A 57,241-nucleotide genomic window follows, 5' to 3' on the forward strand; every position below is an offset into this window, starting at 1 on the left:
AGGACGAATATGTCACCAAGGGTGGGAAAGCGCCTTGCTGAAAACCATAGAATCTCCCACAGGTACTGCACCACCCACAAAGCAGGTGCCATCCCTGTGGGAGCGGGCAAGCCCGCGAAGAAGGCGACGCGGTGTTTCAGGTGATTAGAGCGGTGGCACCGCCCAGTTGATCGGCGCCAGCCCACGTTGTTCGAGGAAGCTGTTGGTCCGGCTGAAATGCCCACACCCCAGGAACCCGCGGTAAGCCGACAACGGCGACGGATGCACCGACTTCAGCACCAGGTGCTTGGTCCCGTCGATCAGCTTCTGCTTGCTTTGCGCATGTGCCCCCCACAACAGGAACACCACGTTCGGGCACTGCTCGCTGACCACCTGGATCACCCGATCGGTAAAGAACTCCCAACCCTTCTTGGCATGCGACGCCGCATTGGCCCGTTCCACGGTCATGGTGGTGTTGAGCAGCAGCACGCCCTGCTCGGCCCAGCTTTGCAGGTAGCCGTGGCTGGCGATCGGGATGTTCAGGTCGCGCTGCATTTCCTTGTAGATATTGACCAGCGACGGCGGCGTGGCCACGCCCGGCTGTACCGAAAAGCACAGGCCGTGCGCCTGGCCTGGCCCGTGGTAGGGGTCCTGCCCGAGTATCACCACCTTCACCTGGTCCAGCGGCGTCGAGTTCAGCGCATTGAAGATCAGCGGCCCTGGCGGGTAGATTTCCTTGCCGGCGGCACGCTCGCTGCGCAGGAACTCGCGCAGTTGATGCATGTAGGGCTGGTCGAATTCAGCACGCAATGCGGCTTTCCAGCTGGGTTCGAGTTTGATGCGATCGTCGTCAGTCATGGGGCCATCCGTAATCAATGGCGCGACACTAGGTAAGCCCTTCCCGCTTGTCAAACGATCCGACCGACGACCGGCATGTTCGGTCAGGCAGGCCATACTTGTGCGATGACTGAGCGAGGTAGTCCATGGCCATTCATTGTGAGGTACTCACCGGCGCCGACGGCGCCCGCATCGGCATCGCCACCCTGGATGCGCCCAAGGCGCTCAATGCCCTGAGCCTGCCGATGATCGAGGTGCTGGGCGAGCAATTGCACGTCTGGGCCCGCGACCCGGGGGTTGTCTGCGTGCTGCTGCGCGGCAACGGCACCAAAGCCTTCTGCGCCGGAGGCGATGTGCGGGCGCTGGTGCAGGCCTGCCGTGACCACCCCGGAAGCGTACCGCCCCTGGCCGCCTCTTTCTTTGCCGCAGAGTACCGCCTGGACTACGCCCTGCACACCTACCCCAAACCGCTGCTGTGCTGGGGCCACGGGCATGTGCTGGGGGGTGGCATGGGGCTGCTGCAGGGCGCCAGTGTACGCATCGTCACACCCAGCAGCCGTTTGGCCATGCCGGAAATCAGTATCGGGCTGTACCCCGACGTGGGTGCCAGCTGGTTCCTCGCCCGGCTGCCGGGCAAACTGGGGTTGTTCCTGGGGCTGACGGGCGCGCCAATCAACGCACGCGACGCCCTTGACCTGGGCCTGGCCGACCGTTTTTTTGGCGAGCATCAGCAAGAGGCGCTGGTCGAAGAACTGCTGCAACTGAACTGGCAGGAGCAGACCGCCCTGCAACTGAACAGCCTGCTCAAGGCCGAACAGCACCGCGCCTGCGCCGAGTTGCCCGAAGCCCAGTGGTTGCCGCGGCGGCAGGTGATCGATGCATTGCTCGACGTGGCCGATGCGGCGGCGGCCTGGCGTGCACTGGAGGGGCTCAAGCACCATGACGACCCACTGCTTGCAGAAGCAGGCCAGCGGCTGCACGAAGGCTGCCCGCTGACCGCCCATCTGGTATGGGAGCAGATTCGCCGGGCGCGTCACCTCTCATTGGCGCAGGTGTTCCAGATGGAATACTGCATGAGCCTGAACTGCTGCCGCCACCCGGAGTTCAGCGAAGGCGTGCGAGCCCGCTTGCTGGACAAGGACAACCACCCCCGCTGGCACTGGCCGGATGTAGCTCAGGTACCGGCGGCGGTGGTCGAGGCGCATTTTTCCAAGGCATGGGAGGGGCGGCATCCATTGGCGGACCTGAGTTGACTTCAACAACAACCTGGGCTGGGTTCAATCACCTACCGCTGCCAGTTACCCCCGCGCCCTTGACCACGTCGGCCGTCCCAGCGTCCGCCGTCATTGCGCTGCCCATTGGCGTTCCAGTTGCCATGCTGGTAGCGCTGGCTGCCGTCACGATAATCATGCCGGTCCCGATCCTGCCTGTAGTCCTGGCGCTGGCGGTTACCGTAGTCATTGCGCGGGTTGCCGTGCCACTGCTGCATCCCCGGCTGCGGATACGGCCGGTATTGCGGCGCAGGCGCCGAACGATGGTAATAGCGCGGTGCCGGCTGGTAGTAATAGCGCGGTTGCGGCGTCACGTAGTAGCGGTCATAGCGGTAATACCCTGGCGACACGTAGCGGTCGGTGGAGTAGTAATCCGAACGGTAATAGCCCCCGCTCTCGTAGTACGGGGCGCAGGCGGAAGTCATCAGCCCTAGCAGGGCGATCAACAGGATTCGATAAGACATGGCGGCCTCCTGGACCGCTGGAGTGCCCGAACAGCGGCGCTGGCGAGCGTCGATGCGTAATGCGTTCATCGACACTGAATAAGACAGTGAAGCCGAGGTGCAGTGCCATTTTTGCAATAATTTGATACAGGTGCGATAACCCTGAAAAACTTGCAGTCATTTGCCGGTCATCTCACTAGAATAGGCGCCCAGGCACACATCACGGGAAGATCATGCCGCTACGTTCCGCTCTGTTCTCGCAGCGCTCGCTGATCCTTACCCTGCTGGTGCTACTGGCGTGCGGCTTCCTCGCCACTTCGCTACTCAGCTACTTCTCCTCACGCAGCGCCATCCGCGACGGCATCATCAATACGGAACTGCCGCTGACCTCCGACACGGTCTACTCGGAAATCCAGAAGGACCTGATTCGCCCGGTGCTGATCGCCTCGATGATGGCCCAGGACACCTTCCTGCGGGACTGGGTGCTGTCCGGCGAGCAGGATACCGAGCGCATGACCCGCTACCTTGGCGAAGTCATGGGCAAGCAGGACACCTTCACGTCGTTTTTCGTGTCTGACCGCACCCTCACCTACTACCAGGCCAAAGGCGTGCTCAAGAAGGTAGAACCCGGCACCTGGCGCGATGCCTGGTATTTCCGCCTGCGCGACCTCAAGGCGCCCTATGAGATCAACGTCGATCTGGACATGGCCAACCAGGACAGCCTGACCGTGTTCATCAACTACCAGGTACATGACTACCAGCACCGCTTCATCGGAGCCGCCGGTGTCGGGCTGAGCGTATCGTCGGTGGTCCAGCTGATCGACCAGTACCAACGCCGCTACCAGCGCTCTGTGCTGTTCACCGACGCCAAGGGCAAGGTGCTGATGACCGGCTCGGAAGGTGGCCCGCATGGTCTGCGGGTCGGCCAGCCGCTCAGCGACAACCCTGAACTGAACGACGTACTGGCCGAGCAGTTGGTGCCCGGTGAAGGCAGCCACGAATACCGCGACAGCGACAACCACAGCCACTTCCTCAACGTGCGCCACCTGCCCGAACTGGACTGGTACCTGTTGGTGGAAAAGCGCGAAACCGGCGCCCTCGACCGCATCCGCCACTCCCTGTACCTGAACCTGGCCATCTGCGCGATGATCACCCTGGTGGTGCTGGCGCTGGTGCATGCCATGGTCCGCCGTCACCAGGCCAGCACCGAAGCCCTGGCCACCCTCGACAGCCTCACCGGCCTGCCCAACCGGCGTAGCTTCGACCTGCTCGCCGCCCAGGCTTTGCACGAAGCCCAGCGCGACAGTGGGCCGCTGGTGGCGTTGCTGATCGACCTGGACCACTTCAAGGCACTGAACGACACCCACGGCCACCTGGCAGGCGACGAAGTGCTGCGCCAATTTGCCAATGTACTGCAAGGCAGCCTGCGCCAGTCGGATATACTGTGCCGCTGGGGCGGTGAGGAATTCATCGTGCTGCTGCGTGAAGCCGAAGGCCGGCAGGCCATCGAGGTGGCGGAAAAGATCCGCCGCCGCACCGAACAGTTGACCTTCAGCTACGAAGAACAGCCGCTGCGCCTCACCACCAGCATCGGCCTGAGCAGCCTGCAGCCAGGGGATACCCTACACGCCCTGCTGACCCGCGCCGACCGTGCGCTCTATCGTGCCAAGCAGGCCGGCCGCAACCGCGTCTGCAGTGAAACCCGCCATGAATGACAGCCAACACTGCCCCGCTTGCGGTGCCCTCAACCAATGCAGCCTGGCCGACCCGCGCCGCGCTACCCAAGCCTGCTGGTGCTACAGCGTGGCCATCGACCCCGCCGTGCTACAGGCCCTGCCCGCCGAGTTGCGGAACAAAGCCTGCCTGTGCCCGCGTTGCGCTGCCGTTGAAGAGCAACTCCGATCAACCACTCCCCACTGACCTGTTCCAATGCGCCTCGACCGTTTCCTCGCCAACCTCCCCAGCCACAACCGCCAGCAAGTTCGCCTGATGCTGGCGCAACGCCGTGTGCGGGTGGAGGGCGTGGTGGTCAGCGACCCGCTGACCGAGGTACGTGAATTCAGCCGTGTCGAGTTGGACGACCAGTTGCTCCAGGCGGGCCGCCCCGCGCGTTACCTGATGCTGCACAAGCCACAGGGTTGCGTCAGCGCCACCCAGGACCCGCATCACCCCACCGTGCTCGACCTGCTGCCAACAGCGCTCCGCGATGACCTGCACATTGCCGGGCGCCTGGATTTCAACACCACCGGGCTGATGATCCTGACCAACGATGGCCAGTGGTCACGGCGCCTGACCCAGCCTGCCACCAAGCTCCCCAAGCATTATCTAGTGGAAACCGAAGACGACATTGCCGAGCACTATGTGGCCAAGTTCCGTGAGGGTTTCTACTTCGCCTTCGAAGACCTCACCACCCAACCTGCCCAGCTGGACATCCTCGGGCCGCGACGCGCTCGATTGGCGATCGTCGAAGGGCGCTATCACCAGGTCAAACGCATGTTCGGGTTCTTCGACAACAAGGTGGTGGGGCTGCATCGGGAGAGCATGGGGGCGATCCGGCTGGACCCTGGGTTGGCACCTGGGGCGTTTCGTGAACTCACAGCGGAAGAAATAGCCACTGTCTAGGCCGCCTGCCGGGCCGCTTCGCGGGCATGCCCGCTCTCACCCATACCCGAAATGCCCCGGGCTTGTGTTTTTCCTGTGGGAGCGGGCGCGCCCGCGAGAAGGCCGGGGCAGACACTACAGGGTCGTCATACGACCGCTCAGCGACAAAAGTCACATTTCTCCCCGAACGGCACTTGCGCGATCCACGACCCACTGCTTGAATCCAAATCGTCAGTCTGCATGTGACTACCAAGTCACGCCCGCAGTCGATGACACCTTTTGCCGGCTACCCAAGGCCTCGATGCCTTGGGGCACGGCAAATTGCCCCGCCAAAAACAATACCGTCGACGCAAGTGCCAAGGATCGACACAGGGCCCCCGGTTTTCTCTTCAGGCAAATGCCTACCTGTCATAAAGAACGTGCACCCTAGGTGACGCGAATACCCTTTTTGCGCCAGGAGTCGATGACATGAGGCCAGAAATCGCTGTACTTGATATCCAAGGTCAGTATCGGGTTTACACGGAGTTCTATCGCGCGGATGCGGCCGAGAATACGATCATCCTGATCAATGGCTCGCTCGCCACCACCGCCTCGTTCGCCCAGACGGTACGTAACCTGCACCCGCAGTTCAACGTAGTACTGTTCGACCAGCCGTATGCTGGCAAGTCCAAGCCGCACAACCGTCAGGAACGCCTGATCAGCAAGGAGACCGAGGCGCATATCCTCCTTGAGCTGATCGAGCACTTCCAGGCAGACCACGTGATGTCATTCTCGTGGGGTGGCGCAAGTACGCTGCTGGCGCTGGCGCACCAGCCACGTAACGTGAAGAAGGCAGTGGTGAGTTCGTTCTCGCCGGTGATCAACGAGCCGATGCGCGACTATCTGGACCGTGGCTGCCAGTACCTGGCCGCCTGCGACCGGTATCAGGTCGGCAACCTGGTCAACGACACCATCGGCAAGCACTTGCCGTCACTGTTCAAGCGCTTCAACTACCGGCACGTCAGCAGCCTGGACAGCCATGAGTACGCGCAGATGCACTTCCACATCAACCAGGTGCTGCAGCACGACCTGGAGCGAGCGCTGGATGGTGCGCGAAATATCGACATCCCGGTACTGTTCGTCAACGGTGACCGCGACGAGTACACCACGGCCGAAGATGCCCGGCAGTTTGGCAAGCATGTGGGCAGAAGCCACTTCAGCGTGATCCGCGACGCGGGCCATTTCCTCGACATGGAAAACAAGACCGCCTGTGAAAACACCCGCAGCGTCTTGCTTGGCTTCCTCAAGCCGACCGTGCGTGAACCTCGTCACCGCTACCAGCACGTTCAACAGGGGCAGCATGCATTGGCTATCTGAGCGCCTCGGCACTCTGTAACTGATACCCGCAGGCTATGGGGTGCCGACAAGCTTTTTTATAACTTGGGCTTCTAATTCGTGAAGGGTTCTGGTAAAAAGTGCTGCGCAGACGCGGGTATAGTTTAGTGGCAAAACGAAAGCTTCCCAAGCTTTAGTTGAGGGTTCGATTCCCTCTACCCGCTCCACATCGCATTCCAGCATGACGTTCCAGCAACGTCATCGCAGTCAAAAGGAGCCTTGGCTCCTTTTTTCGTTTCTGCCCCCCACGTTGACCTGGCCCATGGCCATTTGCCTGCCGATCCGCTTCAATGCGCAGCGGGTGCATACGCCTGCAAGCGAAACGGCTTGTGGCGGATATGCTCACTGGAATCTTGAAACATTTCGAAAGGATGACGCATGTTTCTATCCCGCTGGCTACCAGGCCTTGCCAACCTCCTGCACTATCGGCGCGAGTGGCTGCATGCCGACCTGCAGGCCGGGCTCTCGGTCGCGGCGATCCAGATCCCCATTGCCATCGCCTACGCGCAAATCGTCGGCCTGCCGCCACAATACGGCCTGTATGCCTGCGTCCTGCCGATGATGGTCTACGCCCTGATCGGCAGCTCGCGCCAACTGATGGTCGGCCCCGACGCTGCCACCTGCGCGATGATCGCCGGCGCCGTGGCACCGCTGGCCATGGGCGATCCGCAGCGCATTGTCGAACTGTCGGTGATCGTCACCGTGCTGGTTGGCATAATGCTGATTGCCGCCGGCCTGGCCCGTGCCGGCTTCATCGCCAGCTTCTTTTCGCGGCCGATCCTGATCGGCTACCTCAACGGCATCGGCCTTAGCCTGATCGCCGGGCAGCTGTCCAAGGTGGTGGGCTTCAAGATCGAAGGCGACGGTTTCATCCTCAGCCTGATCAACTTTTTCCAGCGCCTGGGCGAGATTCACTGGGTCACGCTGCTCATCGGCCTGGCCGCCCTGGGCTTGCTGGTCTGGCTGCCGCGGCGCTACCCGCGCCTGCCTGCAGCCCTCACGGTAGTGGCGCTGTTCATGCTGCTGGCCGGGCTGTTCGGCCTTGACCGCTTCGGCGTTGCCGTCCTCGGCCCGGTACCTGCCGGCATCCCGCAGCTGGCGTGGCCGCACAGCAACCTGGAGGAAATGAAAAGCCTGCTGCGCGACGCCCTGGGTATTGCCACCGTCAGCTTCTGCAGTGCCATGCTGACTGCACGCAGCTTCGCCGCCCGGCATGGCTATGCGATCAACGCCAACCACGAGTTTGTCGCCCTGGGCGTCAGCAACCTGGCCGCCGGGGTTTCCCAGGGCTTTGCCATCAGTGGCGCCGACTCACGTACGGCGGTCAATGACATGGTCGGTGGCAAAAGCCAGCTGGTGGGCATCATCGCGGCCCTGGTCATCGCCCTGATCCTGCTGTTCTTCACCGCGCCGATGGCGTGGATCCCGCAGGCTGCACTGGGCGCCGTGCTGTTGATGGCCGGTTGGGGGCTGATCGACATCAAGTCGCTGGGTAGCATCCGGCGTCTCAGCCGCTTCGAGTTCTGGCTGTGCCTGCTGACCACGGCGGGGGTGCTGGGCCTGGGTGTGCTGCCCGGTATCGTGTTTGCCGTCACCCTGGCGATTTTGCGCCTGCTGTACAGCATCTACCAGCCCACCGATGCCGTGCTGGGCTGGCTGCCGGGCACCGAAGGCCAGGTCGACATCCGCAAATTCAAGGACGCGCGCACCGTGCCAGGGCTGGTGGTGTACCGCTTCGACGACGCGATCCTGTTCTTCAACGCCGACTACTTCAAGATGCGCCTGCTCGAGGCGGTACAGAGCCAGCACCAGCCCAAGGCCGTGCTGTTCGATGCCGAAGCAGTCACCAACATCGACGTCAGCGGCATCGCTGCCCTGCGTGAAGTACGCGACACCCTGGCAGCGCAAGGCATCTTCTTTGCCATCGCACGCGCCCGGGGTACGTTCCTGCGGATGCTGGTGCGCTCGGGGATGGCGCGGGAAATGGAAGACAAGCTGCTGTTCGGATCGGTACGGGCCGGGATTCGCGCGTACCGGGTTTGGCGTAACCGGAGCCGCACTGTGCCGGTTGCCGAGCAGGGCTAAAGAGGTGTTCTATTGCCACTGGCCCTATCGCCGGCAAGCCAGCTCCCACAGGTACGATGCAGGGATCACAGGCTATGCCGTACCTGTGGGAACTGGCTTGCCGGCGATAGGGCCGGTCCAGGTAACACAAGGCTGTTGGCAGGACACCAACCCTCGCTCACGCTGCATGACATGCTAAAGTCGCCCCCGTTCTCCGCTCCATCCAACGGACCCCAGCATGCCCGCACTTGACGCCACCCTCACCCCCTGGCCAGAACTCGCTGCCCGCCACCCCTGCGACGCCCTGCTGCTGGGCAACGGTGCCAGCCGCGCAGTGTGGAAGCCGTTCGGCTACTTCTCGCTCTTCGAGGAAGCGCAACGCGCCGGCCGCAAGAAAGGCCTGGCGGTCAGCGACCAGGCGCTGTTCAAATCCTTGGGCACAGAGCTGTTCGAGCCCGTGCTCAGCGCCCTCAACACCACCGTGCGCGCCAACGCCGCGCTGGCCATCAACTCCACCGCGCCGCTGAACCGCTACTACTCGATCAAGGAAGCGTTGATCCACGCCGTGCGCACAGTGCACCTGCCGTGGTCACTGATGCCAGCCACCACGCTGGCAGCCTTCAACCAGGCCTTGCGCGGCTACCGCAGCGTCTACACCAGCAACTACGACCTGCTGCTGCCATGGGCTGTGCAACACGCCCCGCACGGCTTCGCCAAGTTGTTCGACGAGCAAGGCTTCTTCGATGTGCGCCGCACCCGCAGCGAAGGCACCCGCGTGCTTTACCTGCATGGCGGCCTGCACCTGCTCAAGCTGCCCGACGGCACCACCCGCCAACGCAGCGCCGACCACGCAGAGCTGCTCGATGGCTTTGCGGTGAACATCCCGGGAGAGGTGCCGCTGTTCGTCAACGAAGACCGCAGCGACGAAAAACTGCGCGCCATTCGCAACTCGGACTACCTGGGCTGGTGCCTGGGGCAGTTGGCACGGGAGAATCAAGGGTTATGCCTGTTCGGGCAGCATCTGGACAGCAGTGACCAGCACCTGCTCGAAGCTATCCGACAGGCGCGGCCACAGCATCTGTCGATTGCCATAAGGCCATTGAGCGAGGCTTCGGTGATCAACCAGAAGCAACACTATATTGATCGGTTCGGGGATCTGGCGGGGACGAAGGTGCATTTCTTTGATGCCAGTACGCATCCGTTGGGGCTGGCAGATTTGGCGATCGAGCTACCAGCCGCTCGACGCTAGCACGCTCCCAGCAGGAGCGCGCGGGCAGGCTTGCTGGGGGTTGCCGTCAGAGCAACCCATCCGCCCGCAGCAACGTCTCCAGGCAATGCTCCTGCACCCCATAAAACGCCTTGAGCTGGCCAATCTTCTCCAGCAACGCCCCGTTGTCCCCCGCCTTCTGCCGCTTCACCGCAAGAATCATCTTGTTCTTGTTGGTGTGCTCCAGCGAGATGAACTCGAATACCTTGGTTTCGTAACCGCACGCTTCAAGGTAAAGCGCCCGCAGGCTGTCGGTCAGCATTTCGGCCTGCTGGCCCAGGTGCAGGCCGTACTGCAGCATGGGTTGCAGCAACCCCGGACTGTGCAGTTGCGGGCGAATCTGTTTGTGGCAGCACGGCGAGCACATGATGATCGCGGCGTTGCAGCGGATGCCGGTATGGATGGCGTAGTCGGTGGCAATGTCACAGGCATGCAGGGCGATCATCACCTCGATGGCCTCTGGCACCACGCTGCGCACGTCACCGCACTGAAACTCCAGGCCCGGGTGCTCCAGGCGTGCGGCAGCGGTGTTGCACAGGTCGACCATGTCCTGGCGCAACTCTACGCCAGTGACCTGTGCATCGCGGCCCAGGCTGTTGCGCAGGTAATCATGCATGGCGAAGGTCAGGTAGCCCTTGCCCGAACCAAAGTCGGCCACCCGCAGTGCCTGCCCGGCCGGCACCGGGGCGCTGGCCAAGGCGTGGTCAAAGACCTCGATGAACTTGTTGATCTGCTTCCACTTGCGCGACATCGACGGAATCAACGCGCCTTGTGCATCGGTTACGCCCAGGTCGCGCAAAAACGGGCGCGACAACTCCAGGTAACGCTTCTTCTCGCGGTCATGGCCGCTGCTGGCAGTCACCTCACGCGGTGCCTGTGCGCCGTGACGCTGCAGCATCGGCTTGCCCTTCTTGCTGAAGGTCAGCTGCACTTCGCCGTCAGCATCGAACAGGTGGGCGTTGCGGAAGCTGTCTGGCAGCAGCTCGGCGACCAGGGCCTGGGCCTGGTCCAGCGGCAGGTTGCGGGTGATGTCGCGGGTCTGGTGGCGGTAGACCAGCGAAAGGCACGGCTGGCCCTTGACCTGCAACGGCTTGGCAATGATCCGTTGCAAGGTCTGATCGGCACCGACATGGCGCGCCAGCACCAGTTTGACCAAGGTATCGCCGTGCAGGGCGGCGTTCAGCAGGTCGAGAAACTGAGCGCGCGCATCCGGCGCGGAGGGGGCGGAAGTACTGGCGGACATGGAGAAACGGTGCCTCGAATAGCGGGAAGCGCATTCTACACCCTGTGGGAGCGGGTTTACCCGCGAATGCGTCGGTGGCCTCCAGGCAACATTCGCGGGTGAACCCGCCCCCACCGGGAACGCGTCAAGCCAGGCGGATCCGGATCAATCGAGAATCACCAAGCGGTTGGGCAGCTCGTTACGGGCATGGGTTGGCGGCACGTGCTGGCTAAGCAGCTCGCCACACGCCTCGATGCACTCGACAAAACCTTGCAAGGTCCGGCCCTGGCGCACCTGTTCGGCAAAGCGCGCTCCGATGGCCGCGCGGGCTTCGGCGTCCAGGCAGTGCTCGATACCGCGGTCGACCAGGATCTCCACATGCCGCTCCGCCTCGCTGACAAAAATCAGCACACCCGTGGCGCCTGCGGTGCGCTGCAGGTTCTGCTCGCGAAACTGCTGTTGGGCCAGCCGTGAAGCACGCCAGCGACGCAGGGCACGGGGGATCAGCCAGCCGGCCAGGCGCGGGTTGCGCAGCAGCAGGCACAAGCCGACGAACAGCAACACGTTGGCCACCAGCAAGCCACGCACGCTGGGCCAACCCAGCAGCCAATGCAACAGGCCTGGCATCGCCAGCGCCAGCACGGCGGCCCACAACAGCGGCCAATAGGCGTAATCGTCGGCGCGGCGAGCCAGCACCGTCACCAGTTCGGCATCGGTGCGCCGTTCGGCACGCGCAATGGCTTCGGCAATCTGCCGTTGATGGTACTCGTCGAAGGGGGTCATGCCGTCGGTCTCTTGAGCGTTCTTATAGTTGTTGTCCCGGCACTCGGGGCTTCATCCGCAGACGACATATTCAGGCATAATCCGCTGCTGGAAAGTAAGCCTGCGAATCGTACAACAATAGCCGCCTGAAAACTTCGGCCGCGCGCGTATCACCCTGGATACGGCAGAGGCCCCATAACGGAATTGATGATGAAACTGTCTTTGCTGGGCCTGGCCATGGGCCTTGCCAGTCAGGCGGCCCTTGCCGCCCCCTATGCCCCGCCCCTGCAGGACAAGCAGGCGTTCATCGAGCACCTGATCAGCCAGATGACCGAAGCCGAGAAAATCGGCCAACTGCGCCTGATCAGCATCGGTCCGGAAATGCCCCACGAAAAGATCCGCGAAGAAATTGCCGCAGGCCGCATCGGGGGTACCTTCAACTCGCGCACCGCACCCGAAAACCGCCCGATGCAGGACGCGGCCATGCGCAGCCGCCTGAAGATCCCGATGTTCTTCGCCTACGACACCATTCACGGCGAACGCACCATCTTCCCCATCGGCCTGGGCATGGCCGCCACCTGGGACATGGACGCCGTCGCCAAGGTGGGCCGCACGGCAGCCATCGAAGCCTCGGCCGACGCCCTGGACATGACCTTCGCACCCATGGTCGATATCGCCCGCGACCCACGCTGGGGCCGTACCAGCGAAGGCTTCGGCGAGGACACCTACCTGACCTCCAAGATCGGCCAGGTGATGGTGCGCTCGTTCCAGGGCAGCAGCCCGGCAAACCCCGACAGCATCATGGCCATCGTCAAGCACTTCGCCCTGTATGGTGCAGTGGAAGGCGGGCGCGACTACAACACGGTCGATATGAGCCTGCCGAAAATGTACAACGACTACCTGCCGCCCTACCGAGCCGCGCTCGACGCCGGTGCTGGCGGGGTAATGGTGGCGTTGAACTCGATCAACGGCGTGCCGGCCACCTCCAACACCTGGCTGATGAACGACCTGCTGCGCAAGGAGTGGGGCTTCAAAGGCGTGACCATCAGCGACCACGGCGCCATCCAGGAACTGATCCGCCACGGGGTCGCCCGCGACGGCCGTGAAGCCGCCAAGCTGGCGATCAAGGCCGGCATCGACATGAGCATGAACGACACCCTGTACGGCGAAGAGCTGCCAGGCCTGCTGAAGTCAGGCGAAGTGACCCAGCGCGAACTGGACCAGGCGGTACGCGAAGTGCTTGGCGCCAAGTACGACATGGGCCTTTTCAAGGACCCGTACGTGCGCATCGGCAAAGCCGAAACCGACCTGAAGGACTATTACGGCAACGACCGCCTGCACCGCGAAGCTGCGCGTGACGTGGCACGCCGCAGCCTGGTGCTGCTGGAAAACCGCAACCAGACCCTGCCGCTGAAAAAGACCGGCACCATCGCCCTGGTCGGCCCACTGGCGGATGCCCCCATCGACATGATGGGCAGCTGGGCCGCCGACGGTAAACCGGTGCACTCGGTAACCGTGCGCGAAGGCCTGCGCCGCGCCGTGGAAGGCAAGGCCAAGCTGGTCTACGCCAAAGGCTCCAACGTCACGGGCGACAAGGCGATCCTCGATTACCTGAATTTCCTAAACTTCGATGCCCCGGAAATCGTCGACGACCCGCGCCCGCCTGCGGTGCTGATCGATGAAGCGGTCAAGGCGGCCAGGCAATCCGATGTGGTGGTGGCAGTGGTCGGCGAGTCCCGCGGCATGTCCCACGAGTCGTCGAGCCGTACCACCCTGGAGATCCCGGCCAGCCAGCGCGAGTTGATCAAGGCCCTGAAGGCCACTGGCAAACCGCTGGTGCTGGTGCTGATGAACGGCCGGCCGCTGTCGATCAGCTGGGAGCGCGAGCAGGCCGACGCCATCCTCGAAACCTGGTTCGCCGGCACCGAAGGTGGTAATGCCATCGCCGACGTGCTGTTTGGTGACTACAACCCGTCCGGCAAGCTGGCCATCACCTTCCCGCGCTCGGTCGGGCAGATCCCGATGTACTACAACCACACCCGCATCGGTCGGCCGTTCACCCCTGGCAAACCAGGCAACTACACCTCGCAGTATTTTGAAGAGCCCAACGGCCCGCTGTACCCGTTCGGCTATGGCCTGAGCTACAGCAGCTTCGAGCTGTCGGGCCTGAAGCTGTCGAACAAGGACCTCAAGCGCGGCGACACACTGGAGGCCAAGGTGACGGTGGCGAACACCGGCAAGGTAGCCGGCGAGACCGTGGTGCAGCTGTACCTGCAGGACGTGTCGGCGTCGATGAGCCGCCCGGTCAAGGAACTCAAGAACTTCCAGAAGCTGATGCTCAAGCCGGGCGAGTCACGCACCTTGACCTTCCGCATCAGCGAGGAAGACCTGAAGTTCTACAATGGCCAGCTGCAGCGGGTTGCCGAGCCAGGGGAATTCAATGTCCAGGTCGGGCTGGATTCCCAGACGGTGCAGCAGCAGAGCTTCGAACTGCTGTAACCGAAAGGTCGCCTGTACCGGCCTTTTCGCGGGCTTGCCCGCTCCCACAGGTACTGCACAGGTCCATCGGGCTGTGAGTATCCAGTGGGAGCGGGCAAGCCCGCGAAGAGGCAGGCCCCGATATCACAATCATCCGGATCCGCCCCGATGCCCTTTTCCTTTCGCGCCCTGCGTCTGGGGCTGATCACCCTGCTGATCGTGCTGGGTACCGCCCTCAGTGCCGGTTGGGCCATGCACCAGGCCAAGCGCCAGGCCATGGAAGACGACGCCCAGCGTGCCAGCCAGCAGTTGGGCCTCTACGCCAATACCCTGCATACCCTGATCGACCGCTACCGCGCCCTGCCGGCCGTGCTGGCGTTGGACCCGGAGCTGATCGCCGCCCTGCGTGGCCCGGCCAGCGAAGAAGTCCAGGACGCCCTGAACCGCAAGCTTGAACGCATCAACGGCGCCGCAAACTCCTCCACCCTCGAACTGCTCGACCGCACCGGCTTGGCCATCGCCGCCAGCAACTGGCGGCTGCCCAGCAGCTATGTCGGCTCCAACTACGGCTTCAGGCCCTATTTCAAGCAAACCCGCAGCCAGGGCAGTGGCCGCTTCTACGCCGTGGGCGTGACCAGTGGCGTGCCGGGCTACTTCCTCGCCAGCGCGGTGAACGACGAGCATGGCCGCTTCCTCGGTGCCATGGTGGTGAAGCTGGAGTTCCCGGAACTTGAACGCGAGTGGCGCCAGGGCAGCGACATCCTGCTGGTGAGCGATGCCCGCGGCATCACCTTCATCGCCAACCAGGACGGCTGGCGCTACCGCGAGCTGCAGCCGCTCAGTGGTGCCGACCGTGCCGAGCTTGCCGAAACCCGCCAGTACGACAAACAACCGCTGGTGCCGTTGCAGCATCAGGTGCTGACGCGCTTTGCCGCCAACAGCACCCTTAGCCGCGTGCAAGGCCCCGAGGGCAGCGCCGAATACTTGTGGGAAAGCCTGCCACTGGAAGGCGAAAACTGGACTTTGCACCTGCTGCGCAAACCGCAGGTCACTGCCGACGGCCGCAATGCCGCCTTGGGCGCCGCCGCCGTGTGGCTGAGCCTGGTGTTCGCCGCACTGTTCGTCAGCCAGCGCCTGCGCCTGGCGCGCCTTCGCCAGCGCAGCCGCGAAGAGCTAAAGCGCCAGGTCGAGGAACGCACTCGCGAACTGCGCACGGCTCAAGAAGGCTTGGTGCAATCAGCCAAGCTGGCGGCGCTCGGGCAGATGTCGGCAGCCATGGCTCACGAAATCAACCAGCCGCTGACCACCCAGCGCATGCAACTGGAAACCCTGCGCCTGCTGCTCGACCATGGCCGGCATGACGAGGCACGCCAGGCCCTGGAGCCACTGGAGCAGATGTTGACGCGCATGGCTGCGCTCACCAGCCACCTGAAAACCTTTGCCCGCAACAGCCCGGTCGGCCTGCGCGAGCGCCTCGACCTGGCCACCGTGGTCGACCAGGCCCTGCACCTGCTGGAAACCCGCATTCGCAGCGAAGAGGTAGAGGTGGCCCTGTACCTGGCGCGCCCGGCCTGGGTACGCGGCGATGCCATTCGCCTGGAACAGGTGCTGATCAACCTGTTGCGCAATGCCCTCGACGCCATGGCCGACAAGCGCTACAAACGCCTGGAGGTGCGCATCGAACCCGAGGGCGAGCGGTGGCGCCTGAGCGTGCTGGACTCGGGGGGCGGCATCGCCGAGGCCAACCTGGCCAAGGTCTTCGACCCGTTCTTCACCACCAAGCCGGTGGGCGAAGGCCTGGGCCTGGGGCTGGCCATTTCCTACGGCATCGTCCACGAGGCCGGTGGCCAGCTGCAGGTCGAAAACCTGCCCGGTGGTGCACGCCTGAGCCTTACCCTGCCCCGTGACCTGGAGCCTGTATGTTGAATTCAGTGATCGTCGTCGATGATGAAGCCAGTATCCGCAGTGCAGTCGAGCAATGGCTGAGCCTGTCCGGCTTCAGCGTGCAACTGTTCGCGCGCGCCGAAGAGTGCCTGGCCCACCTGCCGCAGCACTTTCCCGGGGTCATCATCAGCGATGTGCGCATGCCGGGCATGGATGGCCTGCAATTGCTCGAACGCCTGCAGTCGGAGGACCCCGACTTGCCCGTCATCTTGCTGACTGGCCACGGCGACGTGCCCATGGCAGTGGAAGCCATGCGCAGCGGTGCCTACGACTTTCTCGAAAAGCCCTTCACCCCGCAGCACTTGCTGGGCAGCCTGCGCCGGGCCCTGGAAAAGCGCCAGCTGGTGCTGGAAAACCGCCGGCTGCACGAACAGGCAGACCTCAAGTCACGCCTGGAAGGCACGTTACTGGGCATGTCTCAGGGCCTGCAACAGCTGCGCAGACAAGTACTGGAGCTGGCCAGCCTGCCGGTCAACGTGCTGATCCGTGGCGAAACCGGCAGCGGCAAGGAGCGCGTGGCCCGCTGCCTGCACGATTTTGGCCCTCGCGCCGGTAAACCCTTCGTCGCACTCAACTGCGCGGCCATTCCCGAGTCGCTGTTCGAGGCCGAGCTGTTTGGCCACGAAAGCGGCGCCTTCACCGGCGCCCAGGGCAAGCGCATCGGCAAGCTGGAGTACGCCAACGGTGGCACGGTGTTTCTCGACGAAATCGAGAGCATGCCGCTGGCGCAGCAGGCCAAGCTGTTGCGCGTGATCCAGGAGCAGAAGCTGGAGCGTCTGGGTGCCAACCAGAGCATAAGCGTCGACCTGCGTGTCATTGCCGCGACCAAGCCCGACCTGCTCGAAGAGGCCCGCGCCGGCCGCTTTCGCGAAGACCTTGCCTATCGCCTGAATGTGGCCGAGCTGCGCCTGGCGCCGCTGCGTGAGCGGCGTGAAGACATTCCTCTGCTGTTCGAGCATTTTGCCCGCGCTGCAGGCGAAAAGCTGGGCCGTGCCGCCCCGCTGCTGTCGGGTGTACAACTGGCTCAGCTGCTGTCCCATGACTGGCCGGGCAACGTCCGGGAGCTGGCCAATGCGGCGGAGCGCCATGCGCTGGGGCTGAGTTCGCCGAACATCGAAGCGACACCTGCCGGGCAGTCGCTGGGCGAACAGATGGAAGCGTTCGAGGCGCAATGCCTGCGCGCAGCCTTGCGCCAGCACGGGGGCGAGATCAAGTCGGTGATGGAGGCGTTGCAGTTGCCGCGGCGTACGCTTAACGAAAAGATGCAGCGGCATGGGCTGGTGCGCGAGGATTTTGTCGGGCGCGAATGAGCGGATTTCCGCTTACCTGCAATCGTTGATAGGCAAAAATCCGCTTATTTCTGAACGATCATGGGGCTGCTTCGCAGCCCATCGCGACGCAAGGCCGCGCCTACAGGTCAACTACCACTGCGGTTTTGCCCTCAAATGAATCAGCCTGCACCCATTTGGCACACCTTCTGCAATTGCCTTGGCAAGCTGCGCCACGGCGCGCTCCACAAAAACAACGAGAAGGTATCCCTGATGGATAACGCCACCTCCCTGCCCGCTGGGGCGGCCACTGCGCCCGCCGCAGAAAAAACCACCGCCAGCCGTTTGAAGTCGATCTTCAGCGGGTCCATCGGCAACATGGTCGAATGGTACGACTGGTACGTCTACGCCGCATTCTCGCTGTACTTCGCCAAGGCCTTTTTCCCGGCCGGTGATTCCACCGCACAATTGCTCAATACCGCCGCGATCTTCGCCGTGGGCTTCCTCATGCGCCCGATCGGTGGCTGGCTGATGGGCCTGTACGCCGACCGCAAAGGCCGCAAGGCCGCGCTGATGGCCTCGGTACTGCTGATGTGCGCCGGCTCGCTGGTCATCGCCCTGACCCCGGGCTACGAAACCATCGGCGTCGCCGCACCGGTCCTGCTGGTCGTCGCACGCCTGCTGCAAGGCTTGTCGGTGGGTGGCGAATACGGCACCTCGGCCACCTACCTCAGCGAAATGGCCAGCAAGGAACGCCGTGGTTTCTTCTCCAGCTTCCAGTACGTGACCCTGATCTCCGGCCAGCTCATCGCCCTGGCGGTACTGATTGTCCTGCAGCAGACCCTGACCACAGAGCAGCTGTATGCCTGGGGCTGGCGCGTGCCGTTCGTGATCGGTGCACTGTGCGCAGTGGTGGCCCTGTACCTGCGTCGCGGCATGGAAGAAACCGCCTCGTTCACCAAGAAGGAAAAGGCCAAGGAAAGCCTGATGCGCACCCTGCTGCGCCACCCCAAGGAGCTGATGACCGTGGTCGGCCTGACCATGGGCGGCACCCTGGCCTTCTATACCTACACCACCTACATGCAGAAGTACCTGGTCAACACCGTGGGCATGAGCATCAGCGACTCGACCACCATCTCGGCCGCTACACTGTTCCTGTTCATGTGCCTGCAGCCGGTGATCGGTGGCCTGTCCGACAAGATCGGCCGACGCCCTATCCTGATCGCCTTCGGTGTGCTCGGGACCCTGTTCACCGTACCGATCCTCAGCACCCTGCACACCATCCAGACCTGGTGGGGCGCATTCTTCCTGATCATGGCGGCGCTGATCATCGTCAGCGGCTACACCTCGATCAACGCCGTGGTCAAGGCAGAGCTGTTCCCAACCGAAATTCGCGCCCTGGGCGTGGGCCTGCCGTACGCCCTGACCGTGTCGATCTTCGGCGGCACCGCCGAGTACGTGGCCTTGTGGTTCAAGAGCGCAGGCATGGAAAGCGGCTTCTACTGGTACGTCACCGCCTGTATCGCCTGCTCGCTGCTGGTTTACGCGACCATGAAGGACACCAAGCAACACTCGCGGATTACTACTGACTGACGCTGGTTGGCAATACTGAAAGGGGGCGCTCATTACATGGGCGCCCCCTTTTTCATGACTCACGACAACCTGTGAGCCGATTAGCGCTATTATTCGGCTCACCCAATGAGCCGAATAGCCGGCTTATTCGGCTCACAGGATGGATCGGCACAATCATGAACAGCCCTTTGTGGATCTGGCAGCAACCAGCCTGGCCCCAATTTACCTGGCAAAACGAAACCATTGCCCCGCTCCTGCGCAACTGCATCAGCATGCAAGGTCGTCTACTGGGCAAGATCGGCAGCATCGATGGGCTCAGCGAGTGCCAGAACATGCTGGATACGCTGCTGCAGAACATCGTCACATCCTCGGCAATCGAAGGTGAACAGCTGAATGTGGGCTCGGTGCGCTCTTCTCTTGCCCGTCGGCTGGGCATGGATGAACCGGGAGCTACCAGTGCCCGCAGTGAAGGGCTGGCGGAACTGATGCTGGATGCAACTCAAGGGTATGACCGACCACTGACCCTGCAACGCCTGTTCACTTGGCACCAGTGGCTATTCCCGGAAGTACAAGGCGCCTTGAGCAAGGCGGTACTGGTCGGCCGGTTACGTGATGAAGTGCCCATGCAGGTGATCTCCGGCCGTCTCGACAAGCCCACCGTGCATTTCCAGGCACCACCGCGCGAGGGTCTTGAAACACAGCTCGCGGCGTTTCTCGACTGGTTTGCCAACAGCCTCGATATCGCTGGTCTGGATCCGCTGTTACGCGCCGGTATTGCGCACTTCTGGTTTGTCACGCTGCACCCGTTCGATGATGGCAATGGTCGGCTGACCCGGGCGATCACCGACCTGGCGCTGGCCCAAGCTGAGCGCCAGGCCATTCGCTTCTATGCCATGTCCGCCAGCATCCTCGAGGACAGGGCCGGCTATTACCAGGTCCTGGAGAGCAGCCAGAAAGGCGACCTGGATATCACCCGCTGGTTGTCCTGGTTCCTTGCCACATTGCTGCGCAGCCTCGAACAGGCACTGGCAAACATCGACCGGATACTGGCCAAGGCCAGGTTCTGGCAGGCGCATCGCGCAGATGGCTTGCTGCCTGAACAGGTCAAGGTGCTCAACAGGTTGCTTGATGGGGGCCCCCGCGGTTTCGAGGAGGGCATCAGCGCTACGCAGTACCAGGCAGTGGCGAAGGTTTCCAAGGCCACTGCGACCCGCCACCTTACCGACCTGCTCGACAAGGCTTGCCTGGTTCGCCTGCCAGGCGGGGGCCGCAGTACCCGCTATCGCATCAACACTCAGGACATCTCCAACGCCTGACGCGGCTCACGGCGCTGGTACCAGGTGGCCATCAGCACGAGCACCAGCAGCACCCCGCCCAGCACGGCCGACGAACCGATTGTGCCGAAGTCCAGGCCGCCCTTTTCATGTGGCTTGGTGAGGAAGTCGCCCAAGGTGGCGCCGAATGGGCGTGTGAGCACGAACGCCACCCAGAACAACAGCACGCCGGGGATGCGCGTCCAGTAACGGGCCACTACCACCAATGCGATGGCACTGCCGATCAGCAGTGCGCCACCGGCAAAACCAAGCCCCGAATCATCAGCCAGGTAATCACCCAGGGCAGTGCCGAGCGTGTTGGAAAACAGGATCGCTACCCAGTAGAACAGCTCGCCCGAGCGATTCTTGATGCGGGTGACATCCAGCGGGTTGCCGCTCAGGCGCCAGACCAGGAAGGTCAGCAGCAGGATACCGATGAGCAGGGCCGAACCCGTGGCATAACCCAAGCCCAGGGTGCGGTCCATGAAGTCGGACATGGTGGTGCCTGCGGTACTGGTGGAGAGAATCACCAGCCAGTACAGCATCGGGTGGTAGCGGCGCGAGTAGAGCTGGCCGAGCAAGGTCAGCACGAACACGCTGATCAGCATCAACGAGCTGAGTGCATAGCCGATGTTCAGCGTCATCGACAGCAAGTCGCCTGCCGTTTCGCCAAGGGTAGTAGCGCAGATCTTCATGACCCAGAAGGCCAAGGTGATTTGCGGGAGTTTGTTCATTGTTGTGCCGCTCCAGTTTGAGGTGCGGCGATGGTGCTGAGCAAGGTTTGAAAAATCGGTTGGTGTTGTATGAAAAAAGCGTTGATCGGACTTTGAAACAAGATATTTCACTGTTAACGCCCCATTAATGCCCGGCCTTCAAGCTGCAATGGCTGACAAAACGACGACGCGAGGGCTTGCGGCCAATCACTGACACCGCCGCCTGACCCACGCGGAGCTCGCCCAAATATATCGATTTATACGATTCTTAAACGCTATTATTTGCGCTTTTTAATCTAATTTATCGGCGTAGGATTAAACCCATAGAAACAAACAACTTCTCGAACCCCGGAGCAACGACCATGAAAAACAAACTGATCCTCACCCTGGCCCTCTCGGTTTTCGCCGCTGGCGCCTTCGCCGAAGATGGCTTCGACCGTACCAACGCTCACACCTTTGCCGCCGCTAAAACCCAGTCCGCCAACTATGCTGAAGACGGTTTTGACCGCACCGGTGGCCAACGTTTCGCTGAAGACGGTTTCGACCGCACCGGCAGCCAGCGCTTTGCTGAAGACGGCTTCGACCGCACCAACGGCCAGCGCTTTGCTGAAGACGGCTTCGACCGCACCGGCGGCCAACGCTTCGCTGAAGACGGCTTCGACCGCACCAACGCCCACCGCATCAGCTGATACCTGATGCGAGCACCCAGCCCGGCTTCGGCCGGGCTTGATCATTTGCAGGCGAGCACAGGCTTGGCACACTAGGCACCTTGTCCACCAGGAGGTAGGGCCAACAAGCCCAGCACAGATGTATTACTACGAACCTGCCAAAGGCCACGGCCTGCCCCACGACCCGTTCAACGCCATCGTCGGCCCCCGCCCTATCGGCTGGATTTCCTCGCATGACCGCGAAGGCCGACTGAACCTGGCGCCCTACAGCTTCTTCAACGCCTTCAACTACATCCCGCCGATCATCGGTTTCTGCAGCGTCGGGCGCAAAGACAGCCTGAACAACATCGAGCAGACCGGCGAATTCGTCTGGAACCTGGCCACCCGCCCACTGGCCGAGCAGATGAACCAGAGCTGCGCGCCGGTTGCTGCCGAGGTGAGCGAGTTCGAGTTGAGCGGCCTTACCGCCACGCCGTCGAGCATCGTCAGCGTGCCCCGCGTGGGCGAAACCCCGGTGGCGTTCGAGTGCAAGGTCAGCCAGATCGTCCAGCTCAAGCGGGCCGACCAGGCACTGGTGCCCAGCTGGCTGATCCTCGGAGAAGTGGTTGCGGTGCACATTGCCGAGCACCTGCTTGAAAACGGCATCTACGATACCGCTGCCGCCGAGCCGATCCTGCGTGGCGGTGGCCCGGCGGACTATTTCGAGCTGGGCAACCTGTTCAAGATGGGCCGCCCGCCGGCCTGATCACCAGATCAGTTCACCCTCTTCGCTGACGCCTTGCAGGCGCTGCAGCTCGGCCGTGGCCGCTTCGTCGGCGGCCACGGCGCCCTTGAACACCTGCCCGTCCAGAACCTTGTGAAAGCGCGGCGCGCCGCCCATGGCCAAGGCCTTGACCGCAATGGCCGCGTTGTAGCCGCCACCTTCCACCGGCACCATCGCCGATACCGCTTCGAAATGAGTGAATTCCCTACGTGCCATGTTGCTATCCGCGTGGTTGAACAAGGGCGCTACTTTACCTCATCCACCCTCAATCGAAGGTGTGCAAGTCCAGGCTGCTGACCACCTGTGCCTGCACCAGCTCGCCAAACACATCCAGTGTCGGCGAAGCAAAGTAGCCACTCATCGCCTGCTGATCCTGCCAGCTGCCACTGAGCAACCACAGGTCGGCATCGGCCTGGGAGCGCTGTACCGTGAAGCTCAGGCAGCCCGGCGAACGCAGCGAGGGCTCGAGCAGGTCGCGCAGGCGCGCGCCCAGTTCTGCCGAGCGCCCGCTGCTGGCACGGATGAAAGCAAGATGGGTGACCGGTTGTTTTAGGGTCATTGCACAATCTCCTTGAAGCAGGCGGACGAAAAAGCCAGGCTGCCAAGGTTAGGGGCTCACCCGCGGGCCGCGTTAGGCCATTACTGCTCGCCGCTTGCCTGATCCTGCTGCGCGGCAGGATCAGGCAAGCGACGTGCAGCTTTCGACTAGCGCCCCTCTTTGCCCAAACCTATGCTGCGTCGGTCAGCAGAGGAAAGCCATCATGACCACCGCCACGTCCATCGACCCGACCCTGGAACTGCAGCGCCTGGAACTGGCCGAGCTGATCCGCCGCCATGCCGGCGACCCCCATGGTCCCGCATCGACCATCGATGACCTGTATCTGGTGCGCTACACCGAGAACGTGCGCTCGGTGCCGACCCTGGCGCAACCGGCGCTGTGCATCCTTGCCCAGGGCAGCAAAAGCCTGTTCCTTGGTGACGAGCAGTACGCCTACGACCCCCTGCACTACATGGTGGTGTCGGTGACCTTGCCGCTGAGCGGGGTGAGGCTCGACGCCAGCCCGGAAAACCCCAGCCTGGGCCTGCGCATGGACCTGGACCCGGCCGAGATCAGCCAGCTGATCGCCGAGAGCGGGCCGATGCTGGTACCCAACCGGCCTTCAGGCCGCGGTTTGTATGTGGAAAGGACCGATGCCGCATTGCTCGACGCCTTGCTGCGGCTGCTACGCCTGCTGGATACCCCGCGCGACATCGCCATGCTCGCGCCACTGTTCCGCCGCGAGATTCTCTATCGCCTGCTGCGTGGGCCGCAGGGTTGCCGGCTGTATGAAATTGCCTTGGCCAACAGCCAGACTCACCGGGTGTGCCAGGCCATTACCTGGCTCAACAACAACTACCAGTTGCCCCTGCGCATCGAGGACCTGGCCCGGGAGGTCAACCTCAGCACTTCGACCTTGCACCATCGCTTCAAGGCCGTGACGTCGATGAGCCCGTTGCAGTACCAGAAGCAGCTGCGCCTGCAGGAGGCGCGGCGGTTGATGCTCAACGACGGGCTAGAGGCGGCGGTGGCAGCCTATAGGGTGGGGTATGAAAGCCCGTCGCAGTTCAGCCGTGAATACAGCCGGCTGTATGGCGCACCACCGATTCGGGATGTGGCGCGGTTGCGGGCTACTGCTGGCTGAGCCTGGTTCTTCCTGTGCTGGCCTCTTCGCGGGTGAACCCGCTCCCACAGGATCACCACAGCTTTCGAAGACTGTGGCGATCCTGTGGGAGCGGGTTTACCCGCGAAGAGGCCCGCACAGGCAATAACCTTGATTCAACCCGCCACGGTTTCCTGCCACTGATTCTGGTCAACCTGGATCAAGGTCGGCCCCTTGCGCTCCACCGCCTGCCCCAGCGCCGCCTGCAGCTGCTTCACGTCGGTCACATGCTCCGCCGAAGCCCCCAGCGCCCGCGCCACGCCGATGAAGTCCGGGGTATGGATATCTACCCCGACCGGCTCGATCGCCCGGTTGACCATGTACTTCTTGATCTCCTCGTACCCCTGGTTATTCCACAGCAGCACGATCAGCGGCACCTGTGCCTCCACAGCACTGGCAAGCTCCGGCAGGGTGAACTGCAAACCGCCGTCACCAATCAGGCACACCGCAGGCGCGCGCTGGCCGATTTGCTCCGCACTCCCCAACCACGCGCCCATGGCCGCAGGCAGCGCATAACCCAGGGTGCCGTAGCCGGTTGAGGCATTGAACCAGCGACGTGGCTGGTCCATGTCCAGGGTCAGGTTGCCGGTGTACACCGGCTGGGTCGAATCGCCCACCAGCACGGCATTGGGCAGTCGCTCCAGGATCGCGCTCAGCAAACGGGTCTGGCTCAGGGTTGGCTGGTCCCAACCTGCCGCCAGTGTCTGGCGCAGGTTGGACACGCGAGCCACACCCCAGGTGCTTTCGCGCACAGGTTGCGGCTGAGCCTGCAAGGCAGCGAGCAATGCCTCGGCGGCCAGCTCGGCATCGGCTACCAGCGCCAGCTCCGGCAGGTAGTTACGCACGGTCTGGTCCGGATCGATATCGATGCGCAGCAGGCTACCCGGGATCTCGAAGCCACCCTTGAAGGTCACGTCATAATCGGTTTCAGCCAGTTCGGTACCGATCGCCAGCACCACGTCCGCTTCAGCCACCAGCTCTCGAGTAGCCGGCAGTGACTGGGTCGAACCGATCTGCAGCGGGTGGCTGGCCGGGAGCAAACCCTTGGCATTGATGGTCAGGGCCACCGGGGCCTGAAGGTGTTCGGCCAGGCGCGCCAGCGCAGCACCCGCGGCCAGCGCGCCACCGCCCGCCAGGATCAACGGCCGCTTGGCACCTGCCAGGCGCTCGGCCATCTGTGCCACGGCCTGCGGCGCTGCCCCTGCCCGGCTGCCACGCACCGGGCGGCCCGGCAGCAGGAAGTCGGCCGGTTCGACCAGCACGTCCAGCGGGATTTCGATATGCACCGGGCGTGGCCGGGCGCTCTCGAACACGGCAAATGCCCGCGCCAGCACCTGCGGCAGGTCTGCAGCACTCATCAAGGTGTGAGAAAACGCGGCCACTCCCGACACCAGCGCCGACTGGTTGGGCAGTTCGTGCAGCTTGCCGCGGCCACCGCCCAGCTGATCACGGGACTGCACACTGGAAATCACCAGCATCGGGATCGAGTCGGCATACGCCTGGCCCATGGCAGTGGTGATATTGGTCATGCCAGGGCCGGTAATGATGAAGCAAACCCCAGGTTTGCCACGGGTGCGCGCATAGCCGTCAGCCATGAACCCTGCACCCTGCTCATGGCGCGGGGTGATGTGGCGAATGGACGAGCCCGCCAGGCCACGGTAGAGCTCAACGGTATGTACACCGGGAATGCCGAAGACATGGTCGACGCCATAGCCTTCAAGGAGATTGACCAGTACTTCGCCGCAGGTTGCCATCGGGTTTCACCATGAATCTTGTTGGAGTATGCCCTTATTGGACCCAAGCCACGGCTATCGCCACAATGCAAAAAAACACATACTAGCCATGTCCTGTCATCATGGCTTAGTGCGATGAAACGCCTCCCGCCCCTGCCCGCCCTGCACACCTTTCTGGTCACCGCCCAGCACTGCAACTTCACCCGTGCAGGGCAACAGCTGCACATCACCCAAGGCGCCGTCAGCCGCCAGATCGCGGCCCTCGAAGAACACCTGGGTTATGCCCTGTTCCAGCGCCAGGCCCGCGGGCTTAGCCTGACCCGTGAAGGCCAGGACTGGCTGCCTCGGGTGCAGCAGGTGTTCGCGCTGATCGAGCAAGGCGTGCGCGAAGTGGGTGGGCGCAGCACGACCTTGCAGCTCAAGGCCCCGACGTGCGTGATGCGCTGGCTGCTGCCGCGCCTGATGGAATGGCAGGCACTGCGCCCGGATGTACCCGTGGAATTGACCACCACGGTGCAACATGGGGTGGATTTTCGTCGCGAGGGCTTCGATGCGGCGGTGGTCTACGGCGATGCGCCGAACCACGGGCTGCAGGTGCGCAAGCTGTTCGATGAACAACTTACGCCAGTGTGCGCCCCCTCGCTGCGTGAGGGGCCGATACCGTTGCAGCAAGTGGAAGACCTGGCGCGACACATGCTGCTGCACCCCTCGCGGGATGAACATGACTGGCAGTTGTGGCTACAGGCCGCTGGGGTGACGTTGGCCACTCATGGGCCGAAGCAGCATTTCGAGACACTGGACATGGCGATGGCCATGGCCTCGCAGGGGACAGGCGTGGCCATCGGCGACTGGTCGCTGATTGGCGATGACTTGCGCGGGGGGCGGCTGTGCATGCCGTTTGCGCAGAAGGTGGTGACCGGGAAAGGGTATTACCTGGTGAGCCAGGCCAGAAACTTGCCGCCGGGGTTGGTGGAGTTACTGGACTGGCTGGAGAGCCAGGCTAGCCAATAAGGGCCTCTTCGCGGGCGCGCCCGCTCCCACAGGTACAGCGCTGTACCTGTGGGAGCGGGCATGCCCGCGAAGCAGGCGACTCAATACCCGACTGTAAACCGCTGCCGCGAATGCGCTGGCTTTTCCAGCTCGTCGAGCATGGCAATCGCATAGTCGGCAAAGGTGATCCAGCTTTTGCCATCCGCACCGATCAGCAGATGATCCTTGCCTACTTTGTAGCGCCCGCTGCGCTCACCTTCAACAAACTCCGCCGACGGCGAGAGGAAGGTCCAGTCAAGGTTTGGCTCGCCCTCCAATGTCTCCAGAAAACGCACCCCGGCAGTGGCTTCGGCCTTGTAGGCTTCCGGGAAATCCGGGCTGTCGATCACCCGGTCCCCCGACGGCAGCAACAAGCTGCCGGCCCCGCCCACCACCAACAGGCGCTTGACCCCGGCCCGCTTGACCGGTTCGATGATCGCCTGCGGCTCGATGGTCGAGAAATGCGCCGCGCTCAACACGGCGTCCACACCCGTTACCGCCGCTTGCAGGGCCGCACTGTCCCTGGCATCCAGCGCCTTGACGGTCACCCCTTCACGCCCCTGCAGTGGCGAAGGGTCGCGGGCGATGGCCAGCACACTGTGGCCACGGCGCAGGGCTTCTTCCAGCAACTGGCTGCCAGCGCGGCCAGTGGCACCGATGATTGCGATCTTGCTCATGGGAACACTCTCCATCAATTGAAAGGAATTACCACTTCATCTCGCCCTTGGCGACCTTGGCCCCGAGCTCCAGCGAGCTTTCATCGGCCAGGCCCGGGTAACGCTGCTTCATGGCCTCGATCAGCGCGTTGGCGTCTTTCGCCTTGGCGGTTTCAGCATCGAACCCCCGAATGTAGTCTGCAGTGAAACGAACAGCTTTCAGTGAACGGCTGCTGTCTCCCAGGTAGTGCCCAGGGATGACCGTGCGTGGCCCCAGCGCTTCGATGTGCGCCAAGGTGCCAAGCCAGTCGGCGTGGGACTTGGCCGATTGAGTATCGGCCATCCACACATGAATGTTCTCGGCCACCAAAACGCCACCCACTACCGCCTTGATTGACGGGATCCACACGAAGCTGCGGTCTGGCTGCGGGCCGTCCAGGCCAACCACGTCGAGCGCTTGCCCTTCCAGTGTCAGGCGCTGGCCTTCGAGCACCTGCGGCACCACCAGTCGCGCCGGTTTGTCTGCCCCCATCTGCGGCCCCCAGTACGCCAGCTTAGCATCCATGGTCTGGCGAATATGCGCAACCGTGGCGGCAGAGGCCAGCACCTTCGCGTCGGGGAAGGCCTGGGTCAGGGTGTCCAGGCCAAAGTAATAGTCCGGGTCGCCGTGACTGATGTAGATGGTGGTCAGGTGTTTGCCGCCAGCCTGCAGGCGCTGCACCAGTTGCTGGGCCTGGGCCTTGCCGAACTGGGCATCGACCAGCACGGCATCGTGCTCGCCACTGACAATCACCGAGCTGACCGGGAAAATGGCCGCGTGCCCGGGGTTGTAGACGTCCAGTTGCAACGGTTCGGCAGCCAGCGCCGGGCCGGCCAGGGTCACGCAGGCCAGTAGCAGGCCACGCAGGGAAGTGAACAGGGACATGGGCAAGGCCTTCAGTTGAACGATGCCCAACAGCTTAGTTGCCCGATCCGTCGCAAAAAATGCGATGCTCGAACATAGTTTGTTTCTAAAACCGGGCAAATCATGGACCGTCTCAACGCCATGCGCGTTTTCGTCACCGTCGTCGACCTGGGCAGCCAGTCAGCAGCGGCAGACCACCTGCAGCTATCTCGCCCCGTAGTGTCGCGTTACCTGGCAGAGCTGGAGGACTGGGTTGGCGCGCGGCTCATGCAGCGCACCACTCGCAAACTCAGCCTCACCGCAGCCGGCCAGGAAACCCTGCCCCGCTGCCGGCAACTGCTGGAACTGGCCGGCGACCTGCAGGCCGCAGTGCAGCAGCCGGATGACGCGCCAAAAGGCGCGCTGCGCATCAGCGTCAGCACCTCGTTCGGCCAGGCGCAGCTGGTGGACGCGGTGGCTGCCTATGTGCGGCGCTATCCTGGGGTGAAGGTGGAACTGCAAATGCTCGATCGCACCGTCAACCTGGTGGATGAACGCATCGACCTGGCCATCCGCACCAGCAACGAGCTGGACCCCAACCTGATCGCCCGGCGCCTGAGCGTGTGCCGCTCGGTGGTGTGCGCGTCCCCGGCCTACCTGAGCGAGCACGGCGTACCGCAACGGGTCGAGGACCTGAGCCGGCACAACTGCCTGACCCATGCCTATTTCGGCCATAGCCTTTGGCATTTCGAGGTAGCCGGCCAGCCAGTAGCCGTGCCGGTCGCGGGAAACATCAGCGCCAACGAAGCGATGACATTGCAGAAGGCGGCACTGGCCGGCGCGGGCATCGCCATGCTGCCGAGCTACCAAACCGCCGACGCCCTGCGCAGGGGCGAACTGGTGCGCCTGCTGCCCGAAGCGCAGCCGCGTACCCTTAACCTGAATGCGGTTTATACGTCGCGCAAGCACATGCCGGCGACCTTGCGCAGCATGCTGGATTTCCTGGTGCAGCGGTTCAAGGACGAGCCGGAGTGGGATCGGGATCTGTAACGCGGAATTTGGCCTAAGCTGGAAGGTATCACCTATTGCTGTAACAGGAGGTGAGTAGCATGGGCATCAAATCCAGAAGAGTCGCCCTTGTCATGGCCATGACGGCCGTCGCAGGGCTTTATGGTTCTGCTTGCTGGCGCGCCGAGCTGCTACGCAGCCAGCCCAGCGCCGCAGCCAGCTGCGAGCAGGCACATTGCGTGCCTCACACTGCAACCTTGAGCGCCGTCCGTTGAGCTGACGGCGCCCTGCCGGTCACTCTTCGACGCTCATGTATTCCTTGGCCCAGCGGATGTAATCCTCGGGCTGGGTGTAGGTGTGCGAGAGTTCGGTGGCGCTCAGGTTTTCCGACTTGTTCTGCTTGCCACGCTGCAAGCGCAGGCAATCGTATGTGGCCTTGATCGCAGCGAAGTAGGCGCCATGGCCGTCGACTGCGATACGCACACCCAGGCGCGCCAGGCGTTCATCGTCATGCAGGTTGGGGTTGCCATAGGTGACCAGCATCAGCGGCACCGTCAGGTGCTCGGCAATCTGCTCGAGCTGCTCGAAGTCCTTCACGCCCACCATGCAGATGCCATCGGCACCGGCCTTCTGGTAGCTCTGGGTGCGCACGATGATTTCTTCGGTGGTGAGCACGCCAGCGTTGGTGCGGGCGATGATCGACAACGACGAATCGACCCGTGCCTCCAGCGCCGCACGAATCTTGCCAACGCCTTCCTCGACCGGGATCAGGTCGGTGGACTTGCGCCCGAACTGGGCAGGCAGCAGGGTGTCCTCGATGGTCAGCCCGGCCACGCCGGCGCGCTCCAGTTCGATCACCGTGCGCATCACGTTCAGCGCGTTGCCGTAGCCGTGGTCGGCATCAGCCAGCACGGGCAATTGCGCTACGCGGCCAATACGGGTGGCCTGCTCGACGAATTCGCTGAGGGTAATCAGGGCGAAGTCCGGCGCGGCCAGTACCTGCAACGAAGCGACAGAACCACCCAGGATGCCGACCTCGAAGCCCAGGTCTGCGGCAATGCGTGCCGACATCGGGTCGAACACCGATGCCGTGTGGTAACAGGAACCTGAAGCGAGCAGTTCGCGGAAGGCAAAACGCAGATCTTGATGGGAAGCCTTGGGCATGATCACTCCGCAAAAAAGTTGAAATTTGAACGGTAACTACCGACCCCTGTAATCGGGTCTACCTGACCTGTTCCAACCGTCGCCATCTGGGCGGTCATGCTCGACATGCAGGCAGAGGAATAAAAGGTGTGGGAGACAGCGGGCTGAAAAACCTGCGGCATATTGTTGCACCAAGCTGGTGCAAGCCCCGGATTTCAGCCCCTGTGGCATACCAACGATATCACGCAGCCATGCTGCACTGGATGAATGCGCCAATGCCGATTCGGCATAGGCGATGCAGATAGTACATAGGAAGCTACCTAACTCAGGTTACAATTCGACTTGCCCGCGAAGAGGCCGCCACAGACAAACAAGGTATTCCCGTGACCGCCGCCCTGCCCCCCACCAAACTGCGCAACGTGCTGACCGCCCTGATGCTGGCGATCTTCCTCGGCGCACTGGACCAGACCATCGTCGCCGTTTCGCTGCCCGCGATCTCGGCTCAGTTCAACGATGTCGGCCTGCTGGCGTGGGTCATCTCCGGCTACATGGTGGCCATGACCGTGGCCGTGCCGATTTACGGCAAGCTGGGTGACCTCTACGGGCGGCGGCGGATGATCCTGACCGGCATCAGCCTGTTCACCCTGGCCTCGATCGCCTGCGCCCTGGCCCAGGACATGCAGCAACTGGTGCTGGCCCGGGTACTGCAGGGCATTGGCGCGGGCGGCATGGTCTCGGTCAGCCAGGCAATCATCGGCGACTTCGTGCCCCCGCGTGAACGCGGCCGCTACCAGGGCTATTTCAGCAGCATGTATGCAGTGGCCAGTGTCGCCGGGCCGGTGCTGGGGGGATGGTTGACCGAGTACCTGTCATGGCGCTGGGTGTTCTGGATCAATCTGCCGCTGGGGCTGGTTGCCTTGTGGGCGATCCACCGAGCCCTGTGCGGCATGCCCGCGCAGCGCCGCGAGGCACAGGTGGACTACCTCGGCGCCGTGCTGCTGATCCTCGGCCTGGGCAGCTTGTTACTGGGCATCACCCTGGTCGGCCAGGGCCACGCCTGGGTTGACCCGGCAGTAGTGGCCCTGTTCGCCTGCGCCGTGCTGGGCCTGGCGCTGTTCGTCGTTCATGAGCGCCGCTGCCCGGAGCCGCTGCTGCCCTTGGGCCTGTTCGGCAACCGGGTGGCGGTGCTGTGCTGGGGCGTGATCTTTTTCGCCAGCTTCCAGTCGATTTCGCTGACCATGCTCATGCCGTTGCGCTACCAGGGCATCACCGGCGCCGGTGCCGACAGCGCCGCCCTGCACCTGCTGCCACTGGCGATGGGGCTGCCCCTGGGCGCCTTCACCGGCGGGCGCATGACCAGCCGGACCGGGCGCTACAAGCCGCAGATCCTCGCCGGGGCGCTGCTGATGCCCGTGGCCATTTTTGCCATGGCGTTGACCCCGCCACAGTCTGGGTGGCTCAGCGCAGTGTTCATGCTGCTGACCGGCATTGCCTGCGGGTTGCAGTTCCCGACATCGCTGGTGGGCACGCAAAGCGCGGTGGACAGCAAGGACATCGGGGTGGCCACCAGCACCACCAACCTGTTCCGTTCGCTGGGCGGGGCCATGGGCGTGGCCTGCATGTCCAGCCTGCTGCTGGCGCTGCTGCACCAGGGCGGGTTTGAAATGCTGGGGAATCCATTGCTGGGGAGCCTGAAGGCCGGGGAGGTGGACCTGGTGACGCAAGGCCGGTTGACGGAGACGTTCCGGCATTTGCTGATGGGCAGTGCGCTGGTTGCGGTGCTGGGGGTTTTTGCGGCACTTGCGCTGCCCGACCGGCAATTACGCGGCCGCTGAAGGGTGCGCTGTTCCCGTGCTTCGTTCAGGGCACCCCGGAAGTATTAATCCTCTCTTAATACAAACGGGAAACACTCCCTCACAATCCTTAACAAAGTGTCATTTGCGCAGGGCCGGGCTCAAGCGCAGCATATCCAGCCCGGTGTCGACCCATTTTTCGACATCGCCCGCCAGATCGACACTGTCAGGCAGCAACAGCCAGCGCCCGATCAGGCCATCGACATAGGCAAACATCGCCACCGCTGCGCGCTCGACATCCAGCGCGTCAGGCAACTGGCCCCGGCGAACGGCATTGGCCAACGCCAGGGCAATGCCCTTGTGGCAATCCAGTACCGCGCCCTGGCGCTGCTGGCGGATTTCACACATGTCATCGGTGAACTCGCACTTGTGATGCAGAATTTCATTGATACGCCGGGTTCGGGCATCGAGCACCAACTCGTTGAACACTTGCAGCAGCAGCTTGCGCATGCAGCCAAGCGGGTCGACTTCGTCCTCGCTTTCACTCGCCCGCGCCAAGTGGTCATGAGTTTCGTGCAGGCTGTCGAGCAGCGCCTGCACCAACTCTGCCTTGTTGTTGAAGTGCCAGTAGATCGCCCCGCGCGTCACACCCGCCAGCTCGGCGATGTCGGCCAGGGTGGTTCGCGCAACCCCGCGCTTGTAGAAGGCCTTTTCCGCCGCCTCGATGATCTGGGCGCGGGTTTCCTGGGCTTCTTCTTTGGTTCGACGGACCATGGCAGTACAACCTCATCTGGCCCGAACGCGCGGCGCGTGCGGGGGACGCTCCGGGGGCACCTCTGCAGGGAGCCTCGCGGATGAGCTAATCAAGAGCTGTGGCAGTACCTGAGTACAACCCAGCGGTATTTACAAACAACCATGAATGTAAGTATATTCCTTAGCAAGCTATTTATCCACCGGATAGCAATTTTTCCAGATCAAGATCTCTTCCATTACTCTTGAGCGTCTCCCTGCTCCAGCGACCCGAGGATCCTCATGCAATTCAAGCCAGCCGTTACCGCTCTGGTTTCCGCCGTCGCCCTGGCAACCCTGCTCAGTGGCTGTAAGAAAGAAGAAGCAGCGCCAGCGGCGCAGGCTCCTCAGGTCGGCGTGGTTACCCTTCAGCCGCAAGCCTTCACCCTGACCTCGGAATTGCCGGGGCGTACCACTGCCTACCGGGTCGCCGAAGTGCGCCCGCAGGTCAACGGCATCATCCTCAAGCGCCTGTTCAAGGAAGGCAGTGAGGTGAAGGAAGGCCAGCAGCTGTACCAGATCGACCCTGCCGTGTACGAAGCCAACCTGGGCAACGCCCAGGCCAACCTGCAGGCTACCCGCTCGCTGGCCGAGCGCTACAAGCAGCTGATTGACGAACAGGCCGTATCCAAACAGGAATACGACGACGCCAATGCCAAACGATTGCAGGCCGAGGCCTCGCTGAAAAGCGCACAGATCGACCTGCGCTACACCAAGGTCCTGGCGCCGATCAGCGGCCGTATCGGCCGTTCTTCGTTCACCGAAGGTGCACTGGTGAGCAACGGTCAGGCTGACGCCATGGCCACTATCCAGCAGCTCGACCCGATCTACGTCGACGTTACCCAGTCCACCGCCGAGCTGCTCAAGCTGCGCCGTGACCTGGAAAGCGGCCAGCTGCAGAAGGCCGGCGACAACGCCGCCTCGGTTCAGTTGGTGCTGGAAGACGGCAGCCTGCTCAAGCAGGAAGGCCGCCTGGAATTCTCCGAAGTTGCGGTCGACGAGACCACCGGCTCGGTCACCCTGCGCGCCCTGTTCCCCAACCCCGATCACACCCTGCTGCCAGGCATGTTCGTGCATGCGCGGCTGAAGGCCGGGGTCAACGCCAACGCCATCCTGGCACCGCAACAGGGCGTGACGCGCGACCTCAAAGGCGCACCAACCGCCCTGGTGGTCAACCAGGAGAACAAGGTCGAACTGCGCCAGCTCAAGGCCAGCCGTACCCTGGGCAGCGACTGGCTGATCGAGGAAGGCCTCAACCCAGGCGACCGCCTGATCACCGAAGGGCTGCAGTACGTGCGCCCGGGCGTCGAGGTCAAGGTCAGCGAAGCCACCAACGTCAAGAAGCCGGGCAGCCCTGATCAGGCCAACGCGGCGAAAGCAGACGCCAAAGCGGAGTAAACCATGTCGAAGTTCTTTATCGATCGCCCGATCTTCGCCTGGGTGATCGCCTTGGTGATCATGCTGGTCGGCGCCTTGTCGATCCTGAAGCTGCCTATCAACCAGTACCCCAGCATCGCGCCGCCGGCCATCGCCATCGCCGTGACCTACCCGGGCGCTTCGGCGCAAACCGTGCAGGACACCGTGGTGCAGGTGATCGAGCAGCAGCTCAACGGTATCGACAACCTGCGTTATGTGTCGTCGGAAAGCAACTCCGACGGCAGCATGACCATTACTGCCACCTTCGAACAGGGCACCAACCCCGACACCGCCCAGGTCCAGGTACAGAACAAGCTGAACCTGGCCACCCCATTGCTGCCGCAGGAAGTGCAGCAGCAAGGTATCCGCGTTACCAAGGCAGTGAAAAACTTCCTGCTGGTGATCGGCCTGGTGTCCGAAGACGGCAGCATGACCAAGGACGACCTGGCCAACTACATCGTCTCCAACATGCAGGACCCGATCTCGCGTACTGCGGGTGTGGGTGACTTCCAGGTGTTTGGTGCGCAGTACGCCATGCGTATCTGGCTCGATCCGGCCAAGCTGAACAAGTTCCAGCTGACCCCGGTCGACGTCAAGACCGCCGTGGCCGCGCAGAACGTGCAGGTTTCGTCCGGCCAGCTCGGCGGCCTGCCAGCCCTGCCTGGCACCCAGCTGAACGCAACCATCATCGGCAAGACCCGCCTGCAAACCGCCGAGCAGTTCGAGAAGATCCTGCTCAAGGTCAACAAGGATGGCTCCCAGGTACGACTGGGTGACGTCGCGCAAGTGGGCCTGGGCGGTGAAAACTACGCGGTCAGCGCCCAGTTCAACGGCAAGCCGGCTTCCGGCCTGGCCGTAAAACTGGCTACCGGCGCCAACGCGCTGGACACTGCCAAGGCACTGCGCGAGACCATCAAAAGCCTCGAACCGTTCTTCCCGCCTGGCGTGAAAGCGGTATTCCCGTACGACACCACCCCGGTGGTCACCGAGTCGATCAGCGGTGTGATCCACACCCTGATCGAAGCCGTGGTCCTGGTGTTCCTGGTGATGTACCTGTTCCTGCAGAACTTCCGCGCCACCATCATCACCACCATGACCGTACCGGTGGTGTTGCTGGGTACGTTCGGCATCCTTGCCGCCGCAGGCTTCAGTATCAACACCCTGACCATGTTCGCCATGGTCCTGGCCATCGGCTTGCTGGTGGACGACGCCATCGTCGTGGTGGAGAACGTCGAACGGGTCATGTCCGAGGAAGGGTTACCGCCCAAGGAGGCGACCAAACGTTCGATGGAACAGATCCAGGGCGCCCTGGTGGGTATTGCCCTGGTACTGTCGGCGGTACTGCTGCCCATGGCGTTCTTCGGTGGTTCCACAGGTGTGATCTACCGGCAGTTCTCCATCACCATCGTGTCGGCCATGGGCCTCTCGGTGCTGGTAGCGCTTATCTTCACCCCGGCACTGTGCGCCACCATGCTCAAGCCGCTGAAGAAAGGTGAGCACCACACTGCCAAAGGCGGGTTCTTTGGCTGGTTCAACCGCAACTTCGACCGCAGCGTAAACGGCTACGAGCGCAGCGTGGGCACTATCCTGCGCAACAAGGTACCGTTCCTGCTCGGCTACGCGCTGATCGTGGTCGGCATGATCTGGCTGTTCGCCCGCATCCCTACTGCCTTCCTCCCGGAAGAAGACCAGGGCGTGCTGTTTGCCCAGGTACAGACCCCGGCCGGCTCCAGTGCCGAACGTACGCAGGTTGTGGTTGACCAGATGCGTGAGTACCTGTTGAAGGAAGAGGCCGACACCGTGGCATCGGTGTTCACTGTCAACGGTTTCAACTTCGCCGGCCGCGGCCAGAGCTCGGGCATGGCGTTCATCATGCTCAAGCCGTGGGGCGAGCGCTCCAAGGAGAACAGTGTGTTCGCCCTGGCCGAACGTGCCCAGCAGCACTTCTTCACCTTCCGCGACGCGATGGTGTTCGCCTTCGCGCCGCCTGCGGTACTCGAACTGGGTAACGCCACCGGCTTCGACGTGTTCCTTCAGGACCGCGGCGGTGTCGGCCATGCCAAGCTCATGGAAGCGCGCAACCAGTTCCTGGCAAAGGCCGCACAAAGCAAGGTGCTCAGCGCCGTGCGCCCGAACGGCCTGAACGATGAGCCGCAGTACCAGCTGACTATCGATGACGAACGTGCAAGCGCCCTGGGCGTGACCATTGCCGACATCAATAACACCCTGTCGATTGCACTGGGTGCCAGCTATGTCAACGACTTCATCGACCGTGGCCGAGTCAAGAAGGTGTACATCCAGGGCGAACCAAACGCGCGGATGAGCCCGGAAGACCTGCAGAAGTGGTACGTGCGCAACGGTGCAGGCGAAATGGTCCCGTTCTCGTCGTTCGCCAAAGGCGAGTGGACGTACGGTTCGCCCAAGCTGTCCCGTTACAACGGCGTCGAGGCAATGGAAATCCTGGGTGCTCCGGCCCCGGGCTACAGCACCGGTGATGCCATGGCCGAGGTGGAACGCATCGCGGGCGAGTTGCCGGACGGTATCGGCTTCTCCTGGACCGGCATGTCTTACGAGGAAAAACTCTCCGGCTCGCAAATGCCGGCACTGTTCGCCCTCTCTGTGCTGTTCGTGTTCCTGTGCCTGGCTGCACTGTATGAAAGCTGGTCGATCCCGATCGCCGTCGTGCTGGTAGTACCGCTGGGTATCATCGGTGCACTGATCGCCACCAGCCTGCGCGGGCTGTCCAACGACACGTACTTCCTGGTCGGCCTGTTGACCACCATCGGCCTGGCGGCGAAAAACGCCATTCTGATCGTCGAGTTCGCCAAGGAACTGCACGAGCAGGGCCGCAGCCTGTACGACGCAGCAATCGAGGCGTGCCGCATGCGTCTGCGCCCGATCATCATGACCTCGCTGGCGTTCATCCTCGGCGTGGTACCGTTGACCATCGCCAGCGGCGCCGGCGCCGGCAGCCAGCACGCCATCGGTACAGGTGTGATCGGCGGCATGATCAGTGCGACCGTGCTGGCTATCTTCTGGGTACCACTGTTCTTCGTCGCAGTGTCGTCGCTGTTCGGCAGCAAAGAGCCGGAAAAAGACGCCACCCCTGAAACTCCACGTTATGAGGCTGGGCAATGACCAAGTCTTTGTTGTCCCTGGCGGTAACCGCTTTCATTCTTGGCGGCTGCTCGCTGATCCCTGACTACCAGACCCCGGAAGCGCCGGTGGCAGCGCAGTGGCCGCAAGGCCCTGCGTACTCGCCGACGCAATCGGCAGACGTTGCTGCCGCCGAACAGGGCTGGCGCCAGTTCTTCCACGACCCGGCACTGCAACAGCTGATCCAGACTTCGCTGGTCAACAACCGCGACCTGCGCGTCGCGGCGCTGAACCTCGACGCTTACCGCGCGCAGTACCGCATCCAGCGTGCCGACCTGTTCCCGGCGGTTTCGGCCACCGGCAGCGGCAGCCGCCAGCGCGTACCGGCGAACATGTCGCAAACCGGCGAATCTGGCATCACCAGCCAGTACTCGGCCACCTTGGGTGTCAGCGCTTATGAGCTGGACCTGTTCGGCCGTGTGCGCAGCCTGACCGAGCAGGCGCTGGAAACCTACCTGTCCAGCGAGCAGGCGCGTCGCTCCACGCAAATCGCCCTGGTGGCCAGCGTGGCCAACGCCTACTACACCTGGCAGGCCGACCAGGCCCTGTTCAAGCTGACCGAAGAAACGCTGAAGACCTACGAGCAAAGCTACAACCTCACCCGTCGCAGCAATGAAGTCGGCGTGGCTTCTGCCCTTGACGTCAGCCAGGCGCGCACCGCCGTGGAAGGCGCCCGGGTCAAGTACTCGCAGTACCAGCGCCTGGTCGCCCAGGACGTCAACAGCCTGACCGTGCTGCTGGGCACCGGCGTTCCTGCCAACCTGGCGAAGCCGCTGGAGCTCAACGCCGACCAGCTGGCCGAAGTGCCGGCCGGCCTGCCGTCGGACATCCTCCAGCGTCGCCCGGACATCCAGGAAGCCGAGCACCTGCTCAAGGCCGCCAACGCCAACATTGGCGCGGCCCGCGCAGCGTTCTTCCCGAGCATCAGCCTGACCGCCAACGCTGGCAGCCTGAGCCCCGACATGGGTCACCTGTTTGCGGGTGGCCAAGGCACCTGGCTGTTCCAGCCGCAGATCAACTTGCCGATCTTCAACGCCGGCAGCCTGAAGGCCAGCCTGGACTACTCGAAGATCCAGAAGGACATCAACGTCGCCAAGTACGAAAAAACCATCCAGACCGCCTTCCAGGAAGTCTCCGATGGCCTGGCGGCGCGCAAAACCTTCGAAGAGCAGCTGCAGGCCCAGCGCGACCTGGTGCAGGCGAACCAGGATTACTACCGCCTGGCTGAGCGCCGCTACCGCATCGGGATCGACAGCAACCTGACCTTCCTCGACGCCCAGCGCAACCTGTTCAGCGCCCAGCAGTCGCTGATTACCGACCGCCTTTCGCAGCTGACCAGCGAGGTCAACCTGTACAAGGCGCTCGGCGGGGGCTGGTATGAGCAGACCGGGCAGGCCAACCAGCAGGCATCGGTGCAAGCACCGAAAGGCTGATTGAGTTTGTAGCAGCATCGAGCCCACCTCTACGGTGGGCTTTTTGTTTTTACCGGGCGCTGTTGTTGCTCCGAACGCTCGACCTGCTGGAGCAGCGTTGTGCTGCGAAGAGCCTGTCAAAGCAAAACAATTAACCAACTGGAACATTCCGTTCGATTATCGCCCCGTTCCGTTTGCGGCGAATTGCCTCACCCCCGCACTACCCCGCAACATCCGCTTACGCAACGTTGCCCAAGTTCATCAAAAAAAAGACCCGCACCTGCAGGCTTGATCCAGCAGTGCACCGGCTCGCCCCATAAAAACAAGAGATCCACGACAGATGAGCACTTTGCAACCCGCACGCCAGCTGCTGCCCGGCCTGTTGGCCATGTCCTGCGCCCTCCCCGTGTTCGCCGCCAACGAAGGTGGTTTCATGGAAGACGCCAAGGCCACCCTCAACCTGCGCAACTTCTATATCAATCGCAATTTCGTCGACCCGGCCAACCCGCAGGGCAAGGCCGAAGAATGGACGCAAAGCTTCATTCTTGACGCCCGCTCCGGCTTCACCCAAGGCACCGTCGGTTTCGGGGTGGACGTGCTGGGCCTGTACTCGGTCAAGCTCGACGGCGGCAAAGGCACCACCAACACACACCTGCTGCCCGTGCATGACGACGGCCGCCCGGCCGATGACTTCGGCCGCCTGGGTGTGGCACTGAAAGCAAAGTTGTCCGAAACCGAGCTGAAAGTCGGTGAATGGATGCCGGTACTGCCCATCCTGCGCTCGGACGACGGCCGCTCGCTGCCGCAAACCTTCCGCGGTGGCCAGTTGACCTCCAAGGAAATTGCCGGCCTGACGCTGTACGCCGGGCAGTTCCGCGGTAACAGCCCGCGCAACGACGCCAGCATGGAAGACATGTCGATGAACGGCAAAGGCGCGTTCACCTCCGATCGTTTCAACTTCGGCGGTGGCGAGTACACCTTCAACGACAAGCGCACCATGATCGGCCTGTGGGATGCCCAGCTCAAGGACATCTACCGCCAGCAATACCTCAACCTGACGCACAGCCAGCCGCTGGGCGACTGGACCCTGGGCGCCAACCTGGGCTACTTCATCGGCAAGGAAGACGGCGCAGAGCGCGCCGGCAAGCTGGATAACCGCACCGCCTCGGCCATGCTTTCGGCACGTTACCAGGGCCACACCTTCTACGTCGGCCTGCAAAAGGTCAGCGGCGACGACGCCTGGATGCGGGTCAACGGTACCAGCGGCGGCACCCTGGCCAACGACAGCTACAACTCCAGCTTCGACAATGCCAAGGAGCGTTCCTGGCAAGTGCGCCATGACTTCAACTTCGCTACCGTTGGCGTGCCTGGGCTGACCCTGATGAACCGCTATATCAAGGGTGAAAACGTTACCGTGGGCAGCGTGGATGATGGCAAGGAATGGGCTCGCGAGACCGAACTGGCCTATGTGGTGCAGTCGGGGAGCTTGAAGGACCTGTCGGTGAAATGGCGCAACTCCACCATGCGCCGGGACTTCAGCACCAACGCCTTTGATGAGAACCGGCTGATCGTGAGTTACCCGCTGAATCTCCTTTGAATGCTTCGCGGGCACGCCCGCTCCCACAGGGATTGCACCAGCCTTGAATTCTGCGCCCTACCTGTGGGAGCGGGCATGCCCGCGAAGAGGCCAGAAGCCCTTGAAAATAACCAAAAGAAATAACCAAATCCATAAACCTTCTTGGACGACATAAGCTGTAACAGCTTGAATAGGGCCCTGATTCCCGCCCCAGAGCCGTGACATGGACCTCCGCCAGCTGCGCTACTTCATCGCCCTCACCGAATACCGCAGTTTTGTCCGTGCCGCCGAGGCCATGGGCATCACCCAACCCGCCTTCAGCCGCGCCATCCAGGGCCTGGAACACACGTTTGGCTGCCCGCTGGTGGACCGCGCCAGCAAAGCCCTGCTGCCAACCCCCGAGGGCCTGGTGGTACTGCAGCACGCCCGCCGCCTGGTGCAGGGTGCCGCGCAACTGAGCAACGAAGTACTGCAAATGACCAAGCTCGACGCCGGCGAGCTGCATTTCGGCAGTGGCCCGGCGCTGGCCGTGCGCCTGGTCCCCGACGCCTTGCGCCATTTCATCGAACGCCACCCGGGCATCCGCACCTCGCTGCTGGTAGACAATGCCGAACGCCTGGGGCAGGCCCTGCGCCGTGAACAGATCGAGTTTTTTGTCGACGATATCCGACCGTTCGAAGCCGACCCCAATTTCCACACCGAGCCCCTGTCGCCACGGCCCGGCCTGTTCTTCTGCCGGCCTGGCCACCCGTTGCTGGCCAAGGACAGCCTGTCGACCAACGACCTGTTCAGCTACCCGCTGGCCAGCGCCCTGCTCGCCCCCGGCGTGCGCAAGCGCCTGGCCAACCTGAGCGGGCGCAGCGACTTCATCCCGCACCTGCAGACCGAGCACCTGGCGATACTGCGCAGCGTGGTGCAGGCCAGCGACGCCATTGGCACAGCCAGCGAGGAGGCCGTGGCCGAAGACCTGGCCGCCGGCACACTGGTGCGCCTGCACTGGCGCAACCTGCCGCCGGCACTGGAGGTACTGAGCGTGCGCTGCGGCGTGGTCAGCCGTAGCGGTTACCGGTTGTCGCCGGCGGCGCGGGCGATGATCGAGACCCTGGTGGGGCTGGATACGCCAGTGCGGGCTGCTGCCATTCGCTGAGCTGATGATAGTGGTGGCTGCGGGCTATCCTGAGCTATATGGGTTGCCAGTACCGGCCCTTTCGCGGGTGAACCCGCTCCCACAGGGTTTCGTGGATCCCAGTGGGAGCGGGTTCACCCGCGAAAGGGCCGGTAATGGCAATACACCTAGACCGGGCACACCAGGGAGGCACAACAATGAAAACCCTCGTCGACCACCTGAGCCAATACGCCAGCTACCACCGCGACCCACGCAACATCGCCACCCACTTCGTCGGCATCCCGCTTATCGTGCTGGCAGTCACCATTCTGCTGTCACGCCCAGGCTGGGAAATAGCTGGCATGTGGCTGTCCCCTGCCCTGCTGGCAGCGGCGGCTTCGGTGTGGTTCTACCTGCGCCTGGACCTGCGCTTCGGCCTGGTGATGGGGTTGTTGCTGGGCCTGTGCCTGTGGGTCGGCCAGGTGCTGGCCGTACAGACAACAACGCTGTGGCTCAGCGCCGGGCTGGCGGCATTCGTGGTGGGCTGGATCATCCAGTTCGTCGGCCATTACTACGAAGGCCGCAAACCTGCATTTGTCGACGATGTCAGCGGCCTGATAATCGGGCCGCTGTTCGTGGTGGCAGAAGCAGCGTTCATGCTGGGCCTGTGCCCGGCCCTGAAACAGGCCGTAGAAAACAACGCAGGCCCTGTAGCCATGCGTCAGAAGAACACGGTCATGTAAACATTGCATGGCCCTGTCGCCGGCATTGCATCAGGCCGCAGGGCAGCGCAATCCCTGTGGGAGCTGGCTTGCCGGCGATAGGGCCAGTGCTGGCCTTACTGCTGTCGAGACTCTACACCCAGCTCATCCCACACCGACTCAGCCAAGTGGAACGTGGCATTGGCCGCCGGGATGCCGCAATAGATTGCGCTCTGCATCAGCACTTCTTTGATCTCTTCACGGGTCACGCCATTGTTGGCTGCGGCGCGCAGGTGCAGTTTCAGTTCATCATTGCGGTTCATGCCGATCAGCATGGCGATGGTGATCAGGCTGCGGGTATGGCGCGGCAGGCCAGGGCGGGTCCAGATATCACCCCAGGCGTGGCGGGTGATCATCTCCTGGAACTCGCCGTTGAAGTCATTGAGCTTTTCCAGGCTGCGGTCCACGTGGGCATCGCCAAGTACCGCACGGCGCACTTGCATGCCCGCGTCGTAACGTTGTTTCTCATCCATGGCGTGGTCCTCAGTGAGCCAGCAGGAAGTCGAGCACGCGGCGGCTGAACGCCTCACCGATTTCGACGTTGGACAGGTGCGCTGCCGGGAAGTCGACGTACTCGGCACCTTTGATACCGGCCTGCATGAAGCGGCCATGTTCAGGGGTGGTGACCACGTCTTCGGTGCCAGCAACGATCAGCGCCGGCACCTGGATGCGGCCCAGTTGCTCACGGTAATCGGCATCACGCACCGCTGCACAGTTGGCGGCATAACCTTGCGGGCTGGTGTGCGCCAGCATCTGGCAAATGCGCTGGGCTTGCTCAGGCTGGGCCTGGACGAAGCCCGGGGTGAACCAGCGGGCGAGAGAGCCATCGCGCAGGTCGACCATGGCCTGCTGGCCACCCTTGAGCACGGTGTCGATACGGGGGTTCCACACCTCGTCACTGGCGATCTTGGCGGCGGTGTTGCACAGGGTCAGGCTGTGCAGGCGGTCACCGGCGTTGATGCCCAGCCACTGGCCGATCAGGCCACCCATCGACAGGCCGACGAAATGCGCTTTCTGGATGTCCAGGCCATCAAGCAGGGCCAGCACGTCACCGCCCAGCTGTTCGATGGTGTAAGGGCCTTCGGTGACCAACGATGCGCCGTGGCCACGGGTGTCGTAGCGCAGCACGCGAAAGTACTGGCTCCACAGCGGAATCTGGGTGTCCCACATGCCCAGGTCGGTGCCCAGCGAGTTGGACAGGACCAGCACCGGGGCGTTTTCCGGGCCATCGATCTGGTAGTTCAAAACGCCATCGGCCAGTTGCAAATGCGCCACAGCAGTCTCCTTCAGGCAGTGAAATGTTGATGTTCGGATACGGCGCGCGCCACCCAGACGCGGGCCTGGCCCAGGTAATGGGCAGGGTCGAGCAGGCGATCAAGTTCTTCGGCAGACAGCTCGGCACTGACCTGCGGGTCATCACCCAGCACCGCACGCAGGTGCCGCTGTTCGGCCACGGCTCGCTGGCAGCATTGCTCCAGCAAGTGGTGGGCACGGTCGCGGCCCAGGCGTTGGGCCAGGACGATACTCACCGCTTCTGCCAGCACCAGCCCTTGGGTCAGGTCGAGGTTACGGCGCATGCGCGCTGCGTCTACTTCAATGCCCTCGGCAATGACCTGGGCCTGGCGCAGCGCGCCGGAGACCAGGCAGCAGATGTCCGGGAGGGTTTCCCATTCGGCATGCCACAGGCCCAGGCTGCGCTCGTGCTCCTGGGGCATGGCGGCGAACAGCGTCGATACCAGCCCCGGCACGCGAGTCGCGGCACCGATCAGCACCGCAGCGCCCACCGGGTTGCGCTTGTGTGGCATGGTCGAAGAGCCGCCCTTGCCTGGTGCAGAAGGCTCGAACACCTCCCCCGCCTCGGTTTGCATCAGCAGGCTGACATCGCGGCCGAACTTGCCCAGGCTGCCGGCCACAAGGCCCAACACCGAGGCAAACTCCACCAGGCGATCACGCTGGGTGTGCCAAGGTTGCTCGGGCAGGCTCAGCTTCAGTTGCTCGGCCAGGGCCTCGGCCACCGGCATCGCCTTGCTGCCCAGAGCGGCCAGGCTGCCCGAGGCGCCGCCGAACTGCAGCACCAACAGGCGCGGGCGCAGCTCTTGCAGGCGCTGACGGTGGCGGGTCAATGCCCCCAGCACGCCAGCCAGTTTCATGCCCAGGGTCACCGGGGTAGCGTGTTGCAGCCAGGTGCGGCCCACCATTGGCGTATCGGCGTGCTTCAATGCCTGCTGCGACAGGGTATCGGCCAGTTTGCCCAGGTCCGCTTCGATCAGGTCGAGGGCATCGCGCAACTGCAACACCAGACCGGTGTCCATCGCGTCCTGGCTGGTGGCGCCCAAGTGCACATAGCGCTCGGCCTCGGGCACGCCACTGGCAATCACCTTGCCCAACGCCTTCACCAGCGGGATTGCCGAGTTGCCAGCGGTTGCGATGGCATTGGCCAGCGCCCCCACGTCATAGCGCTCGGCCTTGCATGCCGCCTCGATGGCGGCCACGGCGCTGTGCGGGACCAGCCCCGCAGCAGCTTCGGCACGGGCCAGCGCGGCTTCGAAATCGAGCATGCCCTGCAAGCGGCCACGGTCGGAGAAAATCTCGCGCATGGCCGGCGCGGTGAAGTAGGCGTCGAACAGTTGGTTGGTCATGCCACGTCCTTAGTCATCGTGGTGCAGGTACGCGGCCTGCTTCGGCAGGCGCAGGCTGAACAGGAAGGCAATCGCCATCATGGCCGTCACGTACCAGTAGAAAGTGTTTTCCATGCCCAGGGTCTTCAGGCCCAGGGCCACGTACTCGGCGGAGCCGCCAAATGCCGCGTTGGCCACTGCGTAGGCAAGGCCTACACCCAGCGCACGTACTTGCGGCGGGAACATCTCGGCCTTCACCAGGCCGCTGATCGAGGTGTAGAAACTGACAATACACAACGCCAGGCTGATCAGCACGAAGGCCATGAACGGACTGGTGACCGTTTTCAGCGCCATCAGCAGCGGCACGGTGCACAAGGTCCCGAGCGCGCCAAACAGCAGCATCGAATTACGTCGGCCGATGCGGTCGGACAGCATGCCGAAGAACGGCTGCACCACCATGAACAGGAACAGCGCGCCGGTCATCACGTAGCTGGCGTTTTTCGCCGTCATACCCGCGGTGTTGACCAGGTACTTCTGCATGTAGGTGGTGAAGGTATAGAAGATCAGCGAGCCGCCGGCGGTGTAGCCAAGCACGGTGATGAAGGCCGCCGCATGGTTGCGGAACAGGCCCTTGATGGTGCCTGCATCTTTGTCGTTGCGGGTTTCCGCGCTGCTGGTCTCGTGCAGCGAGCGGCGCAACATCAACGAGATCAGCGCGGCGATGGCCCCTACCACGAATGGAATACGCCAGCCCCAGGCACGCAGCTCATCTTCAGTCAGCAACTGTTGCAGGATCACCACCACCAGCACGGCCAGCAACTGGCCGCCAATCAGGGTGACGTACTGGAACGAGGCAAAGAAGCCACGCTGCCCACGCAGGGCCACTTCACTCATGTAGGTGGCGGTGGTGCCGTATTCGCCACCCACCGACAGGCCCTGGATCAGGCGGGCCAGCAACAGCAGTGCGGGGGCCCAGGTGCCGATGCTACCGTAGGTGGGCAAGCAGGCGATCATCAGGGAGCCGAAGCACATCATCAGCACCGAGATCATCAGGGAATTCTTGCGACCATGGCGGTCTGCGAGGCGGCCGAAGATCCAGCCACCGATGGGGCGCATCAAAAATCCTGCGGCGAACACACCGGCCGTGTTCAACAGCTGCACCGTAGGGTCGTCGGAGGGGAAGAAGGCCGGGGCGAAGTAGATTGCGCAGAAGGCGTAGACGTAGAAGTCGAACCATTCCACCAGGTTGCCTGAGGAGGCACCGACGATAGCGAAGATGCGCTTGCTGCGTTCTTCGCCGGTGTAATAGGTTGAGGTCATGACGGTTTTACTCCTGGAGGGTCCTAGGTAAGTCTAGACATACCTGGTAACACACTCGTTCCGCTATCTGGCTGGCAATTGGCCCTACGTCTGACAGGTCCGGCCTCTTCGCGGGTAAACCCGCTCCCACAGGGGTTGCGTGGATCCCTGTGGGAGCGGGTTCACCCGCGAAGAGGCCGGTAAGGTCACACCCGCTCGATGGCCAGCGCCAGACCTTGGCCGACACCCACGCACATGGTTGCCAGGCCCTTGCGCCCGCCACTTTTCTCCAGCTGATGCAGCGCAGTCAGCACCAGGCGCGCACCGCTCATGCCCAGCGGATGGCCCAGGGCGATTGCACCGCCATTCGGGTTCACCTGCGGCGCATCGTCGGCCACACCCAGCTCACGCAGTACCGCCAGCCCTTGGCTGGCAAAGGCTTCGTTGAGCTCGATCACATCAAAATCACTCATCGCCACACCCAGGCGCTCGGTCAGCTTGCGCACTGCCGGTACCGGGCCGATGCCCATCACCCGTGGTGCAACACCGCCGCTGGCCATGCCCAGTACCCGGGCACGCGGGGTCAGGCCGTGTTTCTTCACCGCTTCCGCCGACGCCAGGATCAGCGCCGCAGCACCGTCATTCACGCCCGAGGCGTTGCCGGCGGTGACAGTCTTGTCCAGGCCGTTGACCGGCTTGAGCTTGGTCAGCGCCTCCAGCGTGGTTTCCGGGCGCAGGTGCTCGTCACGCTCGACGATGGTTTCGCCCTTCTTGTGGGCAATGCGCACCGGCACGATTTCTTCGGCGAAGAAGCCGGCAGCCTGGGCGGCTGCAGCCTTCTGCTGGCTGCGCAGGGCGAAAGCGTCCTGGTCAGCGCGCGAAACCTGGTAGTCGTCGGCCACGTTGTCGGCAGTTTCCGGCATGGAGTCCACACCGTACTGGCTCTTCATCAGCGGGTTGATGAAGCGCCAGCCGATGGTGGTGTCTTCCAGCTTCATGTTGCGCGAATAGCCGCTTTCAGCCTTGCCCATGACGAACGGTGCGCGCGACATCGACTCGACGCCGCCGGCAATCGCCAGCTCCATTTCGCCGCTGGCGATGGCGCGGAAGGCAGTGCCGATGGCATCCATGCCCGACGCGCACAGGCGGTTCAGGGTGACGCCCGGGATGCTCTCCGGCAGGCCGGCCAGCAGCAGCGCCATGCGCGCCACGTTGCGGTTGTCTTCACCGGCCTGGTTGGCGCAGCCGAAGAACACTTCATCAACCTGGTCCCACTGCACCGCAGGGTTGCGCTCGATCAGCGCTTTCAGCGGCACGGCAGCCAGGTCGTCGGCACGCACACCCGCCAGGGCGCCGCCGAAGCGGCCGATGGGGGTGCGGATGGCGTCACAGATAAATACGTCGCGCATTAGGCTTCTCCTGCCACTGGCCATGGGCCGCGGCGGTACGTGTGGAGGCTACTGGTCAGGGTGCTTCGATGAGCTCAGATTAAGGAGAGTGGCGGTAGGGTTACAATCCGATAATCGACTATTCGTGCGGTTATCGAACCATTTGTTGCGCTGCTACTTATCTGGATGCCGGGCCTGCTGAGCAGCCTTATCGCGACACAAGGCCGCCTCCCCCTGCGGGAGCAGCCTTGTGCTGCGAATGGTCCTCAAAGCGGCCCTCGCTCCTCAGGTCGCGTCGGCGTGGCTGACCAGCCCTTTCACGATCACACCTACGGTCGCCAGCGCCGCAGGCACCAGCAACGCGGTCAGCACCTGCTCGAAGTTCCACCCCAGCCCCAGCAGCGTCGCGCCGCTCCAGGCCCCGAGAATCGCACCGAAGCGGCCGATACCCAGCATCCACGATACACCCGTGGCACGGCCCTGGGTCGGGTAGAAGCGCGCCGCCAGCGACGGCATCGCCGACTGCGCACCGTTCACGCACATACCCGCAATCAGCACCAGGGTGGCCAACACGGTGATGTTGCCCAGGCTCTGCCCTACCGCGTAGGCGAACACCCCGGCCAGCAGGTAGAAAATGCCGATTACCTTGTGCGGGTTGTAGCGGTCCATGGCCCAACCCACACCCACCGCACTCAGCACGCCGCCGAACTGGAACAGCGCACCGATGAACGCGGCCTGCTCCATGCTCGCACCGCTGTCACGCATCAAGGTTGGCAGCCAGCTGGTCAGGAGGTAGACGATTACCAGGCCCATGAAGTAGGTCAGCCACAGCAGCATGGTGCCCAGGCCATAAGTGCCGGAGAAAATCACCGCAAACACGCTGCGCGCGGCCACGGCCTTTTGCTCTGGCACGCTGAAGCTGCCCGCCTCGGCCACCACCTGTGGCGCAATGGGCGACAGGGTCTTGCGGATCTTGTCGGTACCACGATTGCGCACCACCAGGAACCGCGCCGACTCCGGCAACCACACCATCAATACCAGCGCCAGCAGCAGTGGCAGCACGCCGCCGATCACCAGCAGGCTGTGCCAGCCATAGGCCGGGATCATCTTGGCGGAGATGAAGCCACCACCGGCCATGCCCAGGTTGAAGCCGCAGAACATGCTGGTCACCAGCAGCGACTTGAGGCGTTCGGGGGTGTATTCGGACAGCAGCGTGGTGGCATTGGGCATGCCGGCACCCAGGCCCAGGCCAGTCAGGAAGCGCAGCACCAGCAACTGGTCGACGTTGGTGGCATAGGCCGAGGCCAGGCTGAAACCGCCAAACACCAGCACCGCGCCCACCAGCACACCTTTGCGGCCGAAGCGGTCAGCCAACGGCCCGGAGCCCAAGGCACCGAACACCATGCCGATCAATGCGGCGCTCATCACCGGGCCGAGGCTGGCCCGGTCGATGCCCCACTCCTGCGACAGCGCCGGGGCGATGAAGCCCATGGCGGCCGTGTCCAGGCCGTCGAGGAAGACGATCAGAAAGCACAGCAACACGACCCGCCACTGGTAGCGGGACAGCGGCTGCTGATTGATGAACGACTGGACGTCGAGGCTTTTGCCGACGCTGTTTTGTGCTTGGTTCATTGTTGTTATCCAGAATGTAGGGCACAGCCAGACCACTGCACACGGGCAACCGGTACAGGGGACGATGATTGGGGAATATGGCCTGCGTCAGCCTGGATACAACGGTACTGCGTGCGGGTGCGGCCGCAGCAATAAGTGGACAGTATTCATGGTAAGTGCCTCTTGTATTTTTTGTTCGGTCGGCTTGGCCGACCGTTGCGAGAGACATTAATCAGCGGGCGGCGGTGGCGCAATTCGCCCGGAGCGACACTGTGCGTTTATCGCACAAGAAACCGTTTTGCCTGTTCTAAATGTGAAAGGGGGCCGCTTTGCGCCCCATTCGCCGGCAAGCCAGCTCCCACAGGTATTGCGTATTCGCAGCTTTCACAGTTTCCGTGGGAGTTCGGCTTGCCGACGATTGGGCCGCTTGGCGGCCCCTGCAATCTCAGCCAAACAACTGATGGCAAAGGTCCCGGCTGGCCGCCAGCAGGATCGGCAGGAAGCGCTGTTCCAGCTCGCTACGCGTCACCCGCCCCACATGGGTGCTCACGTTCAGCGCCGCCAACACCTGCCCCGACGCGTCGTAGATCGGCACGGCAATCGAACGCAGCCCCTGCTCCAGCTCCTGGTCCACCACGCACCAGCCCTGGGCGCGCACCTGCTGGATGCAGGCGAACAGTGACTCAGGGTCATGCAGCGTACGGCTGGTGCGCGCTTTCAGGTCGGCACGCTCCAGGTATTCACGCAGGCTGGTGTCGTCCATCGCCGCCAGCAGGATGCGCCCCATCGATGTGCAATAGGCCGGCAGGCGCCCGCCAACGGACAGGTCGACCGATATCAGCCGTTCCACCGTGGCCGAACGGGCTATATAAAGAATGTCGTCGCCTTCGAGTGTGGCCATGTTGGCCGCTTCGTGCAGTTGATCACTGATACGGTCCAGATAAGGCTGGGCAGAAATCGCCAGCGGCGTCGACGACAGGTAGGCATGCCCCAACGTCAATACTTTGGGCAACAGCGAATAGGTACGCCCGTCAGAGGTGGCGTAACCCAGCTTGATCAGCGTGTGCAGGCAACGGCGCACCGCTGCGCGAGGGATTTCGGTGCGGTGGCTGATCTGGGCGATGGTCAGGTGACGCTTGCGCTCCTGAAAGGCCTGGATCACGGCCAGGCCACGTGCCAGGGAGGTCATGAAGTCGGGATCACCCGTAAACGCCTGGATGCGCTTGGCCGGAGAAGCCACGATCGGCGGCGCCATGGCGGCCGAAGCGGGTCGCGCCGGCTCTGGATTGACCGGATCGTTGACCAGGGTTTCGTCACTCATCGCACACCTCAAAAAAAACGCCCGTTCGTGCGATTATCGAACAAACGGCCGATAATCGCAATTGACCGCTGACACTTTTGCTTATACCTTTCTCCTGCCACTTGTGGCTTCTTTGGAGAGACTGGTCAGGTACCCACCGTAGAAGTCCCCAGGCAACGGCCTCGCCTTTTGGCGAGGCCGTTTTTCATTCGGGCCTCGCCCCGGCGTTGCATCGAACTTTTATCCGCCATGCCTTTCAAACTTGTACGAAACGTCCAAACTGTTTGCCGACACCTGCCACTACTTGCGTCAGATGCTGTCAGGGCTGGTAAATAACGATGTTCGGCGAATTATCGGTTGCTATAATCGATTGCGCAGGCCCCGACGCTAGCGTAGTAATGGAACCTTCCGCTGTATCTAGCCGTTGCGGCCAGCGAGGCATGTGCATGCTGCACAATGCATAACAACAGTCATCACACTTAATTCAGGTACTGCATGTGACGAAAGATGAACTGCGCGCAGAACTCGAGCGCCAGGCTGAACGTTACAAGGATGTTTACGGTGGTGAAGTCACCACTTACGCCGCACAACCGGATCCGGAACGCAAACCTTGGCGCAAACGTGCCAGCGTGCGCGACCAGGCGTTCAACCAGGAACTGGAACGCATTGAAAAGGAGCTGCGCAGCGACAATCCCTGACCCGGGACCACGCCAGCGCGTCGTCGCCCGGCCAGCCCGGGCGCGGTCGATCTTTACCATCTGACCGATGATGAAATGGAATTACACAAATTTCATACGCCCGTTTGAATGATGGCGAATCGGCCATTTCTTCGCTTTTCTGCCTGATTTAGCCACGCTTTGCGCTTTTTAGCCGATATTTCCCTGCCTCAGCGCCCCTACGTGCACCGTGCGCTCACCCCATGAAGATTGCCATCGGTCTGTAGCAGGTGCATCGATTGCCAAGGTTTTCTGGCATAATCCCGCCCCCCTATACCCGCCAGACAACCTTCATGATCGATTTATTCAGCGGACTGGATGCCTGGGTGTTGGTGAGCCTGCTGCTCGCCTTGACCTTCGTACTCGCCTTCGAGTTCATCAATGGCTTTCATGACACCGCCAACGCGGTAGCTACCGTCATCTACACCAAAGCCATGCCGCCGCACCTCGCCGTGTTCTTCTCCGGCGTGTTCAACTTCCTTGGCGTTCTGCTCGGCGGTGTCGGGGTGGCCTATGCCATCGTGCACCTGCTGCCGGTAGAGCTGCTGATCAATGTGAACACCGGACACGGCCTGGCCATGGTCTTCTCGTTGCTGGCTGCGGCCATCACCTGGAACCTGGGCACCTGGTACTTTGGTATCCCCGCCTCCAGTTCGCACACACTGATCGGCTCCATTCTCGGTGTCGGCCTGGCCAACGCCCTGATCAACGACATCCCGCTGGCCGATGGCGTGAACTGGCAGAAGGCGATCGACATCGCGATGTCGCTGGTGGTTTCGCCAATGGCCGGCTTCGCCGTCGCAGCCCTGGTGCTGATCGGCCTGAAGTGGTGGCGCCCGCTGTCGAAGATGCACAAGACCCCCGACCAGCGCCGCAAGCTCGACGACAAGAAGCACCCGCCATTCTGGAACCGCATGGTACTGGTGGTTTCGGCCATGGGCGTGAGCTTCGTGCACGGCTCCAACGACGGTCAGAAAGGCATCGGCCTGATCATGCTGGTGCTGATCGGTATCGTCCCGGCCAAGTTCGTCCTCGACCTGAACAGCACCACCTATCAGATCGAGCGTACCCGCGACGCTACCCTGCACATGAGCCAGTTCTACCAGCGCAACGCCGCCACCCTTGGCGAGTTCCTGGCACTGGGCAAGGCCAAGTCCAACGACCTGCCGGAGCAGTTCAGCTGCAACCCGCAGCAGACCGAGCCGACCATCGCCGCGCTGCAGTCCTCGCTTCAGGGCGTGACCGACTACCACAGCCTGGATACCGACAAGCGCGTTGAAGTGCGTCGCTATCTGCTGTGCCTGGATGACACCGCGAAGAAGGTTGGCAAGCTGCCAGGCCTCGACGCCCGTGAAAAGGCCGACCTGGAAAAACTGCGTAAAGACCTGACCGCCACCACCGAATACGCACCGTTCTGGGTGATCGTGGCCGTCGCCCTGGCCTTGGGCCTGGGCACCATGGTTGGCTGGAAGCGTGTGGTACTTACCGTTGGCGAGAAGATCGGCAAGCAGGGCATGACCTATGCCCAGGGCATGTCGGCACAGATCACCGCGGCCTGCGCCATCGGTATGGCAAACGTGTTCGCCCTGCCGGTATCGACCACCCACGTGCTGTCGTCAGGCGTGGCCGGCACCATGGTCGCCAACAAGAGCGGCCTGCAAGGCGGCACGGTGAAGACCATTCTGCTGGCCTGGGTCCTGACCCTGCCCGCCTCGATGGGCCTGGCCGCCGGCCTGTTCTGGCTGGCATCCAAAGCCATTGGCTGAGTGACACCGCTCTCGGTATAAAGGCGCCTTCGGGGCGCCTTTTTCATTTGTGCTTATCTGCACCGGCCTCTTCGCGGGTAAACCCGCTCCCACACGGGCAGCGAGACCCCTGTGGGAGCTGGCTTGCCGGCGATAGGGCCGGTACAGGCAAACTACCTTTTCTTGCCCCCCAGCAACGACCCCATCAACCCGCGCACCAGTTGTCGCCCCAACTGGTTGGCGGCTTGACGCACAGCCGACTTGATAGCCTGCCCCGCCGCACTCTGCAGGAAGTCACCGGCCTTGTCGGCAAAGCTCTCCCCATCCGCCTGCGGCTGCGGGGCTGGCTCCACCGCCTCGCCCTTGCGCTGGGTCAGCATTTCATAGGCCGACTCACGGTCCACCGGCTTGTCATAGCGCCCCGCCAGCGGCGAAGCGGCAATCAGCGCACTGCGCTCGGCCGCACTCAGCGGCCCGATACGCGACTGCGGCGGTGCAATCAGCACCCGCTGCACCATGGCAGGCGTACCCTTCTCTTCCAGTGTCCCCACCAGCGCCTCGCCAATCCCCAGCTCGGTCAGCACCGCCAGGGTTTCGAACGCGGGGTTCGGGCGAAAGCCATCGGCCACTGCCCTCAGCGACTTCTGCTCCTTGGCGGTAAAGGCTCGCAGGCCATGCTGAATGCGCAACCCCAACTGGGCCAGCACCGCCTCCGGCAAGTCACCCGGTGACTGGGTGACGAAGTACACCCCCACGCCCTTGGAGCGGATCAGCCGCACCACCTGCTCCAGGCGATCCTGCAGCGCCTTGGGCGTACCGTTGAACAGCAAGTGCGCTTCATCGAAGAACAAGGCCAGCACCGGCTTGTCGGCATCTCCACGCTCGGGCAATTGCTCGAACAGCTCGGCCAGCAGCCACAGCAGGAAGGTGGCGTACACCTTGGGCGCCTCATGCACCAGCCGGCTGGCGTCGAGCAGGTGAATGCGCCCACGGCCATCCGAGCCCGGCCGCAGCAGGTCTTCAAGCCGCAATGCCGGCTCGCCAAACAGCGCCTCGGCGCCCTGCTGCTCCAGGGTCGCCAGCCGCCGCAACAAGGCTTGGGTAGAGGCCGTGGTCATGAGTGCACTGTCTTCACCCAGCAAATGCGGGTTGTCCTTCAGGTGCGCCAGCAGCGCCTTGAGGTCCTTGAGGTCCAGCAGTAACAGGCCTTCTCGGTCGGCCACCTTGAAGGCCGCATACAGCGCCGCCTGCTGGCTGTCGGTCAGCTCAAGGAGGTTGCCCAGCAGCAACGGCCCCATTTCACTGAGGGTAGTGCGCAGCGGGTGGCCGGACTGCCCGGCGTTGTCCCACAGGCTTACCGGGTAGGCCTGGGGCGTGTGCCCGAGCCAAGGCATACCGGCGATTCGCTCGGCCACCTTGCCCTGTGGTGTGCCAGCGGCACCCAGGCCACACAAGTCACCTTTGACATCGGCCGCGAATACGGCCACCCCTGCGTCGCTGAACACTTCCGCCAAGTGCTGCAAGGTCACGGTCTTGCCGGTGCCCGTCGCGCCCGCCACCAGGCCATGGCGGTTGGCCAGCCGCATCGCTTGCCCGACTGGCTGGCCATCCGGGCCAGCACCTACAACTATGGTCGATGTTTCCGACATCTCTGTAATCCTCTGCTCAAGCTTTACCTTAATTCGGCCGATACCTTTGGGTGATATTCGCCTTAATTAGAGAGGAACAACCGAAAAGGGACTTTTCGGGATGTTGCACTGCTTTGCGGCTCCACCCGTGCGAACGCCTGATATAACACCTTAGCGGAACCGATTACGCCATGAACAAAAGCCTTCGTTTCAGCCACAAGATTCTTTTGGCAGCATCATTGATCGTGATACTCGCCTTCAGCCTTTTCACGCTCTACAACGATTACCTCCAGCGTAATGCGATCCGCGAGGACCTGGAAAACTATCTGGCTGAAATGGGCGCCTCCACTTCGACCAACATCCGCAACCTGTTCGACGGCCGAATCAAGCTGGTGGAAAACCTGGCACAGAACATTGCCCAGGCCCCCACCAACGCCGAAACCCTGATGGGCCAGAACGCGCTCATTTCCAGCTTCCTCACCGTTTACCTGGGCAAGGTGGACGGCGGCTTCAGCGTGCGCCCGGACGCAAAAATGCCCGATGGCTACGACCCACGCACGCGCCCCTGGTACAAGGACGGCATGAGTGCCGCCGGCGCGACACTGACCGAACCGTACATCGACATGACCACCAACAAGATGGTCATTGGCATCCTCAGCAAGGTTTCCAGCAGTGTCGGCGTGGTCGGTGGCGACCTGGCCCTGGACGGCCTGGTGCAGATCATCAACTCGCTGAACTTCGGCGGTATGGGCTACGCCTTCCTGGTCAACGACCAGGGCAAGGTCCTGGTGCACCCTGACAAAGACCTGGTGATGAAGTCGCTGTCGGACCTGTTCCCGCAGCACACGCCAAAACTGACCGGTGAGCTGACCGAAGTGCAAAGCGATGGCCAGGCCCGCCTGCTGACCTTCACCCCGATCACCGGCCTGCCTTCGGCCAACTGGTACATCGGCCTGTCGGTGGACAAGGACAAGGCCTTCTCGATGCTCAGCACCTTCCGCACCTCGGCGGTGATCGCCACGGTGGTGGCGGTGGTGATCATCATTGGCCTGCTCGGCCTGCTGATCAACGTGCTGATGCAGCCGCTGCACACCATGACCCGCGCCATGGAAGACATCGCCGAGGGTGAAGGCGACCTGACCAAACGCCTGCGCATTCACAACCACGACGAGTTCGGCATCCTGGGCACCGCCTTCAACCGTTTCGTCGAGCGCATTCACAGCTCGATCAGCGAGGTGTCCTCGGCCACCGAACAAGTCAACGAAGTGGCCCTGCGTGTCATCAGCGCCTCGAACTCGTCGATGACCAACTCTGACGAGCAGTCCAACCGGACCAACAGCGTGGCCGCCGCCATCAACGAGCTGGGCGCCGCCGCACAGGAAATCGCCGGCAACGCCGCCCAAGCGTCGCAACATGCCAGTTCGGCTCGCCTGCTGGCCGAAGAGGGGCAACAGGTGGTCGAGCGCAACATTGCGGCGATGAACCGCCTGTCCGACCTGATCGTCAGTTCCAGCGGCCACATCGAGACGCTGAACAACAAGACCGTCAACATTGGCCAGATCCTCGAAGTGATCACCAGCATTTCCCAGCAAACCAACCTGCTGGCGCTGAACGCCGCCATCGAAGCGGCACGTGCCGGTGAAGCCGGCCGTGGTTTTGCGGTGGTGGCCGATGAAGTGCGCAACCTGGCGCACCGCACCCAGGAATCGGCGCAGCAAGTGCAGACCATGATCGAAGAGCTTCAGGTTGGCGCCCGCGCGTCGGTCGAGACCATGGACCAGAGCCAGCGCCACAGCCAGGACAGCGTGCAGATCGCCAACCAGGCCGGTGAGCGGCTGGACAGCGTTACCGTGCGCATCAGCGAGATCGACGGCATGAACCAGTCGGTGGCCACCGCCACCGAAGAGCAGACCGCCGTGGTCGAGGCGATCAACATGGACATCAACGAGATCAACATGCTCAACCAGGAAGGCGTGGAGAACCTGCAAGCCACCCTGCGCGCCTGCTCGGACCTTGAGCAGCAGGCCGGCCGCCTGAAGCAGCTGGTGGGCAGCTTCCGCATCTGACCCGAGCTACACCCTCCTCTGCAGGAGCAGCCTTGTGCTGCGAAGAGGCCAGTAAAGGCAATACTGCCATGTTGCCTTCACCGGCCTCTTCGCAGCACAAGGCTGCTGCTACAAGGATTCCGAACTCCCCCCTCTCCTCAAACCGATCGAACAAACTATCCTTCTGAAAGG

Annotated in this window: 46 protein-coding genes, 1 tRNA gene and 2 pseudogenes; 29 read left to right on the forward strand and 20 right to left on the reverse strand. The window is 62.9% G+C overall.

Annotation, left to right across the window (positions count from 1 at the left end):
* Positions 1 to 144: 144 nt before the first annotated feature.
* Positions 145 to 837, reverse strand: a complete 693-nt coding sequence (gene ung, locus WF331_RS07560) for a uracil-DNA glycosylase (protein ID WP_049275302.1) — start codon at positions 835 to 837, stop codon at positions 145 to 147.
* Positions 838 to 962: 125 nt separating this feature from the next.
* On the opposite strand from ung, the gene WF331_RS07565 reads away from it, so the two are divergent.
* The gene (locus tag WF331_RS07565; protein ID WP_016498158.1) at positions 963 to 2,069 is read left to right on the forward strand and encodes an enoyl-CoA hydratase/isomerase family protein; all 1,107 of its coding nucleotides are present in this window, start codon (positions 963 to 965) and stop codon (positions 2,067 to 2,069) included.
* A 32-nt stretch (positions 2,070 to 2,101) separates the two neighbouring features.
* Here WF331_RS07565 and WF331_RS07570 read toward each other — a convergent pair whose 3' ends face one another.
* Positions 2,102 to 2,551, reverse strand: a complete 450-nt coding sequence (locus tag WF331_RS07570) for a hypothetical protein (RefSeq protein ID WP_016498157.1) — start codon at positions 2,549 to 2,551, stop codon at positions 2,102 to 2,104.
* A gap of 212 nt (positions 2,552 to 2,763) precedes the next feature.
* Here WF331_RS07570 and WF331_RS07575 point away from each other — a divergent pair, with 212 nt between their 5' ends.
* From WF331_RS07575 to WF331_RS07605, 7 genes are all read left to right on the forward strand, one after another.
* Positions 2,764 to 4,245: a sensor domain-containing diguanylate cyclase gene (locus WF331_RS07575; RefSeq protein ID WP_016498156.1), complete on the forward strand. Its 1,482-nt coding sequence runs from the start codon at positions 2,764 to 2,766 to the stop codon at positions 4,243 to 4,245.
* The gene (locus WF331_RS07580; protein WP_340622783.1) at positions 4,238 to 4,450 is read left to right on the forward strand and encodes a cysteine-rich CWC family protein; all 213 of its coding nucleotides are present in this window, start codon (positions 4,238 to 4,240) and stop codon (positions 4,448 to 4,450) included. Before WF331_RS07575 ends, WF331_RS07580 begins: the two co-directional genes overlap by 8 nt.
* Positions 4,451 to 4,459: 9 nt before the next feature.
* The gene (locus tag WF331_RS07585; RefSeq protein ID WP_340622784.1) at positions 4,460 to 5,152 is read left to right on the forward strand and encodes a 16S rRNA pseudouridine(516) synthase; all 693 of its coding nucleotides are present in this window, start codon (positions 4,460 to 4,462) and stop codon (positions 5,150 to 5,152) included.
* Positions 5,153 to 5,599: 447 nt separating this feature from the next.
* Positions 5,600 to 6,487, forward strand: a complete 888-nt coding sequence (phaG, locus tag WF331_RS07590; protein WP_016498154.1) for a (R)-3-hydroxydecanoyl-ACP:CoA transacylase — start codon at positions 5,600 to 5,602, stop codon at positions 6,485 to 6,487.
* Positions 6,488 to 6,598: 111 nt separating this feature from the next.
* Positions 6,599 to 6,672 (forward strand) — tRNA-Gly (locus WF331_RS07595).
* 211 nt (positions 6,673 to 6,883) lie between these two features.
* The gene (locus WF331_RS07600) at positions 6,884 to 8,590 is read left to right on the forward strand and encodes a SulP family inorganic anion transporter (RefSeq protein WP_284360626.1); all 1,707 of its coding nucleotides are present in this window, start codon (positions 6,884 to 6,886) and stop codon (positions 8,588 to 8,590) included.
* A gap of 217 nt (positions 8,591 to 8,807) precedes the next feature.
* Entirely contained in the window at positions 8,808 to 9,818 is a 1,011-nt protein-coding gene (locus WF331_RS07605) for a DUF4917 family protein (protein ID WP_284360625.1), read from the forward strand.
* A gap of 46 nt (positions 9,819 to 9,864) precedes the next feature.
* Here the strand turns inward: WF331_RS07605 and WF331_RS07610 are convergent, their stop codons facing one another.
* Together WF331_RS07610 and WF331_RS07615 are read right to left on the reverse strand one after the other, a co-directional pair.
* Positions 9,865 to 11,079, reverse strand: a complete 1,215-nt coding sequence (locus WF331_RS07610; protein WP_016498151.1) for a class I SAM-dependent methyltransferase — start codon at positions 11,077 to 11,079, stop codon at positions 9,865 to 9,867.
* A 144-nt stretch (positions 11,080 to 11,223) separates the two neighbouring features.
* On the reverse strand, positions 11,224 to 11,841 hold the full coding sequence (locus WF331_RS07615) for a TPM domain-containing protein (RefSeq protein ID WP_340622785.1): 618 nt from the start codon (positions 11,839 to 11,841) through the stop codon (positions 11,224 to 11,226).
* Between the two features lie 186 nt (positions 11,842 to 12,027).
* Between WF331_RS07615 and bglX the strand changes: the two genes are divergently transcribed.
* The 5 genes from bglX (at position 12,028) to WF331_RS07640 (ending at position 20,398) form a co-directional block, all read left to right on the forward strand.
* Positions 12,028 to 14,319, forward strand: a complete 2,292-nt coding sequence (gene bglX, locus WF331_RS07620; protein WP_284399397.1) for a beta-glucosidase BglX — start codon at positions 12,028 to 12,030, stop codon at positions 14,317 to 14,319.
* A 147-nt stretch (positions 14,320 to 14,466) separates the two neighbouring features.
* Positions 14,467 to 16,224: an ATP-binding protein gene (locus tag WF331_RS07625; RefSeq protein ID WP_016498148.1), complete on the forward strand. Its 1,758-nt coding sequence runs from the start codon at positions 14,467 to 14,469 to the stop codon at positions 16,222 to 16,224.
* Positions 16,218 to 17,552 (forward strand): sigma-54-dependent transcriptional regulator, encoded by a 1,335-nt coding sequence (locus WF331_RS07630; protein ID WP_340622786.1) that lies wholly within the window; start codon positions 16,218 to 16,220, stop codon positions 17,550 to 17,552. Before WF331_RS07625 ends, WF331_RS07630 begins: the two co-directional genes overlap by 7 nt.
* Positions 17,553 to 17,783: 231 nt before the next feature.
* Positions 17,784 to 19,103: an MFS transporter gene (locus tag WF331_RS07635; protein ID WP_016498146.1), complete on the forward strand. Its 1,320-nt coding sequence runs from the start codon at positions 17,784 to 17,786 to the stop codon at positions 19,101 to 19,103.
* A 155-nt stretch (positions 19,104 to 19,258) separates the two neighbouring features.
* The gene (locus tag WF331_RS07640) at positions 19,259 to 20,398 is read left to right on the forward strand and encodes a Fic family protein (protein WP_284399401.1); all 1,140 of its coding nucleotides are present in this window, start codon (positions 19,259 to 19,261) and stop codon (positions 20,396 to 20,398) included.
* Here WF331_RS07640 and WF331_RS07645 read toward each other — a convergent pair.
* The gene (locus tag WF331_RS07645; RefSeq protein ID WP_016498144.1) at positions 20,377 to 21,129 is read right to left on the reverse strand and encodes a COG4705 family protein; all 753 of its coding nucleotides are present in this window, start codon (positions 21,127 to 21,129) and stop codon (positions 20,377 to 20,379) included. The two genes, WF331_RS07640 and WF331_RS07645, sit on opposite strands and share 22 nt — an antisense overlap.
* A 341-nt stretch (positions 21,130 to 21,470) precedes the next feature.
* Between WF331_RS07645 and WF331_RS07650 the strand changes: the two genes are divergently transcribed.
* Together WF331_RS07650 and WF331_RS07655 are read left to right on the forward strand one after the other, a co-directional pair.
* Positions 21,471 to 21,797 carry a hypothetical protein gene (locus tag WF331_RS07650; protein ID WP_284399403.1) on the forward strand — a complete coding sequence of 109 codons (327 nt, stop codon included), beginning with the start codon at positions 21,471 to 21,473 and terminating at the stop codon, positions 21,795 to 21,797.
* A 118-nt stretch (positions 21,798 to 21,915) separates the two neighbouring features.
* Positions 21,916 to 22,521 (forward strand): flavin reductase family protein, encoded by a 606-nt coding sequence (locus WF331_RS07655; protein WP_016498142.1) that lies wholly within the window; start codon positions 21,916 to 21,918, stop codon positions 22,519 to 22,521.
* Here WF331_RS07655 and WF331_RS07660 read toward each other — a convergent pair whose 3' ends face one another.
* Complete coding sequence (locus WF331_RS07660; protein ID WP_041167964.1) at positions 22,522 to 22,755, reverse strand: hypothetical protein; 234 nt, start codon at positions 22,753 to 22,755, stop codon at positions 22,522 to 22,524.
* Positions 22,756 to 22,804: 49 nt separating this feature from the next.
* Positions 22,805 to 23,098: a putative quinol monooxygenase gene (locus WF331_RS07665; protein ID WP_016498140.1), complete on the reverse strand. Its 294-nt coding sequence runs from the start codon at positions 23,096 to 23,098 to the stop codon at positions 22,805 to 22,807.
* 202 nt (positions 23,099 to 23,300) lie between these two features.
* On the opposite strand from WF331_RS07665, the gene WF331_RS07670 reads away from it, so the two are divergent.
* Entirely contained in the window at positions 23,301 to 24,221 is a 921-nt protein-coding gene (locus tag WF331_RS07670) for an AraC family transcriptional regulator (protein ID WP_340622787.1), read from the forward strand.
* Between the two features lie 134 nt (positions 24,222 to 24,355).
* On the opposite strand, the gene WF331_RS07675 is transcribed toward WF331_RS07670, so the two are convergent.
* Positions 24,356 to 25,993 (reverse strand): 5-guanidino-2-oxopentanoate decarboxylase, encoded by a 1,638-nt coding sequence (locus tag WF331_RS07675; RefSeq protein ID WP_284360609.1) that lies wholly within the window; start codon positions 25,991 to 25,993, stop codon positions 24,356 to 24,358.
* Between the two features lie 114 nt (positions 25,994 to 26,107).
* Between WF331_RS07675 and WF331_RS07680 the strand changes: the two genes are divergently transcribed.
* Positions 26,108 to 26,983 carry a LysR substrate-binding domain-containing protein gene (locus WF331_RS07680; protein ID WP_049278216.1) on the forward strand — a complete coding sequence of 292 codons (876 nt, stop codon included), beginning with the start codon at positions 26,108 to 26,110 and terminating at the stop codon, positions 26,981 to 26,983.
* 80 nt (positions 26,984 to 27,063) lie between these two features.
* Here WF331_RS07680 and WF331_RS07685 read toward each other — a convergent pair whose 3' ends face one another.
* Both WF331_RS07685 and WF331_RS07690 read right to left on the reverse strand, forming a co-directional pair.
* Positions 27,064 to 27,678, reverse strand: coding sequence for an NAD(P)-dependent oxidoreductase (locus WF331_RS07685; RefSeq protein WP_016498136.1), 615 nt, complete (start codon positions 27,676 to 27,678; stop codon positions 27,064 to 27,066).
* 28 nt (positions 27,679 to 27,706) lie between these two features.
* Positions 27,707 to 28,582: an MBL fold metallo-hydrolase gene (locus WF331_RS07690; protein WP_241799600.1), complete on the reverse strand. Its 876-nt coding sequence runs from the start codon at positions 28,580 to 28,582 to the stop codon at positions 27,707 to 27,709.
* Positions 28,583 to 28,684: 102 nt separating this feature from the next.
* Between WF331_RS07690 and WF331_RS07695 the strand changes: the two genes are divergently transcribed.
* Positions 28,685 to 29,590 (forward strand): LysR family transcriptional regulator, encoded by a 906-nt coding sequence (locus WF331_RS07695; protein ID WP_016498134.1) that lies wholly within the window; start codon positions 28,685 to 28,687, stop codon positions 29,588 to 29,590.
* Between the two features lie 252 nt (positions 29,591 to 29,842).
* Here the strand turns inward: WF331_RS07695 and WF331_RS07700 are convergent, their stop codons facing one another.
* Positions 29,843 to 30,712: an isocitrate lyase/PEP mutase family protein gene (locus WF331_RS07700; RefSeq protein WP_016498133.1), complete on the reverse strand. Its 870-nt coding sequence runs from the start codon at positions 30,710 to 30,712 to the stop codon at positions 29,843 to 29,845.
* Between the two features lie 362 nt (positions 30,713 to 31,074).
* On the opposite strand from WF331_RS07700, the gene WF331_RS07705 reads away from it, so the two are divergent.
* Positions 31,075 to 32,526, forward strand: a complete 1,452-nt coding sequence (locus WF331_RS07705) for an MDR family MFS transporter (RefSeq protein WP_284360601.1) — start codon at positions 31,075 to 31,077, stop codon at positions 32,524 to 32,526.
* A gap of 99 nt (positions 32,527 to 32,625) precedes the next feature.
* Here WF331_RS07705 and ttgR read toward each other — a convergent pair whose 3' ends face one another.
* Entirely contained in the window at positions 32,626 to 33,258 is a 633-nt protein-coding gene (ttgR, locus tag WF331_RS07710) for an efflux transport transcriptional regulator TtgR (protein WP_016498131.1), read from the reverse strand.
* Positions 33,259 to 33,516: 258 nt separating this feature from the next.
* Between ttgR and ttgA the strand changes: the two genes are divergently transcribed.
* From ttgA to WF331_RS07740, 6 genes are all read left to right on the forward strand, one after another.
* Positions 33,517 to 34,671 carry a toluene efflux RND transporter periplasmic adaptor subunit TtgA gene (gene ttgA / locus WF331_RS07715; protein ID WP_016498130.1) on the forward strand — a complete coding sequence of 385 codons (1,155 nt, stop codon included), beginning with the start codon at positions 33,517 to 33,519 and terminating at the stop codon, positions 34,669 to 34,671.
* Positions 34,672 to 34,674: 3 nt separating this feature from the next.
* A complete protein-coding gene (gene ttgB, locus WF331_RS07720; protein ID WP_016498129.1) occupies positions 34,675 to 37,827 on the forward strand; it encodes a multidrug efflux RND transporter permease subunit TtgB in 3,153 nt (1,050 codons plus the stop codon).
* Positions 37,824 to 39,278, forward strand: a complete 1,455-nt coding sequence (locus tag WF331_RS07725) for an AdeC/AdeK/OprM family multidrug efflux complex outer membrane factor (protein ID WP_016498128.1) — start codon at positions 37,824 to 37,826, stop codon at positions 39,276 to 39,278. The genes ttgB and WF331_RS07725 overlap by 4 nt, the downstream gene beginning before the upstream one ends.
* 319 nt (positions 39,279 to 39,597) lie before the next feature.
* The gene (locus WF331_RS07730) at positions 39,598 to 40,854 is read left to right on the forward strand and encodes an OprD family porin (protein WP_016498127.1); all 1,257 of its coding nucleotides are present in this window, start codon (positions 39,598 to 39,600) and stop codon (positions 40,852 to 40,854) included.
* Between the two features lie 202 nt (positions 40,855 to 41,056).
* On the forward strand, positions 41,057 to 41,980 hold the full coding sequence (locus tag WF331_RS07735; RefSeq protein ID WP_016498126.1) for a LysR family transcriptional regulator: 924 nt from the start codon (positions 41,057 to 41,059) through the stop codon (positions 41,978 to 41,980).
* 176 nt (positions 41,981 to 42,156) lie between these two features.
* Positions 42,157 to 42,681: an Mpo1 family 2-hydroxy fatty acid dioxygenase gene (locus WF331_RS07740; RefSeq protein ID WP_174370241.1), complete on the forward strand. Its 525-nt coding sequence runs from the start codon at positions 42,157 to 42,159 to the stop codon at positions 42,679 to 42,681.
* Positions 42,682 to 42,776: 95 nt separating this feature from the next.
* On the opposite strand, the gene pcaC is transcribed toward WF331_RS07740, so the two are convergent.
* The 7 genes from pcaC to pcaR all read right to left on the reverse strand — a co-directional run bounded on the left by pcaC (position 42,777) and on the right by pcaR (position 50,870).
* Positions 42,777 to 43,172, reverse strand: coding sequence for a 4-carboxymuconolactone decarboxylase (gene pcaC, locus WF331_RS07745; RefSeq protein WP_016498124.1), 396 nt, complete (start codon positions 43,170 to 43,172; stop codon positions 42,777 to 42,779).
* Between the two features lie 10 nt (positions 43,173 to 43,182).
* Positions 43,183 to 43,974, reverse strand: coding sequence for a 3-oxoadipate enol-lactonase (gene pcaD / locus WF331_RS07750; RefSeq protein WP_016498123.1), 792 nt, complete (start codon positions 43,972 to 43,974; stop codon positions 43,183 to 43,185).
* An 11-nt stretch (positions 43,975 to 43,985) separates the two neighbouring features.
* Positions 43,986 to 45,338 (reverse strand): 3-carboxy-cis,cis-muconate cycloisomerase, encoded by a 1,353-nt coding sequence (locus WF331_RS07755; RefSeq protein WP_016498122.1) that lies wholly within the window; start codon positions 45,336 to 45,338, stop codon positions 43,986 to 43,988.
* 9 nt (positions 45,339 to 45,347) lie between these two features.
* The gene (locus WF331_RS07760; RefSeq protein ID WP_016498121.1) at positions 45,348 to 46,637 is read right to left on the reverse strand and encodes an MFS family transporter; all 1,290 of its coding nucleotides are present in this window, start codon (positions 46,635 to 46,637) and stop codon (positions 45,348 to 45,350) included.
* Between the two features lie 185 nt (positions 46,638 to 46,822).
* Positions 46,823 to 48,025, reverse strand: coding sequence for a 3-oxoadipyl-CoA thiolase (pcaF, locus tag WF331_RS07765; protein ID WP_284360591.1), 1,203 nt, complete (start codon positions 48,023 to 48,025; stop codon positions 46,823 to 46,825).
* 264 nt (positions 48,026 to 48,289) lie between these two features.
* Positions 48,290 to 49,636, reverse strand: a complete 1,347-nt coding sequence (locus WF331_RS07770; RefSeq protein WP_016498119.1) for an MFS transporter — start codon at positions 49,634 to 49,636, stop codon at positions 48,290 to 48,292.
* A gap of 424 nt (positions 49,637 to 50,060) precedes the next feature.
* Positions 50,061 to 50,870 carry a pca regulon transcriptional regulator PcaR gene (gene pcaR, locus WF331_RS07775; protein ID WP_033732052.1) on the reverse strand — a complete coding sequence of 270 codons (810 nt, stop codon included), beginning with the start codon at positions 50,868 to 50,870 and terminating at the stop codon, positions 50,061 to 50,063.
* 542 nt (positions 50,871 to 51,412) lie between these two features.
* On the opposite strand from pcaR, the gene WF331_RS07780 reads away from it, so the two are divergent.
* The gene (locus WF331_RS07780) at positions 51,413 to 51,613 is read left to right on the forward strand and encodes a hypothetical protein (RefSeq protein ID WP_016488886.1); all 201 of its coding nucleotides are present in this window, start codon (positions 51,413 to 51,415) and stop codon (positions 51,611 to 51,613) included.
* A gap of 311 nt (positions 51,614 to 51,924) precedes the next feature.
* The gene (locus WF331_RS07785; protein ID WP_016498117.1) at positions 51,925 to 53,397 is read left to right on the forward strand and encodes an inorganic phosphate transporter; all 1,473 of its coding nucleotides are present in this window, start codon (positions 51,925 to 51,927) and stop codon (positions 53,395 to 53,397) included.
* Between the two features lie 152 nt (positions 53,398 to 53,549).
* Here WF331_RS07785 and WF331_RS07790 read toward each other — a convergent pair whose 3' ends face one another.
* Complete coding sequence (locus WF331_RS07790) at positions 53,550 to 55,025, reverse strand: helicase HerA-like domain-containing protein (RefSeq protein WP_340622788.1); 1,476 nt, start codon at positions 55,023 to 55,025, stop codon at positions 53,550 to 53,552.
* A 170-nt stretch (positions 55,026 to 55,195) separates the two neighbouring features.
* Between WF331_RS07790 and WF331_RS29275 the strand changes: the two are divergent.
* Together WF331_RS29275 and WF331_RS29280 are read left to right on the forward strand one after the other, a co-directional pair.
* Positions 55,196 to 56,212, forward strand: a pseudogene (locus WF331_RS29275) (cache domain-containing protein); the annotation flags it as partial.
* 261 nt (positions 56,213 to 56,473) lie between these two features.
* Positions 56,474 to 57,070, forward strand: a pseudogene (locus WF331_RS29280) (methyl-accepting chemotaxis protein); the annotation flags it as partial.
* Positions 57,071 to 57,241: the final 171 nt, after the last annotated feature.

Source organism: Pseudomonas sp. YNh, assembly GCF_037993085.1.
In the GTDB taxonomy this organism is placed as follows: Bacteria; Pseudomonadota; Gammaproteobacteria; order Pseudomonadales; family Pseudomonadaceae; genus Aquipseudomonas; species Aquipseudomonas putida.

What these genes read in the sequence shown, in the direction of transcription:
- ung (WP_049275302.1), bottom strand. Translation starts at nt 837, where the DNA reads ATGACTGACGACGATCGCATCAAACTCGAACCCAGCTGGAAAGCCGCA.
- WF331_RS07565 (WP_016498158.1), top strand. Translation starts at nt 963, where the DNA reads ATGGCCATTCATTGTGAGGTACTCACCGGCGCCGACGGCGCCCGCATC.
- WF331_RS07570 (WP_016498157.1), bottom strand. Translation starts at nt 2,551, where the DNA reads ATGTCTTATCGAATCCTGTTGATCGCCCTGCTAGGGCTGATGACTTCC.
- WF331_RS07575 (WP_016498156.1), top strand. Translation starts at nt 2,764, where the DNA reads ATGCCGCTACGTTCCGCTCTGTTCTCGCAGCGCTCGCTGATCCTTACC.
- WF331_RS07580 (WP_340622783.1), top strand. Translation starts at nt 4,238, where the DNA reads ATGAATGACAGCCAACACTGCCCCGCTTGCGGTGCCCTCAACCAATGC.
- WF331_RS07585 (WP_340622784.1), top strand. Translation starts at nt 4,460, where the DNA reads ATGCGCCTCGACCGTTTCCTCGCCAACCTCCCCAGCCACAACCGCCAG.
- phaG (WP_016498154.1), top strand. Translation starts at nt 5,600, where the DNA reads ATGAGGCCAGAAATCGCTGTACTTGATATCCAAGGTCAGTATCGGGTT.
- WF331_RS07600 (WP_284360626.1), top strand. Translation starts at nt 6,884, where the DNA reads ATGTTTCTATCCCGCTGGCTACCAGGCCTTGCCAACCTCCTGCACTAT.
- WF331_RS07605 (WP_284360625.1), top strand. Translation starts at nt 8,808, where the DNA reads ATGCCCGCACTTGACGCCACCCTCACCCCCTGGCCAGAACTCGCTGCC.
- WF331_RS07610 (WP_016498151.1), bottom strand. Translation starts at nt 11,079, where the DNA reads ATGTCCGCCAGTACTTCCGCCCCCTCCGCGCCGGATGCGCGCGCTCAG.
- WF331_RS07615 (WP_340622785.1), bottom strand. Translation starts at nt 11,841, where the DNA reads ATGACCCCCTTCGACGAGTACCATCAACGGCAGATTGCCGAAGCCATT.
- bglX (WP_284399397.1), top strand. Translation starts at nt 12,028, where the DNA reads ATGATGAAACTGTCTTTGCTGGGCCTGGCCATGGGCCTTGCCAGTCAG.
- WF331_RS07625 (WP_016498148.1), top strand. Translation starts at nt 14,467, where the DNA reads ATGCCCTTTTCCTTTCGCGCCCTGCGTCTGGGGCTGATCACCCTGCTG.
- WF331_RS07630 (WP_340622786.1), top strand. Translation starts at nt 16,218, where the DNA reads ATGTTGAATTCAGTGATCGTCGTCGATGATGAAGCCAGTATCCGCAGT.
- WF331_RS07635 (WP_016498146.1), top strand. Translation starts at nt 17,784, where the DNA reads ATGGATAACGCCACCTCCCTGCCCGCTGGGGCGGCCACTGCGCCCGCC.
- WF331_RS07640 (WP_284399401.1), top strand. Translation starts at nt 19,259, where the DNA reads ATGAACAGCCCTTTGTGGATCTGGCAGCAACCAGCCTGGCCCCAATTT.
- WF331_RS07645 (WP_016498144.1), bottom strand. Translation starts at nt 21,129, where the DNA reads ATGAACAAACTCCCGCAAATCACCTTGGCCTTCTGGGTCATGAAGATC.
- WF331_RS07650 (WP_284399403.1), top strand. Translation starts at nt 21,471, where the DNA reads ATGAAAAACAAACTGATCCTCACCCTGGCCCTCTCGGTTTTCGCCGCT.
- WF331_RS07655 (WP_016498142.1), top strand. Translation starts at nt 21,916, where the DNA reads ATGTATTACTACGAACCTGCCAAAGGCCACGGCCTGCCCCACGACCCG.
- WF331_RS07660 (WP_041167964.1), bottom strand. Translation starts at nt 22,755, where the DNA reads ATGGCACGTAGGGAATTCACTCATTTCGAAGCGGTATCGGCGATGGTG.
- WF331_RS07665 (WP_016498140.1), bottom strand. Translation starts at nt 23,098, where the DNA reads ATGACCCTAAAACAACCGGTCACCCATCTTGCTTTCATCCGTGCCAGC.
- WF331_RS07670 (WP_340622787.1), top strand. Translation starts at nt 23,301, where the DNA reads ATGACCACCGCCACGTCCATCGACCCGACCCTGGAACTGCAGCGCCTG.
- WF331_RS07675 (WP_284360609.1), bottom strand. Translation starts at nt 25,993, where the DNA reads ATGGCAACCTGCGGCGAAGTACTGGTCAATCTCCTTGAAGGCTATGGC.
- WF331_RS07680 (WP_049278216.1), top strand. Translation starts at nt 26,108, where the DNA reads ATGAAACGCCTCCCGCCCCTGCCCGCCCTGCACACCTTTCTGGTCACC.
- WF331_RS07685 (WP_016498136.1), bottom strand. Translation starts at nt 27,678, where the DNA reads ATGAGCAAGATCGCAATCATCGGTGCCACTGGCCGCGCTGGCAGCCAG.
- WF331_RS07690 (WP_241799600.1), bottom strand. Translation starts at nt 28,582, where the DNA reads ATGTCCCTGTTCACTTCCCTGCGTGGCCTGCTACTGGCCTGCGTGACC.
- WF331_RS07695 (WP_016498134.1), top strand. Translation starts at nt 28,685, where the DNA reads ATGGACCGTCTCAACGCCATGCGCGTTTTCGTCACCGTCGTCGACCTG.
- WF331_RS07700 (WP_016498133.1), bottom strand. Translation starts at nt 30,712, where the DNA reads ATGCCCAAGGCTTCCCATCAAGATCTGCGTTTTGCCTTCCGCGAACTG.
- ttgR (WP_016498131.1), bottom strand. Translation starts at nt 33,258, where the DNA reads ATGGTCCGTCGAACCAAAGAAGAAGCCCAGGAAACCCGCGCCCAGATC.
- ttgA (WP_016498130.1), top strand. Translation starts at nt 33,517, where the DNA reads ATGCAATTCAAGCCAGCCGTTACCGCTCTGGTTTCCGCCGTCGCCCTG.
- ttgB (WP_016498129.1), top strand. Translation starts at nt 34,675, where the DNA reads ATGTCGAAGTTCTTTATCGATCGCCCGATCTTCGCCTGGGTGATCGCC.
- WF331_RS07725 (WP_016498128.1), top strand. Translation starts at nt 37,824, where the DNA reads ATGACCAAGTCTTTGTTGTCCCTGGCGGTAACCGCTTTCATTCTTGGC.
- WF331_RS07730 (WP_016498127.1), top strand. Translation starts at nt 39,598, where the DNA reads ATGAGCACTTTGCAACCCGCACGCCAGCTGCTGCCCGGCCTGTTGGCC.
- WF331_RS07735 (WP_016498126.1), top strand. Translation starts at nt 41,057, where the DNA reads ATGGACCTCCGCCAGCTGCGCTACTTCATCGCCCTCACCGAATACCGC.
- WF331_RS07740 (WP_174370241.1), top strand. Translation starts at nt 42,157, where the DNA reads ATGAAAACCCTCGTCGACCACCTGAGCCAATACGCCAGCTACCACCGC.
- pcaC (WP_016498124.1), bottom strand. Translation starts at nt 43,172, where the DNA reads ATGGATGAGAAACAACGTTACGACGCGGGCATGCAAGTGCGCCGTGCG.
- WF331_RS07755 (WP_016498122.1), bottom strand. Translation starts at nt 45,338, where the DNA reads ATGACCAACCAACTGTTCGACGCCTACTTCACCGCGCCGGCCATGCGC.
- WF331_RS07760 (WP_016498121.1), bottom strand. Translation starts at nt 46,637, where the DNA reads ATGACCTCAACCTATTACACCGGCGAAGAACGCAGCAAGCGCATCTTC.
- pcaF (WP_284360591.1), bottom strand. Translation starts at nt 48,025, where the DNA reads ATGCGCGACGTATTTATCTGTGACGCCATCCGCACCCCCATCGGCCGC.
- WF331_RS07770 (WP_016498119.1), bottom strand. Translation starts at nt 49,636, where the DNA reads ATGAACCAAGCACAAAACAGCGTCGGCAAAAGCCTCGACGTCCAGTCG.
- pcaR (WP_033732052.1), bottom strand. Translation starts at nt 50,870, where the DNA reads ATGGCGCCGCCGATCGTGGCTTCTCCGGCCAAGCGCATCCAGGCGTTT.
- WF331_RS07785 (WP_016498117.1), top strand. Translation starts at nt 51,925, where the DNA reads ATGATCGATTTATTCAGCGGACTGGATGCCTGGGTGTTGGTGAGCCTG.
- WF331_RS07790 (WP_340622788.1), bottom strand. Translation starts at nt 55,025, where the DNA reads ATGTCGGAAACATCGACCATAGTTGTAGGTGCTGGCCCGGATGGCCAG.